The following is a 57,671-nucleotide window of genomic DNA, read 5'->3' as shown; positions in this document are numbered from 1 at the left end:
TCTGAAAGCACAACATAAGACCGAAGAATTTGATGCTATCAAAATCGGTCTAGCTTCACCTGACATGATTCGTTCATGGTCTTTTGGTGAAGTCAAAAAGCCAGAAACAATCAACTATCGTACCTTCAAGCCTGAGCGTGACGGTCTTTTCTGTGCACGTATCTTTGGCCCAGTAAAAGACTACGAGTGTCTTTGTGGCAAGTACAAGCGCTTGAAGCACCGTGGTGTGATTTGTGAAAAATGTGGTGTTGAAGTTACTCAGACTAAAGTACGCCGTGAGCGTATGGGTCACATTGAGCTTGCTTCACCTGTTGCCCACATCTGGTTCTTAAAGTCACTTCCATCTCGTATTGGTCTGTTAATGGACATGCCTCTACGTGATATCGAACGTGTACTTTACTTTGAATCATATGTCGTTATCGAACCTGGTATGACCAACCTTGAGCGTAGCCAACTGCTTTCTGAAGAGCAGTACTTGGATGCACTTGAAGAGTGGGGCGACGAGTTCGACGCGAAGATGGGCGCAGAAGCGGTTAAAGCACTTTTAGGCAATATGGACCTAAATGCTGAAATCGAAAACATGCGTGAAGAGCTAGAAGAAACTAACTCTGAAACCAAGCGTAAAAAATTAACCAAGCGTCTTAAATTGGTTGAAGCATTTCTACAGTCTGGAAACAACCCTGAGTGGATGATCCTGTCTGTACTGCCAGTATTACCGCCGGATCTTCGTCCGTTGGTACCACTAGACGGCGGCCGTTTCGCGACTTCAGATCTTAACGATCTTTACCGTCGTGTTATTAACCGTAACAACCGTCTGAAGCGTCTACTTGACCTGGCTGCTCCTGATATCATCGTACGTAACGAAAAGCGTATGTTGCAGGAATCTGTTGATGCATTACTAGATAACGGTCGTCGTGGCCGCGCTATCACAGGCTCTAACAAGCGTCCTCTAAAATCTTTGGCTGATATGATCAAAGGTAAGCAAGGTCGTTTCCGTCAGAACTTGCTAGGTAAGCGTGTTGACTACTCTGGTCGTTCTGTTATCACCGTAGGTCCATACTTACGTTTGCATCAGTGTGGTCTTCCTAAGAAGATGGCACTTGAGCTATTTAAGCCATTCATCTACGGCAAGTTAGAAGCACGTGGTCTTGCGACTACTATCAAAGCTGCTAAGAAGATGGTTGAGCGCGAAGAAGCGATTGTTTGGGATATCCTAGACGATGTTATTCGTGAACACCCAGTAATGCTAAACCGTGCACCTACATTGCACCGTCTTGGTATTCAGGCGTTTGAACCAATCCTTATCGAAGGTAAAGCGATTCAGCTTCACCCACTAGTGTGTGCGGCATACAACGCCGACTTCGATGGTGACCAGATGGCGGTTCACTTGCCATTGACACTAGAAGCGCAGCTTGAAGCGCGTGCTTTGATGATGTCTACCAACAACATCCTTTCACCTGCATCAGGTGATCCGATCATCGTACCTTCTCAGGACGTTGTATTGGGTCTTTACTACATGACGCGTGATCGTATTAACGCGAAAGGTGAAGGTATGTACCTTGCTGGACCAGCGGAAGCTGAGAAAGCATACCTTACTAAGACGGCAGAGCTTCACGCTCGCGTTAAAGTACGTATTACCGAATTTGTGAAAGATGAGCAGGGTAACTTCGTCGAGAATACTGGACTAGTTGATACTACTGTTGGTCGTGCAATGCTATGGCCTATCGTTCCTAAAGGTCTGCCATTTAGTCTTGTAAACACTGAAGCACTTGGTAAGAAGCAGATTTCTATGCTTCTTAACACTTGTTACCGTACGTTGGGCATGAAAGATACTGTTATCTTTGCTGACCAAATTATGTACACAGGTTTTGCTTACGCGGCACTTTCTGGTGTATCTGTTGGTATCGACGATATGGTTGTACCTGCGGCTAAGTACACTAAGATCGCTGAAGCTGAAGCAGAAGTTGCTGAAATTCAAGAACAGTTCCAGTCAGGTCTTGTGACTGCTGGTGAACGTTACAACAAAGTTATCGATATCTGGGCTACAGCCAACGAACAAGTTGCTAAAGCGATGATGGATAACCTGTCTTTTGAAACTGTTATTAACCGTGACGGCGAAGAAGAACAGCAAAAATCGTTCAACAGTGTATACATGATGGCCGATTCTGGTGCGCGTGGTTCTGCTGCACAGATTCGTCAGTTAGCAGGTATGCGTGGTCTGATGGCTAAGCCGGATGGCTCAATCATCGAAACGCCGATCACTGCAAACTTCCGTGAAGGTCTAAACGTACTCCAGTACTTTATCTCTACTCACGGTGCTCGTAAGGGTCTTGCGGATACAGCACTTAAGACAGCGAACTCCGGTTACCTAACGCGTCGTCTAGTTGACGTTGCACAAGACGTAGTTATTACAGCAGATGACTGTGGTACTTACGCTGGTATTACCATGATGCCTCTTATCGAGGGTGGTGATGTTAAGGAACAACTAGGTGATCGTGTTCTAGGTCGTGTTGTTGCTGAAGACGTTCTACTTCCTGGTACAGACGAAGTTCTAGCGCCACGTAATACACTTCTTGATGAGAAGTGGTGTGAGATTCTAGAATCGAACTCTGTTGACCAAGTTAAAGTACGTTCTGTTGTAACGTGTGAAAACGACTTTGGTTGTTGTAAGTTCTGTTACGGTCGTGACCTTGCTCGTGGTCACCTGATTAACTCAGGTGAAGCAGTAGGTGTTGTTGCCGCTCAGTCTATCGGTGAACCTGGTACACAGCTTACAATGCGTACGTTCCACATCGGTGGTGCGGCATCAGCAGCAGCAGCAGATAATAAGATCGTAGTGAAAACTACTGGTTCTATGAAGCTGCATAATGCGAAGTTCGTAACTAACAATGCTGGTAAGCTTGTAATTACTTCACGTGCATCTGAGCTAAGTATCATTGATAAGCTTGGTCGTACGAAAGAAAACTACAAACTGTCTTACGGTACGTTGCTAACTAAAGGTGATGGCGCCGAGGTTGTTGCTGGTGAAACAGTAGCAAACTGGGAAGCTCACACTATGCCAATCATCACTGAAGTGGCTGGTCGTATCCAGTTCGTTGATATGATTGATGGCGTAACAGTTTCTCGTCAAACAGATGATCTTACAGGTCTATCTTCAAGCGAAGTAACTGATGCAGCTGCACGTCCAGCGGCAGGTAAAGATATGCGTCCAGCTATCAAACTTGTTGATGCTGATGGTCACGATGTAATGATCCCTGGTACTGATATGCCAGCTCAATACTTCCTACCAGGTAAGGCTATCGTTCAGCTTGATGACGGCGCAATGGTTGGTATCGGTGATACATTATCTCGTATTCCACAGAAATCTAGTGGTAACCGAGATATCACGGGTGGTCTACCACGCGTAGCTGACTTGTTCGAAGCGCGTAAGCCTAAAGAACCAGCTATCTTGGCTGAAATTACTGGTGCAGTATCGTTCGGTAAAGAGACTAAAGGTAAGCGTCGTTTAATTATCACGCCAACTGATGGTCAGCCGTACGAAGAGATGATCCTGAAGCATCGCCAACTTAACGTTTTCGAAGGTGAAAAAGTTGAGAAGGGTGACGTAATTGCCGATGGTCCTGAAACTCCGCACGATATTCTACGTCTACGTGGTGTTCACGCAGTAGCAGAATACATCGTTAACGAAGTACAGGAAGTTTACCGTCTACAAGGCGTTAAGATTAATGATAAGCACATTGAGACTATCATTCGTCAAATGCTACGTAAGGTAACTATCACTGTTTCTGGTGACTCTGACTTCCTAGAAGGCGAGCAAGTTGAATTCTCTCGCGTAACGATTGCTAACCGTCAGCTTGAAGCTGAAGGTAAGACATTAGTAAGCTTCACTCGTGACTTACTAGGTATTACTAAAGCATCGCTTGCGACTGAGTCATTCATCTCAGCAGCATCGTTCCAGGAAACAACACGTGTACTAACAGAAGCAGCTGTTTCTGGTAAGCGTGATGAGCTTCGTGGTCTGAAAGAAAACGTAATCGTGGGTCGTTTGATCCCTGCGGGTACAGGTTTCTCTTATCACCTACGTCGCCAGAATCAACGTAATGTTGAACTGGAGCCAGTAGCACCACAAGTTGATGCAGAGCAAGCCTCTCAAGACTTAGCGGCACTATTGAATGCAGGTCTTAACGACGAGAATTAATTCTTATCGTGACTGATTCTAAAAGGCATCCTTCGGGGTGCCTTTTTTATTGGCTGCGATTTAAGGTTTAGTTTTGGCGGAGTTAGAAAGTGGGAAAAATGATCCCGAGGTGCGAGGTGGTAGATTTTATTCGACATGAGAAATAGGTGGCAGCAAGGTCACTGCCACAATAATAAATGATATTGCTATTACTGCTGGTGGTTAAGCTCCGGGTGGGCAAGCAAGACTATCACTGATTAATTCAATCAACTTATCTTCTAGCGCAAAGCGTGATTCCATTAATTCACCAATTTTTGATAAGTCACCATCAAGAGTTTCTAATGGATTATTATCATTGATGGCACCGTAGCGATCATTGAAATTTAATAAGGGTTCGGTGGTTAGGGTGATTTTTGCATAAAGTGCAGACATTTCTTCTGTTGGCGAAAAGCCTGTTTGATGCCAGCGTGCCATTACGTTATCGTAAATCTTGAAGTGACCTGCTGAAATATAATCAACGAGATCTTCACTAAATAAACATAGTTTGGACGCGGTAGGTAGATGACGATTATCATCATTGGGAGTGATACCGATTAGCTTACAGTAATCGATCAGAAGTTGCTGGCGCATCATTAGCCATTGATCAATAACATCGTTATGGCCGCCCCATTCTTTTTTAACTTGTTCAAATTTACTAAGCATGAGCACATCCTCATGATCTATCAGCATCTTAATTAGATGCTTGTGCGATCTGGCTCTTGATACAAGAGATATGATTTCGGATAAATATTCCGTTTCATGATTAGATTGCCAGTAAATTTACGCCGCTGCAAGGATGAAAGTAATAAAAATGTTAAAAAATGAGAATCTGGCTTATTGGTGTGTGACTAGAAATGGCAAGTTATTGTTACAAAACGGCTGTTTGCCTTTATGTTCAAGTGAACAGCTCATATATAGCACAATAACTAAACGAATTATTGGTTATTTTGACTCAATACCTGTGTATTGGTTGATTGCAGAAAGTGGTTTTGATGAGGCTGATTTCTTTAATTTAAGGCTATTACTGGCTGGTGATAGTACGTTATTTGCTTTAGCTGGTAGATCTATTCAACTTGCGTATATGCAGCAAAGTCAGCGCTTTTGTTGTCATTGTGGGCATAAGCTGCAATTAGATGCCAACGTGCTAGCGATGCATTGCTCAGATTGTGACAGTGTGCATTATCCATGCGTATCGCCTTGTGTCATTGTGGCTGTTCGCAAAGGTAACCAATTGTTATTAGCTCAGCATCCTCGTCATAAAACGGGGATGTATACCGTGATTGCGGGGTTTATTGAACCGGGTGAAACCGCTGAGCAATGTGTCGCGCGTGAAGTATTAGAAGAAACTGGGATAATGGTTAACAATATTCGTTATTTTGATAGTCAACCGTGGGCATTTCCATCTAATTTAATGCTGGGGTTTACCGCTGACTACGCTGGTGGTGAGATCAAACCTGATTATGAAGAATTAACCGATGCAATGTGGGCCACCGCTGAGCAGTTACCTGAGATTGCACCTGTAGGTACTATTGCGCGACGACTTATCGACAACACCTTGATGTTGAATGATGAAAACGATATGCATTAATCAAAGGTTGGCAAATAATTGCACTCGGTTGTTAAGATTAATGAGTGTTACAATATGATTCAGAATTAACCCGTGGAGTCTCAAATGAGCGAATTAAAGAATGACCGCTATCTACGTGCGTTGCTGAAGCAACCTGTAGATTGCACACCTGTATGGATGATGCGTCAGGCTGGACGTTACTTACCTGAGTATCGTGCAACACGTGGTGTTGCTGGTGACTTCATGTCGCTATGTAAAAATGCTGAATTAGCCAGTGAAGTAACGCTTCAACCTTTGAAGCGTTTTCCGTTGGACGCTGCGATTTTATTTTCTGATATTTTGACCATTCCAGATGCAATGGGATTGGGATTGTATTTTGAAGCTGGTGAAGGTCCTAAATTTAGTCACCCAATTACTTGTAAAGCTGACGTTGAACGTATTGGCGTGCCTGATCCTGAAGGTGAATTGCAATATGTGATGAATGCAGTCCGTCAGATTCGTCATGATTTGCAAGGTGAAGTACCCTTAATTGGTTTCTCTGGTAGTCCATGGACACTGGCGACATACATGGTTGAAGGTGGTAGCTCTAAAGCTTTCACTAAGATCAAAAAGATGATGTACGCTGAGCCTCAAACATTACATCTATTGCTAGATAAACTGGCTGATAGTGTGGTTGAATATTTAAATGCTCAAATCAAAGCCGGTGCGCAAGCGATAATGGTATTTGATACGTGGGGTGGTGTCTTAACCCCTCGCGATTACAATGAGTTCTCATTGCGTTACATGCATAAAATCGTCGATGGTTTAATTCGTGAGAATGATGGTCGTCGTGTGCCCGTAACACTATTTACTAAAAATGGTGGTATGTGGTTAGAGCAAATTGCAGCGACGGGTTGTGATGCGATTGGCCTAGATTGGACGATTGATATTCGCGATGCTAAACGTCGTGTTGGCGATAAAGTTGCCCTTCAAGGTAATATGGATCCATCGGTACTTTACGCTCAACCTGAACGTATTCGCCAAGAAGTTGCTTCTATTCTAGACGGCTTTGGTGATACAGGTACTGGTCATGTATTTAATTTAGGCCATGGTATTCACCTTGATGTACCGCCTGAAAATGCAGGCGTGTTTGTTGATGCTGTACATGAGCTATCGAAGCCATACCATAAATAATTATCACTTTAGAAGTACGTTTTAAACGGGGTATTTCTTTTGCGGCTGATAAAAAACCACGCCTTTTGGGTGTGGTTTTTTTTTGTCATTATTTAATGGGAATTAAAAAGGCGCACAAGTAAAGCAGGATCTTACTAGGATCATTATTGTTATTGATATGTAAATTACTGATATCATTAATGCTTAGTGGTCTAACGTATTAGTAACCTCTTTTAAAATCAATGAGATAGTTAAGTTTTTGCTGTTGTTGAAAATGGAAGTAGTTGGCTTTAAATATAGTAAGCACTTGTTCTGGGAAGCTTTCTGCTGCGATGTGTGGCGTAAGAGTGATCTTTGGGTGACGCCAGAATGGATGATCTGTTGTGAGCGGTTCTGTTTTGAAGACATCAATAAAAGCATGACAGAGATATTGTTGCTCAAGTGCAATTAATAGTCCTTTCTCATCCACGGCATTACCACGACCAACGTTAAAAAATAGCGCATTTTTGCAATGACTAAAGCGATCTTGATCAAAAAGATCATCGGTGTTTGTGGTCGCCGGTAAAATGGAAACGACATAGTCTGCTTGAGTAAGAGCAGTGTTTAAGGCTGTGATGGCATAGGTTTTCTGAAAATCCGCGCTGGCAGTGATACCGCTGCGGTTAACGCCAATGATATGGCAGCCAAACACCGCTCCAACTTTGGCTAAATGCTGGCCTATGGTGCCTGTGCCGATAATCACCATGGTTTTACCCGCCATGGATTGATAAGGATGTGATTGCCAATGTGATTGCTGTTGTTGCAGTTTATAACGAGGAAAATGACGCTGGTGGTTGAGAATGTGACCCAAGATATACTCGGCGATCAGAGGGCCAAAGATCCCGCGAATATTGGTGAGTCGATAATCTTGTCTTATCTCGGGTTTAATGAGCGCGTCAATACCTGCATAAGTGGATTGTAGCCATTGTAAATGTGGATATTCAGCTAAATGAGGGGCGACTAAAGGCGGATCCGCAAGCAAGACGGTGGCTTGTTGTGGATCTTCGGTTATTTCCAGTTGTGGTAGCTGTGCGTTAGTCAGTAATTGTACATAACGCTGCTGTTGACGTGAGACGATCTTAACTTTGATCATGCTTTTCCTTTTGTAGCCTTCGTTTATCAAGTAAACTTCAACCTAAATCACTACTGTAGATTATCCCATGCTTAAGAATCCAATCCAGTTACGTTTAGAAAAATTAGAACCTTGGCAACATCTGACTTTTATGGTGTCGTTATGTGAGCGTATGTATCCTAACTATGCTTTTTTCTGTGCAGAAACACAGTTTACAGATGGCCAACGTTACCGAGTGATCTTAGATAGTGTGTGGGAGATCCTCACGATTAAAAGTGCCAAAATTAACTTTGAAGGCCAGCTTGAAAAGTTAGAAGACATGGTACCAAGTGAAAATGATTACGATCTGTATGCTGTACGTCCAGCGATTGATGCTTGTGTAGCACTTGCGGATCTTTTACATGCGATGTTAGATCGTGATCTGATGCTGGAAACCGTGGTTAAGTTAAGTGCTTTATCTGCCGAAACCGTGGCGGATTTAGAGTCTGCGCAAACAGGCATTGAAATTACTAATGAAAATCAAAAAGAAAATGAAGCGGTATGTGCTGAGTGGGATACTCAGTGGGAAATTTTCCGTGCTTTAAAAGAAGCGGAAGGCCGTGATATTGATTTGATTAAAGACTTACGTGCTGAATTGCGTGATGAGCCGATCAGTAATATAGGTATTGAATTGTAATTAGCCATTAAATGGTTAAATAAAAAAAGAAGCCAATGGGCTTCTTTTTTTTGCCAGTGTTATTTTATTGTTCAATATGTTGCTTAATCATTATTTGAACTGTAATGAATAAGTGAGCTTAGTGACGTAATAACTAGACATTATAATTTTTATGTTAATTATTTGTTTAATTCATATTAGTTGTTTATGCTATTTCTAAGTTTAAAAAGCAGTGAATATGACTGGATATAGAATGAACTTTACGCCATTCCACTTATTTTATTTTGGCTATTGTAATTGTAGCCCGTTGGCGTTTATAACATAACTATTGCGTAGCACGTAAGCTATGACATTCGTGGTCTGTTGGTTAGAAGGAGGCAAGTATGAAATATTCTATCGTAAACACTGTTGTATCTTGCTTCAGTCCTACAATTGTTGCTAATAGCAAATCAATAACCACTTCGCTCCTCCTGCTCTCTTTGAATCTTATTCAAGGCTGACAGGCCATACCCGTTTTTCTGTCAGCTTGTGAGCAAGTCGGCAGGATAAACCACTCTACATCCCGTCTCGCTTTCTCCAAGCTGCAAAGTAATTATCAAGGAATACTATGTTAAGTACCCGTAATATCGCCGCCTTAGGCTTCATGACTTTTGCCATGTATTTAGGTGCTGGAAATTTAATTTTCCCGCCCTATTTAGGTTATCAGGCAGGGGATAATTTTCTCTCTGGTATGGCGGGTTTTTTATTAACGGGGGTCGGTTTACCTGCTATAGCATTAGTGATTGTGGCTTGGGTGCGTGGCTCTGATAACTTAACCGCCGCGTTACCGAAACCGCTAGCAACAGGATTTTGGGTGATGCTGTTTATCGTAATTGGCCCTGCTTTTATTATTCCTCGTACTATTACTGTTGCGTATCAATTTAGCTTGGCACCGTTTATTGGCGATAGTGGCTTAGTTCCATTTTCTATTGTGTTCTGTTTAGCGGCAATTTTATTTTCGTTATATCCGGCTAAGTTAGTCGATACCTTAGGTAAGTGGCTGACACCTGTGCTGTTGACGATTTTAACCATCATGGCGATAGTCGCACTATTGTACCCATCAGGTCAGGTTGAAGTGCCATCAGGACCTTATGTGACGGACGCGATGGCTGAAGGTATGACGCAAGGTTATATGACGATGGATGCTTTGGGTTCAATTGGTTTTGGTTGGGTGATTTTCAGAGCAATTGAAAGTATGGGGGTTAAGTGTCCTAAAACTATCGCGAAATATACTTTTATTGCCGCAATTATGTATGCAACAGCAATGGCTCTAGTGTATTTATCGCTGGCATATATTGGCGTGACCAGTGCTGATTTAGGGACTGATTTCTCAAATGGTGGTGAAATTCTTACTGCCTTTACGCATGCTCATTTTGGTGCTTTTGGTACTATGATTTTGGGTGTAGTGTTGGTACTAGCGTGTTTGACTACCGCGATTGGAGTGACAACCGCAGGCAGTGAATTTTACAGCCGTAGCTTTAGTAAAGTAACTTATCCTAAAAGTGTCTGGGTGATCATGGTGCTATCAGGTTTGATTGCTAATGTTGGTTTAGCGCAGTTATTAGAGGTGACATTACCGGTTGTGGTAGCACTACATCCTATCGCGATTGCGTTGTTAATGATTGCACCACTGCGTCATCAATTATCGCAAACTGCGGTATTAACCGTTATGGCAACGGCGGCGGTATTTGGTTGTGTTGATGCGGCTCATATTCTTGGCGTGATGCCAACAGCGGTTGATAACGCTTTAACTGCGCATTTACCGTTATATCATTATTATGCTGGCTGGATCTTACCAACGGTAGTGGTATTGGTGGTCGGTTGGACTGTTAGTCGCATGAGTGGCTATAGTTATTGCGTGGATAATAATTAATCTATAAATCGTGATTATCGGTTGCGGTTATAATGAAATAATAACAATAAAAAAGGGACCGTAATGGTCCCTTTTTTTGTGGCTAGTATTAATGATGTTGATTACATATCATCATCATTATTTTCAATCATCTTATGTTTTTTCTTCCACTTGTCCCAACGTTGATAAGCCAGTTGCTGCATGTCAGTATTTTTATCGGCTTCATCAACAATTTCTTCGCCGACTAAACTTTCAAAAATATCTTCCAGTGTTACAAGGCCTTGCACAGTACCGTATTCATCAACGATAAGGATTAACTGTGAACGCTCTTTCATTAAGCGCTCAAATGCTTTTGGGACACTAACATTATTCATGATCACGGGTAAGGGACGCATTAGTGATCCAAGTTCTTGACCACCTTTACCCGCTTGGCTTTCTGCAAACAGCTCTAAACGGTGGACGAAGCCGACGATGTTATCACTTTGTTCGTTGAATATTAACGGACGAGAGAAGGGACTGCTTTTATATTTGTCTAAAAATTCGTTGATGGTTTGCTCGGCATTGACGCGGAATAATACCGGACGTGGGGTCATTATCTTGGTGACGCTAACATCTTTAAATTGCAGCAGGTTGGTTAGGATTTTAGACTCACCAGCACCCAATTCGCCTGATTCATGGGCTAGCATCGCCATCGCTGATAATTCATCACGTAGTTTGGGTTGGACATGACCATGAGCAAGACGACGGGTTATTTGTTCCGAAACCCATACTAATGGCATTAATAAGATCACCATCCAACGTAATATTATGGCACTGGTTGGCGCTAATTGACGCCAGTAAGTTGCACCGATTGTTTTTGGAATAATTTCTGACAGTAATAAAATACCAACGGTCAATGCGCCTGAGAATACTCCCAACCACTCACTACCAAAGACGACGGTTGCTTGTGCGCCTGCTGTTGCTGCACCGACGGTATGAGCGACAGTATTTAGGGTTAGAATTGAGGCTAAGGGTCGATCTATATTATTTTTGAGTGCGGCAAGTTTAGCTGCTGAGGGGTGGTTTTGTTGACGTAAAGTGCCGATATATCCCGGCGAAATACTCAATAAAACCGCTTCTAAAACGGAACAAATAAACGACACCCCTATTGCTACAGAGATGTAAATCGTAAGCAGTACCATATCAACCTGTCAATTAATCAGCGAATTTCGGCTATATTAATCGGGGCTAGTGGAAATAAAAACAACTCTTTTTTGAATGTTATTAGTAACATTTTGTGAACTTTAGCTCAGTTTATGGTTAAAGAGTCTCCATTTAGACAGATAAAAGCCGACAAACCTTTGCCACATGGGCTTCTTTTGAATTAGAGTTGGACAGTATTAAGCCCAAAACCTTAGAAGGGAAACCTAATGAACAAGACCCAACTGATTGACCTGATCGCAGAAAAAGCAGACTTGTCTAAAGCACAAGCAAAATTAGCATTGGAAGCTACTCTTGAAGGCGTTACTGATGCGCTTAAAGATGGTGACCAGGTTCAACTAATTGGCTTTGGTACATTTAAAGTGAATCATCGTGCAGCACGCATTGGCCGTAATCCACAAACAGGTGCGGAAATTCAAATTGCTGCGGCTAACGTACCTGCGTTCGTTTCGGGCAAGGCACTTAAAGACGCGTTAAAGTAATTGAAAATAGCGCCAGTTTGCATTAGCGGCTGGCGTTTTTTTTATGACACGTATAACGCTTTCTCTGGCGGTTGTATTTTTACTTACAGGCTGTGCGGCAAGCGACATGGCTGAAAATGCAGTAATTACGCCAAAAACTATCACTGTTGCTCAAATGGCAACTGATGGTCCTCATTTTTATTGGTATACCTTCCGTCCTAATCTGCCTATAAAGCTCAGTGAGCGTGTTTTTACCTCAACTCAAGGGCAATATCAGGCTAACTATCGTTGGCGTTCAGGACGGCTGTTTGAGCTCTATCAACAGGGTCAGCAACATATCGATGGTTCTCTGGTTCCATTCCAATTGCAATTACGATTTGATAGCCACGGTTTAGCGGTGTTTCAGCGTTATCAGCAAGGGAAAAATATCATTCCACTAACCAACGCTAAAATTGACAAATTACGTCAGCAAGCGAAAGTACTGGCAGCCACCGTCGAACAACTGTCTGATCATCAGCAAACGTGGGTTCAAGGGCATTGGCAACAACAGCAGTTTATTCCTTGTCAGCAACAACAGCCGGTAGAGGTGATTGCTCAATCCACCGCTGATAAATTATCGGGTCAGGGGTATATGGCGGTAAGTGGTAAGTTACAACAGCAGCAATTGGTGGTTGATGACGTGTTATTGCAACGCCAACAGCAACAGTGTTTGGTGGCACCCAACTTATTGAAAGACTGATTTACAGCAATACTGATTGATGAATAATATTAGTCATAAAAAAACGCGCCTTGAGAGCGCGTTTTTTAGAATTGAAGTATGGGGTTTATTGTTCGCGAGCAATGGCACGATAACCAATATCATCACGATGGAACATGCCATTCCATGAGATTTGCTGTGCTAACGCATAAGCACGTTGCTGAGCGGCTAGAACTGTATCACCCATCGCCGTGGCACATAATACTCGCCCACCGTTAGTCACTACATCACCGTGAACATTATTGGTTGTACCTGCATGAAATATTTTCTCTCCCGCTCGCTCTTGTTGAGGTAAGCCGTGAATAATGTCGCCTTTTTGATAATCAGCAGGATAGCCGCCAGCGGCTAGTACGATCCCAATAGCCGCGCGTGGATCCCATTTTGATTCAACACTATCAAGTTTGCCATCAATTGCCGCTAAACAAAGCTCAACTAAATCAGACTGCATCCGTAGCATAATCGGTTGGGTCTCAGGATCACCAAAACGGCAGTTGTATTCAATCACTTTCGGGGTGCCGTCAGCCATTACCATTAAGCCCGCATAAAGAAAACCTGTGTAAGGTGCACCTTCTGCTGCCATACCTTCAACTGTCGGGTAAATCACTTCTTTCATTACGCGATCATGAATTTCCTGCGTAACAACGGGCGCTGGTGAGTAAGCGCCCATGCCGCCAGTGTTTGGGCCTGTGTCGGCATTACCGACACGCTTATGATCTTGGCTGGTGGCCATTGGCAATACATTCTTACCATCGACCATGACGATAAAGCTAGCTTCTTCGCCATCAAGGAACTCTTCAATAACGACCCGATGTCCCGCTTCACCAAAGGCATTGCCTGCAAGCATATCGCGGACGGCAGCTTCTGCTTCTTGTTCTGTCATGGCGACAATCACGCCTTTACCTGCGGCTAAGCCATCGGCTTTAACTACAATTGGTGCGCCTTTTTGTTTTAGGTAAGCCAAGGCGGGTTCGATTTCAGTAAAGTTTTGGTAATCAGCGGTTGGAATGTTGTGGCGAGCTAAAAAATCTTTAGTGAATGCTTTAGAACCTTCAAGTTGCGCAGCGGCTTGAGTCGGGCCAAAAATGGCTAATCCAGCAGTACGAAAGGCATCAACAACACCAAGAACTAGTGGAACTTCTGGGCCAACAATCGTCAGTTCAATGTGGTTGTTCTGCGCAAACTCAACTAAACCCGTAATATTCTCAACGCTAATATCGATATTTTCTAATGTAGGTTCAAGAGCAGTACCAGCATTACCTGGGGCAATAAATATTTTTTCAACATCAGGGTTTTGTGCCACTTTCCAACCCAGTGCATGTTCACGGCCGCCATTACCAATAATTAGTACTTTCATCATTTTCCCTTTGAGTGCTGCGCTAAAATTAAACGTTAAGAATGTTGTCGTTGATGAGGTGCTACGGTATTACATTAACGTAATATATTCAGACCATTGATTGAGGGTCTGAATATATTTATCGGTTACAAAGCATTAATGGCGGAAGTGACGCATGCCCGTAAAGACCATTGCCATGCCATGTTCATCTGCTGCGGTAATTACTTCATCATCACGCATAGAGCCGCCCGGTTGAATCACACAAGTAATACCCGCTGCTGCGGCGGCGTCAATACCATCACGGAACGGAAAGAAAGCATCGGATGCCATCACGCTACCCGCGACTTCTAGATTTTCATCGGCGGCTTTAATACCCGCAATTTTAGCTGAATACACGCGGCTCATTTGACCTGCTCCGACACCAATTGTCATATTGCCTTTTGCATATACAATCGCGTTAGATTTAACGTATTTAGCTACTTTCCAGCAGAAGAGAGCATCACGTAACTCATCCGCCGTTGGTTGGCGTTGTGATACCACCGTTAGATCGTCTTGCGATACCATGCCTTGATCGCGATCTTGAACCAGTAAACCACCGTTAACGCGCTTAATATCAAAGCCTGTGGTTTTGGTTGACCATTCGCCACACTCAAGTAAACGCAGGTTTTTCTTGGCAGCGATAATCGCAGTTGCTTGGGCTGATATTTTTGGTGCAATGATCACTTCAACAAATTGACGATCAACAATCGCTTGTGCGGTTGCCGCGTCAAGTTCGCGGTTGAAGGCAATAATGCCGCCAAAGGCAGAGGTTGGATCGGTTTTATAAGCACGATCGTAAGCTTCAAATAAGTTATCACCTAAAGCCACCCCACATGGATTGGCGTGTTTTACAATCACACAAGCGGGAAGGTCGAATTCTTTGACACACTCAAGTGCCGCGTCAGTATCGGCAATATTATTGTATGACAGTGCTTTGCCTTGCAGTTGCGTTGCGGTTGCTACTGAGGCTTCTTGTGGATGTGCTTCAATATAGAATGCGGCTGCTTGGTGGCTGTTTTCACCGTAGCGCATGTCTTGTTTTTTCTCGAACTGTTGATTGAAAGTGCGGGGGAATGTTGACTCTTGGTCACCTTCTTTGTTATCGCCGTAAGAAGGCACCATAGTACCGAAGTAGTTAGCAATCATACCATCGTAGGCGGCAGTATGCTCAAACGCAGCAATGGCTAAATCAAAGCGAGTAGCATGGCTTAGTGAACCATCATTGGCGCTCATTTCTGTAAGAACACGATCATAATCATCAATATTAACCACAATTGTGACATCTTTATGGTTTTTAGCGGCTGAGCGCACCATGGTTGGCCCGCCAATATCAATATTTTCGACCGCATCTTCTAAACTGCAATTTGGGTTAGCAACAGTTTCAGCAAACGGATAGAGGTTAACGACCACCATATCAATCGGATTAATACCGTGTTGTGCCATGATTACGTCATCAATACCACGACGGCCTAAAACGCCACCGTGTACTTTTGGGTGAAGGGTTTTGACGCGACCATCCATCATTTCAGGAAAACCGGTGTAGTCAGAAACTTCAGTGACTTGAATGTTTTGTTCTGCAAGTAAACGAGCGGTACCACCCGTAGATAAAATTTCTACACCACGGTTGGCGAGGGCATGAGCGAATTCAACAATACCAGTTTTGTCGGATACGCTAAGCAGCGCACGGCGAATAGGACGAACGTTTTCCATTGCTACCATCTCTCTAATACACAGTGAATAGGATATTTTTCAATACCAATCCGCAGGGATTAGATTGGCGTTGAGAAATATCCTCGGCTAAAATCGAGCAAAGCTAAGAATTAGTAAACGATATGTATCAATCTGATGCCTATTCTACATGAATATTGCTATTGCGCAAACGTTTGCTATTTGAGTGTGATCACTGAAATATTGAGTTACTCGAAAGGACGTTTAAATGTATTTAATAGGACAACTAGCAAAATTATGTAATGTCAGTAGTGATACATTACGTTTTTATGAAAAGAATGGGTTGATTGAACCTGCGGGTCGAAGTGATAGTGGTTATCGTCTCTACAGTGAGGATGATTTATCACGGGTTAAATTTATTTTACGGGCGAAAGCGATCGGTTTGAGTCTCGGTGAAATATGTGAGTTATTGGATATTCGACTTGAAGCAAGTCAACATAGTTGTGCTGAAGTTAAAGCGATCACGCAGGCTAAATTAGATGAAGTGGATAGTAAAATTGCTGAACTACAACGGATCCGTGGCGCTTTAAAAAAGATCAATGACGCTTGTTGTGGTCATCGTAATGATGACGCTAGCCATTGCTCTATTCTTGGCGCGTTAAATTACAGCGATGATATGGCGAATCCTGAAGTAAAACCTGAGCCTTGTCATTTAGGTCAATGTCATTGTGATGATTAATCACTTGTCGTATTTTTGACATTATCAATCATATTTTTGATGAATATTTATCGTTAGTGGTTCATTTGAAATTGTGATAGTTTTTGGGCTTAGAAGATTTGCTTTACCTGTTTAGCAATAAGGAAATTCAATGTTAAAAGTGAATGAATATTTTGATGGCCAAGTAAAATCTGTTGGATTTGAATCAGCCGGTGATCATGCCAGTGTTGGTGTGATGGTTGCGGGTGAATATACGTTTTCGACCGCTGCCCCTGAGCGTATGACTGTCGTAAAAGGTGAGCTTACCGTAAAACTTCCAGGTCATGTTGATTGGGAAATATATGGTGCTGGTGATGATTTTGAAGTTCCTGGTGATAGCGCATTCCACATTAAAGTGACCAAAACTACAGCTTACTTATGTGACTACCTATAAGTTGCCTTAAGCCGATTAGTCAGTAAAAAAGCTTCGTTACGACGAAGCTTTTTTTATGGGTTACGTTTAAGCAGAGTCGCGGCAGATAAGTTGTGGCGAGAGGATTACATGTTGAACTGTACTATTATTTGTTTTACTTACATGTAAGTAATGTGTATTGAATGTAAGATCTTTTAAGATAATGAGATGTGGGGTTATTATTGAATACGTTATTCTAATATAACGTTAATTTATTTTTCCAATATGAAACTTGATGTGTTTTTGTGTTTATTTTTCATCTTCAACTATATACTTATAAGGAATTTAATTTTTTAAAGGATTTGTAATATGCACCAATGTCAGTGTTGTTATTCGTACGATGTAGAGCGAGTACATCGTAAATTTTTTCAACGACTATGGGTGCGACGCCTTTTTGTATGTAATCAATGTGGTAATATTCAAAAAACATTTAAATATGATTTTTTAATATCGACTGATACGGCTGAAAATAAATAATAATGAGCCGCTAAATCACAACGAAATAATAGTGTAATAATATGCTGATTAATCTGTTCTTTCGATAACGAAAAAGCCCATTTCATCGTGATGATGAAATGGGCTTTTTTACAATTATTAAACCAAATTGGTTTAATTCATGCCATATTTCTTTAGTTTCTTACGTAGCGTACCACGGTTGATACCCATCATGGTTGCAGCGCGAGTTTGGTTACCGCGAGTGTACTGCATAATGGTGTCTAGTAGTGGTTGTTCAACTTCTGCAAGCACAAGCTCGTACAGATCGTCGACTTCCTGACCATTTAATTGAGCAAGGTAGTTTTTAAGGGATGCCTTCACTGAATCACGTAATGGTTTCTGTGTGATTTGGTCTTGTGAAGTTACAGTTGTAACTGTTAACGCTTCGGAAGTCAGATTTTGTTCGAACATAATTCTGTAAGCTCTTCTAGTATTTATGCAACGTTTTCGAAGTAGCCTTGCAGCGCATCGATTTGCTGTTGAGCATCCTCGAGTGCGTTGAAGGTCCGGCGGAAATCACCTGCTGGTGCATGCTCTTTCAAATACCAAGACACGTGTTTACGTGCAATGCGTAATCCTAGGTAATCACCATAAAATTGATGAAGTGCCTTAACATGCCTCAACATAATTTCGCTGATTTCGTCTATTGACGGTGCAGCGAGGTGTTCACCGGTTGTTAAGTAATGGTGGATTTCTCTAAAAATCCACGGCTTCCCTTGTGCAGGTCGGCCAATCATTAGAGCGTCGGCACCCGTATAATCGAGTACAAAGCGTGCTTTCTCCGGGCTATCGATATCACCGTTAGCAATAACTGGGATCGAGATGGCTTGTTTCACCGCTCTAATGTAGTCATATTCCGCTTCACCTTTGTACATGCAAGCCTTGGTACGTCCATGAAGGGCGAGGGCTTGTATGCCGCATTGTTCGGCGAGTTTGGCTATGTTGACACAGTTCCGATTATCGAGATCCCAGCCAGTACGGGTTTTAAGCGTAACGGGAACATCTACTGCGTCCACGACGGTACGAAGAATATCTTCGATAAGGTGGGGATATTGCAGTAGTGCAGAACCTGCTAATCGTTTATTTACTTTCTTGGCTGGGCATCCCATATTGATATCGATGATTTGCGCACCGTTTTCAACACTGAATTGCGCAGCTTCGGCCATCAATTTTGGATCAGCACCTGCTATCTGAACCGAACGAATCCCTGATTCACCTTCATGAACCATACGATTGAGCGATTTAGACGTTTTCCAGAGGTCTGGATTCGACGACATCATCTCGCTAACAGCCATGCCTGCGCCGTAGCGAAGGCATAATTCACGAAATGGCCGATCGGTCACACCCGCCATTGGCGCGACTATCAGTTGGTTTTTAAGTTGATATGGACCGATATGCAAAATGTCTCTACCTGACTGTGCCAGTAAGGGCGCGCATTTTACGCATTTTTTACGCTGCTGAAAAGGCCAATAATTGAGCATGATGATTTTGTTTGTCAAAATCGCATGATTTTCAATCAATTGACACTCTAAATTAATTAATAATAATCAACAGCAGCAACCAATTACCATGATTTTTATGCTTTATGACCAGAGATACGACACCATTCTTCGCGTGTCATTACTGGATCTAATGTGATTTCATCGCTGTAATAGGTCGCAACATCTTCAGCTTGGCTTTCAAGTACACCTGAGATTGCTAGGTCGCCACCATTTTTCACTAAGCTCTTAATCACTGGTGATAATTCACGCAATGGACCGGCTAGAATGTTAGCAACAACCACATCTGCTTGAATGCCTTGTGGTTGATCTTGTGGTAGGTATAGCTCTAGATCGCCAGAAACACCATTGCGTTCAGCGTTATCACGAGAAGCTAAAATAGCTTGTGGGTCGATATCAATACCGATTACTTTTGCTGCGCCTAACTTAAGTGCTGCAATGGATAAAATACCTGAACCACAGCCAAAATCGATCACAGTTTTACCGACTAAATCTTGACCGTCTAACCACTCAAGACATAATGATGTAGTTGGGTGAGTACCTGTACCAAATGCTAAACCTGGATCTAACAGTACATTGACGGCTTCAGGGTCTGGTGTTTCATGCCAGCTAGGGCAAATCCACAAACGGCGACCAAAACGCATTGGGTGGAAATTATCCATCCATTCACGTTCCCAATCTTTATCTTCTAACTGCTCGATTTTGTAAGCAAAATCATCAGCAATTAGTGGGCTATTTTTTAGCATGTTCAGCACGAAATCCATGTCGGCTTCAGCATCATACAAACCAATCACATCAGTATCGCCCCATAAACGGGTTTCGCCTGGCATAGGCTCGAAAACTGGCGTGTCTTGTGCATCAAGGAAAGTGGCGGATAGAGCACCAGTCTCTTCCATTAGCATGTCGCCAATTGCTTCTGCGTTTTCTGCAGTAGCGTTCAGTTTAATTTGAATCCAAGGCATGGGTTATTCGCTTATTTTGTGACTACTTGAACATAGGGGGCGCAGTCTAGCATGAAATTTCACCAATCCCCATTAGCAGATGCTAAACAATCTATAAAAAAAAGAGAGTATCTGCTGATACTCTCTTTTTTATTTTTAGTTATGTTAGCTAAATTAATAGGCAAAAATCAGTTAACGTCGGTGATTTTCGGTTTATTAGGACGGACATAACTGCCGATAATAAAGGCGATTAGACCTATAATTAATGTCGGCACGATGGCATGCATACCTCCCATATCGGGTTTGCCTAATGACAGCGCTAGGTAAGTGCTCAGTCCAACAATCATTGATGCAAAAGCGCCAGTTGCAGATGCTTTTTCCCAATAGAGTCCCAATACTAAAGGCCACAGGAATACAGCTTGTAAGCTACCAAAGGCTAATAAGTTGAGCCAGATGATCATATTCGGTGGGTTCATTGCCGCCACAAAAACCAATGCTGAGAAAATAGCAGTTACCAATAATGATAATTTAGGTAACTTGGTTTCAGCGGCTTCACCCTCGGCAATTTTAGGATTGATATAATTAATATATAAATCTTTAAGTAAGGTTGCAGACGCTTGAATTAATTGAGAATCAATGGTCGACATAATTGCTGCCATTGGGCCTGCTAAGAATATTCCTGCAACTGCTGGTGGTAATACTGTCACCATTAAGATTGGCATGATCTGATCGGGACTGGCGATATTTGGCACGATAGCGCGGCCTAGCGCACCGGCTAAATGCATTCCAAACATTAGTAGCGCGACCATAATAGTACTGATCACCATTCCTTTGTGCAGTGAGCGACTGTCTTTATAAGACATGCAGCGTACTGCGGCGTGTGGTAAACCGATAACCCCAAAACAGACCAGAATCCAAAAACTCAGCATAAATGGTTGGCTTAAAAAGTGGTGGGGGCCATAAGGGGAGACTAATGCTGGATCAATACTATGCAGTTTGGTGACGAGAGCCCCAATACTGCCACCAGTATGAACGATCCCAACTAGCAGCGCGATCGTACCAATGATCATCATGATCCCTTGAATGGTATCTGTCATGACTACCGCTCTAAAGCCACCAATGGTGGTATAGAGGCCGACAGTGATAGCAAATAGCATTAGGCCATGGGTATAAGATAACCCCGTTACTGTTTGTAATAAGCGGGCTCCACCAACAAATTGGACAACCATGGTGCCAAAAAAGGCCAGTAGTAGTGACAAGGAAGCAAAGATCACCACACCCTTATGTTGGTAGCGAGCGTATAAAATATCATTGAGGGTTAACGCATTATGGCGTCGAGATTCAATCGCAAATTTTTTACCAAGTACGCCTAAGGTTAACCATGCTGCGGGAAGTTGGATCATGGCGAGTAATACCCAGCCTAACCCCATTTTATAAGCGGCACCCGGTCCGCCAATAAAAGTACTAGCACTAGCATAAGTGGCAGCAAGGGTCATTGCTAATACAAATCCTCCCATACTGCGGCCACCAACAAGGTATTCAGTAAGAAAGTTACCTTTGCTTTGAAAACGGCGGGTATAAAGTGCGACGCCAAAAACAGCGGCTAAATACAACACTAAAGGAATGATAAGTTGGCTATTCATGTGGTTTATCGTCTGTTATTTCAAGCGGGAGATCGCGGTAAATAAATTTCACCATTAAGGCACACAGAATGGTAAAAACAATTGGGCCGATAATGCATGACAGTAGAAACCATAATGGGAACCCAAAATAGAGAGTAGGCATGCTGAGATCATTAATGGCGGGGGCAAACCCATAGGCGGAAACATACCACCAAAGAAAATAAGCTAACGCGAGTCCTATCGCCCAGCGCGCTTCTTTATGCGCTTGACGGTAGCGAGCAGAAAGCGTTTTCATGCGGTTTCTCCAGTTATTATTAGTAAAGGACTGATCAGTGATAGTCATCAAAAAAGGGCGCTATTGTGGCAAAAGATAGGGCTTTATGCCATGTCTAGTATGCCGCGTATAAAATGTGCTGATGTTCAAAATAAAAAAGGCCACCCTTAGGCAGCCTTTTTAACGTTAAATAACGTTATTACTGTAAACCAAGCTTCTTCTCAAGGTAGTGGATGTTAGCACCACCTTTTTTGAAGTTTTCATCCGTCATAATTTCTTGATGAAGTGGAATATTTGTTTTGATACCGTCAATGATCAATTCACTTAATGCATTACGCATACGTGAGATCGCAACGTCACGGTTTTCACCATACGCAATCAACTTACCGATCATTGAATCATAGTAAGGAGGGACAGTGTAGCCAGTGTAGATGTGTGATTCCCAGCGAATACCCATGCCACCTGGCGAGTGGAAACGCGTGATAGTGCCAGGGCAAGGTAAGAAGCGCACTGGATCTTCAGCATTGATACGGCATTCAACAGCGTGGCCGCGAATTTGAATGTCTTTTTGGCTAAATGATAATGGTTGACCAGCTGCAATACGTAATTGCTCTTTAATCAGATCAATACCCGTTATCATTTCAGTGACTGGGTGTTCAACTTGAATACGGGTGTTCATTTCAATGAAGTAGAACTCACCATTTTCATAAAGAAATTCAAACGTACCAGCGCCACGGTAATTGATTTCTAAACATGCACGCGTACAACGTTCACCGATGTATTTACGCATTTCTTCAGTAATACCTGGTGCTGGTGCTTCTTCAACCACTTTTTGGTGGCGACGTTGCATTGAACAGTCACGCTCACCTAAATGGATTGCACCACCTTGGCCGTCAGCAAGGATTTGTACTTCGATATGACGTGGGTTTTCAAGGTATTTTTCCATGTAAACCATGTCATTATTAAAGCAAGATTTTGCTTCCGCGCGGGTCATAGCAATCGCTTCAGTCAGTTCATTTTCAGAACGTACAACACGCATACCACGACCACCGCCGCCACCAGAGGCTTTAATGATAACTGGGTAACCAATACGTTTAGCGAAAGATTTGTTTTTCGCTTCATCGTCATCAAGTGGACCATCAGAACCGGGTACACAAGGTACACCGGCTTTTTTCATGGCGCTGATCGCTGAAACTTTATCGCCCATTAGACGAATGGTTTCTGCTTTAGGGCCCACAAAAATAAAGCCTGAACGTTCAACTTGTTCTGCAAAATCAGCATTTTCAGATAGGAAACCGTAGCCAGGGTGAATCGCTACTGCGCCTGTGATTTCTGCTGCACTGATAATACGAGGAATATTAAGGTAACTATCGATACTACGAGCGGGACCAATACAAACGGATTCATCTGCTAATAGTACGTGTTTAAGATCACGGTCAGCGGTTGAGTGAACCGCAACGGTCTTAATACCTAATTCTTTACATGCGCGAAGAATTCGAAGTGCAATTTCACCTCGATTCGCAATTACTAATTTGTCTAACATAGCCAGGAGCCTCGATTACTCGATGATTACAAGCGGTTGGTCGAATTCAATTGCATCGCCTTCTTGAGCAAGAATAGCAATAACTTTACCTGCTTTATCTGCTTGAATTTGGTTCATCATTTTCATTGCTTCAACGATACATAGTGTATCGCCAATGTTGACTGATTGACCTACTTCAGCAAAGTTCTTTGCTTCTGGGCTTGGTGCACGGTAGAACGTACCGACCATTGGAGAAAGAATTTGATGACCTGGTGCAACAGCAGGCGCTGTTGGTGCTTGGAATGTTGCAGGTGTTTCCACGACAGGTGCTGCTTGAACAGGTGCAGCCATAGGGGCAACAGCATACTGTTGTGGCATTGCTGATGCAGGCACATTACGACTGATTCGAACTGACTCTTCACCTTCAGAAATTTCTAACTCTGCAATACCAGATTCTTCAACCAGTTCAATTAGCTTCTTAATTTTACGAATGTCCATTATTTTTCTCTTTATATATTGTTCAGTTAGCTATCAGCATGCAGGCGATTAACTGCTGCCTGTAGGGCGAATTCATAACCGTCTGGGCCAAGGCCGCAAATCACTCCAACGGCTTTATCCGATAAGTAAGAGTGATGACGAAAAGGTTCACGTGCGTGAACGTTAGATAAATGTATTTCAATAAACGGAATAGCAACTCCAAGTAAGGCATCACGAATAGCAATGCTAGTGTGAGTGAAAGCTGCTGGGTTTATTATAATAAAATCCACGTTAGCGTAAGCTTGGTGAATAGCATCAATTAACTCATGTTCTGCATTTGATTGAATGTGTTCTAATGTCACACCTAAATCGATGGCTTTAGTCGTTAATTTATGAACCAGTTGCGTCAGTGTTTGCTGACCATAATGTTCAGGCTCACGTATACCTAGTAAATTTAGGTTAGGTCCATTAATCAATAAAATGCGTTTAATGGTTGGCATTTTGAGGTCTCATCACTTGTTTATAAAGCTAAACTCGAACAACTTGTTGCTATCTGCAAGTTGACGTCCATGTGTCCTTTTCTTTACTACCAAACATTAATAGTGAACCAATTATAGAGAATTCAACGCAAATCGCAGCAAAATACTGGTCTAATCACCACTTTTTGCGCGAACATGTGTAAGCCGTTATAAGAATGTTAGTAGATGTTAATACGTTCATCCTACGTCAATGTAACGTAACTAAGTGCAAGAATTTAGTAATAAAACTGTGTTTTTGTCCGTTATTATTACGGTGTGATAATTGAGCTTAAAAAAGATGATTTATGTACTTATTTAATAGTGCTATTTCAATAAATATTATCGATATCGAACAGATTAACGCGATACTTTAGCGTTAAGTTGCTTATCCTAAGCTGAATTCATTTTAAATTATCATTAATAACTGCATAAAAAAAGACCACGCTCGTGGTCTTTTGATTTCAGTTAAATGGATTTTTTGTTCATCGTTAATCGGAGTTAAAGTAATTGCTGTTTTTCTGCAATCAGTTTATCAACCACACTGGGATCGGCGAGTGTTGAGGTATCACCAAGAGAGCTCGTATCACCCGTAGCAATTTTACGTAGAATACGGCGCATAATTTTTCCTGAACGGGTTTTTGGTAATGAATCAGTCCAGTGAAGAAAATCTGGGGTGGCAATGGACCCTATTTCTTTTCGAACCCAATCTTTGACTTGTTTGTGTAATTCGGCACTTGGATATTCACCGTCATTAAGAGTGATATAAGCATAGATAGCTTGACCTTTTATGGCATGAGGTACACCCACAATTGCAGCTTCCGCTATTTTATCAAAAGCCACTAGAGCCGATTCAATTTCAGCCGTACCCATACGGTGACCTGAAATATTCAGTACATCATCAACACGCCCCGTGATCCAGTAATAACCATCCTCATCGCGACGAGCGCCATCACCAGAGAAATACATTCCGGGAAAGGTTGAGAAGTAGGTTTGTTCAAAGCGTTCGTGATCGCCCCATAACGTCCGCATTTGTCCCGGCCATGAATCGGTTATCACTAAGTTACCATCAGTGGCGTCTGCTAAAATATTACCTACATTATCAACCAGTGCTGGTTGTACACCAAAAAATGGCCGTGTGGCTGAACCCGGCTTGAGGGCGGTTGCACCAGGAAGTGGGCTGATAAGTATGCCACCTGTTTCTGTTTGCCACCACGTATCGACAATCGGGCAACGACTATTACCAATGGTGCGGTGATACCATTCCCATGCTTCAGGGTTTATCGGCTCACCGACAGATCCCATGATCCGTAATGATGAACGCTTGGTACCTTTGATCGCATCATTGCCTTTGGCCATTAAAGCGCGAATCGCGGTGGGGGCAGTATAGAGAATGTTGACTTGGTGTTTATCAACCACTTCGCTCATACGGCTGGTGGATGGATAATTAGGCACACCTTCAAATAAAACGGTGGTCGCGCCATTCGCGAGGGGGCCATAAACTAAATAGCTGTGACCTGTGATCCAGCCGACATCGGCAGTACACCAATAGACTTCACCCGGTTGATAGTCAAAAACATATTTAAAGGTCATGGTGGCATAAACCAGATAACCGCCGGTGGTGTGCAATACCCCTTTAGGTTTACCTGTTGAACCTGATGTGTAGAGAATAAACAGCGGATCTTCAGCATTCATTGGTTCAGGTACACAGTGGTTAGAAGCGACTGCTGTTATTTGGTGCCACCACACATCACGTTCACTGTGCCATTCAACATTGCCACCGGTGCGTTTAAACACGACTACTTTCTCAATACTAGTAACCAGTGGGTTAGCGAGTGCATCATCAACATTTTGCTTTAATGGTACAGCCCTGCCACCACGAATCCCTTCATCGGCGGTGATCACTACTTTGGCGTTAGAATCAATAATACGTCCAGCAAGGGCTTCTGGGGAAAAACCACCAAAGACGATAGTATGCACAGCGCCTATACGGGTGCATGCCAGCATGGCAACGGCGGCTTCTGCGACCATTGGCATGTAGAGACAGACCACATCGCCTTTACGTACGCCTTGGCTTTTGAGGGCATTAGCAAACTGACATACCTGTTGGTAAAGATCGTTATAGGTTAGGGTCGCATCATCATTAGGATCATCACCTTCCCAAATAATCGCCGCTTGATCGCCACGATCAGCCAGATGGCGATCAATACAATTGGCCGACACATTAAGTTCACCATCTTCAAACCATTTTATGCTGACATGACCACTATCAAATGAGGTGTTTTTTACTTTAGTGTAAGGGGTGATCCAATCAATGATTTGACCATGTTGACGCCAAAAGCCTTGCGGATTAATCGTTGATTGTTGGTACATCTCACCATATTGGTCGTCGTTAATATGGGCACTATTCGCTATTGCACTATCAACTGGATAAATATGAACCTCACTCATCCTTGTTCTCCTTGAGTTCTTTCCCTATTGGGTGGTGTTTGCTATACAGAACAAACAACGGTCTAAGCCGTGTTAATGGTTAAAGTGGAGGATTATATGATTTACGACAATTAGACTTTAGGATGAGATCTCGGTGTAATTTGATCCCATTGAGCTGTTGCATGGGGTTACATTGTATTTTGTGCGCAGCTTAAGTTGTTTGGTTTATCGTGAGGTTGGGATTGAGTGTGACAGTCGTCGCATTTAGGTTGTAAATGTTTGTTATTTTAAGATGAACATTACCGAACGATTACAGATTAGTGGTTGCTTTACGGCATAATAGAGCCGTTTTTCATCTACCACATTTTGAGACCTATTATGTTTAAAAGTAAGCCTTATGGTTGGACATCCCAATATCTATTGGGATTTTTCTTTTCTTATGGGGTGTATCTACCTTTCTGGGCTATTTGGTTTAAACATATAGGCGTCGATGACTCTGATATTGGTTTACTACTTGGTTTGGGCTTTGCGGTGCGTTGTATTGCTAACTTAGTTATTACGCCAAGGATCCATAAAGTTGAACATTTAATTCCTGCCTTGCGAGGGTTTACGTTACTCGGGCTGGTGGCCTGTATTATCTATATTATTTGTGGTGGCAACCTTTGGGCTTTAGCTGCGGTAACGGTACTCTTTAATTTATCCGCAGGGCCAATCGTACCCATTTCAGATGCTATTACTAACCACTATGCCAAAGAAGGTCATTTAGATTATGGTCGTACTCGCTTGTGGGGCTCAATTGCGTTTATTGCTGGCTCAACCGTTGTGGGTGTATTAGCTCAGCGTTATGGGGCTGATATTATTCCGTGGGTAGCTTTAGCTGGTTTAGGTTTTGCACAAATCATGGCTGCTCGTAATCCCGTAGTTATGCCTGTTGATGTTAATAGTCATCAGCAAGTTCGTCCCGCATTAATGCATATTCTACGTGATAGCTCAGTGATTAAATTGATGTTAATTACAGCATTATTGCAGGGCAGTCATGCGGCATATTATGGTTTTAGTTCGATTTATTGGCAGAAAATAGGTTTTGATGAATCTGTCATTGGTTATTTATGGAGTTTTAGTGTTGCCGCTGAAGTGGGGATGTTCCTGGTAAGTAAGCGCTTATTTGCTAACTGGTCGATTAACAATATGTTCCGCTTGGCGGCCGTTGGCGTATTAGTACGTTGGGGCTTAACGGCGACTATTACTGATCAGTGGGCAATGTTTGCGGTGCAGTCATTACACAGCGTGACATTTGCAGCGGCTCACCTAGCAGCTATTCGTTATATTGAGCGTTCACCTAGCAATCATATGGTGGCACTACAGTCGTTGTATAATGCGATTCCGTTAGGGGCGGTGATGGCTGTTTTAACCTCGATCAGTGGTTGGGTTTATGGCGATTGGGGCGCTGATGTGTTCTGGATCATGGCGGTAATGGCACTGCCGGTATTCTTTATTCGTTTACCATTACCCGATGAGCAACCGCAGACTTTAACGCCACAAATGAATTAAGCATGAGTAAAATCTAAATAGCGGTGATAAGCGAGTCCATTAATGGACTCGCTTTTTTTGTGGTTAACAATGGTGGCGGTATTTGATGAAAATAAGCCCTAGCTCTTATTTATGACCGACCTCAATTGAGCCAAGGTTAATAACTCCGTTACAGTGGAATAAGGATCATTGAGGGACGTTGATAATGGATACAAAAATTACAGTGAGGGAGCTAGAAATCTTAGCGGCAAGGTTTGTTGGTCGTAAACGTATTCAACACGCTTTTGCCCTATTTTCAAAGCAACAACAATGTCAGCTTGTCGCTGAACAACAAGCATCACCAACAATCATTTCATATACAGAGCAAGTGCTAGCGTCTGTTTTTGGTGACTTATCAGCAAAGTTAGTACTTACCTCTGCATTGCAAGGTCGTGACATGCAATTAGACGATGTTGTGACCATTGTTGACGAAGCATCGGAGATGTTTGATTTTAGTCGCGGTTTATTACAAGGCGCAATTGAACATATTAGCCAAGGCATCGCTGTGGTTGATAACCAATTACGGCTGGTGGCATGGAATCAACGCTACCTTGAATTATTTTCATTTCCGGTGGGATTAATTCAGGTGGGATGCCCGATTGCTGATTTGATTCGGCATAACGCTAATCAAGGATTATGTGGCAGTGGTGATTCGGAACAGCATGTAGCCAAACGGATCCAGCATCTACAACAAAGAACTCCGCATATTTCATCCCGAGTTCGTGCTGATGGACAAGTGATTGAGGTGCAAGGTAACCCTATGCCAAGTGGTGGCTTTGTGATGAGTTTCAGTGATATTACGGTGTTTCGCCAAGCTGAAATGGCATTAAAAGAATCAAATGAAAACCTAGAAGCTCGCGTTAAAAAGCGCACTCAGCAATTAGAACAACTCAATAAAAAATTGGTTGTTGCGACGCAACAGGCAGAAGCACAAGCGCATTCTAAAAGCCGATTCTTAGCCGCGGTCAGCCATGATTTAATGCAACCGCTTAACGCCGCCCGATTATTTTCATCATCATTAGTTGAAGTAAATGAGGGACAACAAAGCGCTCGTTTAGCTGCTCATATCACCAGTGCGTTAAGTGCCGCTGAAGATTTGATTGGTGATCTATTAGATGTCTCACGCTTAGAAGCCGGTAAGCTGGAAGCTCATATTGTGCCATTACGAGTCAGTGATGTATTGAGTGTATTACAGGCTGAATTTGGCGTATTAGCTCAACAACAGCAGCTTGATTTTAGTGTGGTAATGAGTGAGGCAGTAATCGTTTCGGACAGTAAATTATTACGCCGAGTATTACAAAATTTCTTAACCAATGCGTTTCGCTATAATCCAAAAGGACGGGTGTTATTAGGTGTACGTCGACAGGGTGAGCGGCTATTAATTGAGGTTTGGGATAATGGGCCAGGGATTCCAACGGAGAAACAAGCGAATATTTTTGATGAATTTACTCGAATGGATCAAACGGGTGCAGAGCATGGCTTAGGGTTGGGGCTTGCGATTGCACGCGGGATTTCTCGGGTATTAAATCATCCATTAAGCTTTCATTCATGGCCTCAACAAGGAACCGTATTTTCATTATCAGTTCCAAGGGGTATGCCCTCGATGTTGTCGTTACAACCGTCGCCATTATCTTCTACAGGTAATGTGTTATTGACCGGACTAAAAGTGCTATGTATTGATAATGAGCCGAAGATATTAGTTGCGATGATGACCTTATTAGAGCAATGGCATTGTGAGGTGCGTGTTGCTGAAAATAAAGCTCAAACCTTGCAATTATTAACAGATGGTTGGCGACCTGATGTGATTTTAAGTGATTATCATCTTGCAAAACAACAAACAGGGCTAGAGATTTTGCAGATATGCCGATCTCAATTAGGCTTGCATTTTAAGGGCGTGGTGATCAGTGCTGACCGGTTGACTGAGAATCAAGCAATGATCCGTCAACAAGGTTTTAGTTTTCTAAGTAAGCCTATTAAGCCACTGAAGTTAAGAGCAATATTAAACCAGTGTTTAATGTTTGAAAAATAAAATGACGCTTAAATTAGAGCGTCATTATTAAGATTGATAATAATAAGTACATAATGACATTTGAGCGTAAAGCTTATTATACGTCGAACTAACTAATGTCGAACTGTTGTAATAATATCACTGCTTGAGTGCGGTTCTTAACCTCAAGTTTGCGAAAAATTGCGGTTAAATGTGCTTTGATCGTCGCTTCTGAGATATTGAGAACAGAGGCAATTTGTTTGTTTAATAAGCCTTCAGTTAACATGGTCAACACCTTATATTGTTGAGGGGTTAACGCTGCAATTTTTGTTGTAAGCTGTTGTTGGTGAAAGTTATTGTTATTGATCGTCGTTGGGAAATAAGGTTCGCCATTAAGAATTTGTTTTAAGGCATTTAATAATGTCTGCATGTCACTGGATTTAGGAATAAAACCAAATGCACCATGATTATAAACTTGTTGCACTACTTCGTTTTCTTCACTGGCAGAAATGACCACAATAGCCAGTTCTGGGTATTGTTGGCGTAATTGGATTAACCCTGACATACCACTGGATCCGGGCATTTTTAGATCAAGTAATAATAAGTCGATATCCCCTATTTTTTCTAACAGTGAAAATAAAGAATTCTGTGAGTCAGCTTCTAAGAGGTTGGCACTGCTGATAGCCATGTGAATTGATTGAAAGAGGGCACTACGAAACAATGGGTGATCATCAGCGATAACGATGGTGTATTGAACGTCCATAGTTGAACCTATTCTTGTTATTAGTTTTTCACGCTAACATTTCAGTAACAAAGGCGCAATTTAGTCACTGTTGAGATTGGATCTTGATCATGCTTGAGGGCTCACTTTTGTAATTTGATTTGTTATTGCGCGTTATTTTGTGAGACAGGTGATGATGAGGGAAAAATGATTGATTGTTGTAAATGATGACTAAAATTTTCAGCATTTATAAAGCCACTTATTTTTATCTGTGGTAATGGATTACCTTGAGAGTCCCAAAATAATAAGCTTGGAAAACCGATCACTTCGAGGTATTGCATTAATGCAATATCAGCGCTGGAATTAGCGGTAACATTGGCTTTTAGGCGAGTGAATTTATTGAGTTGTGGAATAACATTGGCTGCAGGAAAGGTCTGTTGAGTTAGCGCTATGCAGGGGGAACACCATTCTGCATAAACATCGAGTAGCACTGGACGTTGTTGTTGAGCGGCTGTTTTAAGAGCATGTTTTAATTCTGAAATTGAGTTTACGGCTGTAAATGTAAGCGCAGTGGGTGTCGGTTTATTATTAAGTAAGTAGCCACTCACTATGGCTATGATCGTTATGATTAATATCACTAAGGCGTATTTTATTTTAATATTAGCCATCAAATAACATCCTTATTATCGTTAGTCTTCGTTATACATAATTACATATGGTTCTATAATTAGCTTAGCCATTATTTATGACCTGCAAAAAAAAAGCTGCTCGAAAGCAGCTTTTAATTACTGAGTATCAGTCGTCAATTATAAAATAAAGCTACCGAATAAGAAGCCTAAAGCCACTGATGTAGAAATGGTAACAACCCCTGGAACAAAGAATGGGTGGTTAAAGACCAAGTTACCAATTCTCGTTGAGCCAGTATCATCCATTTCTACTGCGGCCAATAGTGTTGGGTAAGTTGGCAATACAAATAAAGCACTTACCGCTGCAAAAGAAGCAACCATTGTTAATGGCGCTACACCAATAGCGAGTGCGGCTGGCATTAATGCAGTCGTTGTTGCGCCTTGTGAATAAAGTAGCATTGAAGCAAAGAATAAAACTAATGCTAGCATCCAAGGATGGCTACTTAATAACGAGCCAGCGACTTCTTTAATACCATCTACGTGACCATTTACAAAGGTTGCGCCTAGCCATGCTACACCAAGGACACAAATACAAGCAGTCATGCCTGAACGGAACGTTGCTGCTGATGGGATTTCAGCTGCATCAATTTTAGTGATCCATACCGTTGCTGCTGCTGATGTTAGCATTACCGCAATAATCGCTTCGTTACGACCCAATGTTGGATGAGTAATTAAACCGATAGAATTAGAGATAGCGGCGGCATAACAAACTACAAGTACAATCGCGGTAATAAAGATATAAGTCGCTTTGCGTGCTGTTGGTTTAATTTCACGTTTACCTGCTTGTTCAATATTGACCAAGCCTTTAGCTAAACGATCTTTATAAACAGGATCGTCTTTTAGCTCACAACCCATAAAGTTAGCCACAAAAGCGCCGACCATACAGGCAATAAAGGTAGTTGGAATACAAATGCTTAATAACGTTATGTAGCTTACGCCTACTGGTTCAAGGATTCCTGAGAAGAAGACGACTGCTGCTGAAATAGGTGAGGCAGTAATTGCTATTTGTGAGGCAATAACTGCAATAGAAAGAGGGCGAGAAGGGCGAATGCCTTGGCCTTTAGCTACTTCAGCAATAACAGGGAGGGTTGAAAAAGCAGTGTGTCCAGTACCTGCTAACATTGTCATTAAATAAGTAACGATAGGTGCATAGAAAGTAATGCGTTTAGGGTGTTTACGAAGGAAGTTTTCAGCAATTTCTACTAGCCAATCCATACCACCGGCAACTTGCATTGCGGCAATGGCTGTGATCACTGACATGATAATTAAAATAACATCGATAGGGATTAATGATTCACTGGTGGGCATACCAAAAACGAGGGATAACACTAACACACCAGCACCGCCGGCAAAACCGATACCAATACCGCCAATTCTAGAGCCTAAATAAATAAAGCCCAGAACGACCAAGAGTTCAATTCCAATCATAGAATTTTTCCTGTCTAAAAGTTTAAAAGATCAAAATAAGGGAGGATTTAGTTGCAAAAAAAAAGCGGATAATCAAGTGACAATCCGCTGGTATTCTCAGGAGCTAACGTATTTAGTTATAACGTTTAGCTTTATATTGAGGATGCATTAAGTTCTCGATGGAGAAGATATCATCTAATTGCTCTTCAGTCAGTAATCCACGCTCAAGTACGACTTCACGTACATTCTTACCTGTTTCTGCACAAATCTTACCAATAATGTCACCTTCGTGGTGGCCAATGAATGGATTTAGGTAAGTTACGATACCGATAGAGTTAAATACGTAGCTTTCACACACTTCTTTATTAACTGTAATACCTTCAATGCACTTATCACGTAGGTTAATACATGCATTTTTAAGTAGGCTAATTGATTCGAAAATCGCTTGACCAATAACAGGTTCCATTACGTTTAACTGTAATTGACCCGCTTCTGCTGCAAAAGTAATCGTGGTGTCGTTACCAATAACTTTAAAGCAAACTTGGTTAACCACTTCAGGGATAACAGGGTTTACTTTAGCTGGCATGATTGAAGAGCCGGCTTGCATTTCAGGTAGGTTAATTTCGTTTAGACCAGTACGTGGGCCTGAAGAAAGTAAACGTAAGTCGTTACAAATTTTAGATAATTTAACTGCAGTACGTTTTAGCGCACCGTGAACCATTACGTAAGCGCCACAGTCTGATGTTGCTTCGATTAAATCTTCTGCAGCAACAACAGGTAAACCTGTGATTTCAGCAAGACGCTGAACTGATAATTGTTGGTAACCAGTAGCTGCGTTTAGACCAGTACCAATCGCTGTTGCACCTAAGTTAACTTCAAGCAATAGTTGTGCAGTGTATTGAAGGTTTTTAATTTCTTCTTTTAATAATACGCCGTATGCATGGAATTCTTGACCGACAGTCATAGGCACTGCGTCTTGAAGTTGAGTACGGCCCATTTTAAGAATGCTAGCAAATTCAGTTGCTTTAACATCAAATGCTGTTTTTAGGTAATCTAGTGCTTCTAGCATGCTAATGATGCTGTTGTAAACAGCTACGCGGAAACCGGTAGGGTAAGCACAGTTAGTTGATTGTGATTTGTTTACATGATCATTTGGGTTAACGATATCGTAGCGACCTTTCTCTTCACCCATAATTTCAAGTGCAAGGTTAGCGATAACTTCGTTAGTGTTCATGTTAACAGATGTGCCTGCGCCACCTTGGAAAACGTCTGATGGAAATTGATCCATGCAACGTCCAGTTTCAAGAATAAGATCACACGCTTGAACAATGTAATTACCGATATCTGAAGGAATAGCGCCAAGCTCTTTGTTGGCCATTGCTGCGGCTTTTTTGGTAAAGACCATGCCACGTACAAGTTCAGGAACATCAGAAATTGTTGTGCTTGAAATATTGAAGTTTTCAATTGCACGTAAAGTATGGATACCCCAATAAGCATCCGCGGGAACATGGCGTTCGCCAAGTAGATCTTCTTCTATACGTGTTGCTACATTGATTGTTGCATTGTTTTTTTCAAGATCAATCATCTGAGACATAATATAGCCCTTTACGAAACTTTGTAATTAAAAATCAATAAGTAAGCCAACAGTTATAGCGATAATCCATTGTCGCAAAATTGTGGCAAGATGATCATACCTGACACCTTAATTGGTGCCGATAATACTCCCCTCAACCGCTAAAAACATAATCCAGATCACTTTTTAAGAGAGCTTGTTAATATTTGCACAGAAACGCGATCTCTTTCACAGTTTCTGTTAACAGTAGCACGTCTTTTTACCCATAAAATGAATAAAGATGACAGGATGTGAACAAAATGTAAGGGTGTTATAAGTATTTTTGGACCGAATTCAAATTGTAATGTTGTATTATTTGTTAATACATGTTGATAGTTCAATGAAATGGGTCATGGGTTAGTGAGAGTAATGATTAGGTAATATTTGTTGTTATGCGTTAGCGTAAAACTATTTAAGTAAGGGAGGTATTTGTGTTTCCACTATTAATGTTGCTGTTTATTGTGGTGCCAATGGTTGAAATTGGCTTGTTTATTCAAGTTGGAGGGTTATTAGGTTTATGGCCAACAATTGCGATTGTTTTTTTTACTGCAGTTATTGGTGCATCGTTAGTCCGAAGTCAAGGGATTGCAACCTTAACTTCCGTTCAGCGTAAGTTACAACAGGGTCAAATGCCAACCCAAGAAATTGTTGAAGGGATGCTATTAGCGGTGGCTGGAGTGTTATTATTAACCCCAGGATTTATGACAGATGCGTTAGGGATAATATTATTATTGCCACCATCAAGGACTAAAATCGCGCAATTATTAATGCGAAAAGTAACGCTTCAACATGGTTTTAATCACTTTGGTGAGGGGTTTGAACATCATACTCATTCACATGATGCTGCTAACGGTGATGTGTTTGATGGTGAGTATGAACGTAAAGATGACCATAACAATAACAATTCAAATCATCGTTTACCGTAAATGAAACATGAAATAAGCTAATATGTTACTAATAAAAAAAGCAGCTTCGGCTGCTTTTTTTTATTCATGCTATTCATATTAATTAAGGTGGCGAAAGCATATTTTTACGGAGTTTTAGTGCATAACAATAAGCACCAATACCACTGATGATATTTGCGATAGTAATACCAATAAATAATCCTTCGGTACCATAAATATAACTGCCTATCCATGCCGCGGGTACGAGTAACACAAAAAGTCGTAATAGATTCCAACATAGCGCATTAATCGTTTTATGTAAGGCATTCAGCGCGCTAATTAGCAACATACAAATAGCCTGTAATCCATAACTGGCGGGAACGACTAATAAATAATGCCATAGTTGATTTTGAACGATGACATCTTTTGAAAATAGTGCGGCTAATGGCATGCTGAGTGGCACCATGGCAATAAATACCAACAATTGAAATCCGATAGCAAAGTGCATGGCGGTAAATAATGCACTAAATGCGCGTTGTGGCTTTTTCGCCCCTAAGTTTTGCGCCATAAAAGGCATTAATGCCGAGCTGAGTGCCATCATTACAATGACCAATAATGATTCAACTCTCATTGCTGCACCATAAGCCGCAACGGATGCGGTGCTTTGGCTAGCAAGCATGGCCATTAATAATGCACCAGAGAGCGGATTAAGTGCGGTTGATAAACTGGCAGGCACACCAATATGCAATATTTGCTGCCAATCGCTTTTTAATAAATGCCATTGCGGCAAAATCAGTAATTTTTCGCGGTTATAAAGTAGATGCAGTGAAGCAATAAGTGCAAATATCCAACTTATACCACTGGCAATGGCCGCACCTTTAACTCCTAATGCAGGAAAAGAGCCATAACCAAAGATCAATAGCGGATCTAACAAGCCGTTAATTATGCCAGCGATCACCATGATCTTAGCAGGATTTTTAGCATCTCCAGTTGCACGAATAGCACTATTACCCACCATTGGGATCACTAGTAGAGGGATCGCGATATACCACACCGTCATGTATTGCTCGATAATGGGTAATAACTCACTTGACGCTCCCATTAAGGTAAATAATGGCTTAATGGTGAGTAAGCCAATGATCGAGCCAATAATCATTAACAATAGGCTGAGTAATAGTCCATGAGTGGTTATGCGAGCAGCACTGTGGCTATTACCTTGACCGAGCATTCGTCCAATACTGGTTGAGATACCAACGTTCATGCCCATGGTGATACAGTTCAAGCCAAAGGTGACGGGAAAGGTAAAACTCACAGCGGCGAGTGCATTAGTGCCCAAGCGTGAAATGAAAAAAGTATCGACTAAATTAAACATTAAAATCGCGACCATACCAAATACCATTGGCACCGTTAAACGACGTAATGCATCAGGAATGGGGGCCGATAATAATCCATGTTTATCTGACTTGAGTAGTGTTGCCATAGTGGTCTCAAAATAAGGATGCTTGCATACCCTAATGCAAAGTGTGTGATCGGGCAAAATTTCTCAAATAAATAACAAAAAAAAGCTGCCTAAACCTTGCGATTTAGAAATTAGACCCAACATCTTACCCATATAGAAAGTCATACAAGTGAAAGCTTGTGGGCTTCAAATCATGAACATTACCTTAATTATCAGGAGAGACGACCAATGAAAATTCGTCCTTTACACGACCGTGTTATCGTTGAACGCCAAGAAGTTGAATCTAAGTCTGCCGGTGGCATTGTACTAACTGGTTCTGCGGCTGAAAAATCTACTCGCGGTAAAATTCTTGCAGTAGGTAAAGGCCGCATTCTTGAAAATGGCACCGTACAACCACTTGATGTACAAGTAGGTGATGTGGTTATTTTTGCAGAAGGCTACGGCACTAAAACTGAAAAAATTGACGGTAAAGAAGTTCTTATCATGTCTGAAAATGACATTATGGCAATCGTTGAATAATCCGATCACATTAAATTAAAAATTAAGAAAGGAAATCCCAAGATGGCTGCTAAAGACGTTAAGTTTGGTAACGACGCTCGAATTAAAATGCTAGAAGGTGTTAACATTCTGGCTGATGCGGTAAAAGTAACATTAGGTCCAAAAGGTCGTAATGTTGTGCTTGATAAATCATTTGGTGCACCCACTATCACTAAAGATGGTGTATCTGTAGCGCGTGAAATTGAATTGGAAGATAAGTTCCAAAACATGGGCGCACAAATGGTTAAAGAAGTTGCTTCACAAGCGAATGACGCGGCGGGCGACGGAACAACAACAGCAACAGTACTTGCACAAGCGATTATCGCTGAAGGTTTAAAAGCCGTTGCTGCTGGCATGAACCCAATGGATCTTAAGCGCGGTATCGACAAAGCTGTTATTGCTGCGGTTGCAGAACTAAAAACATTGTCTGTACCTTGTGCTGATACTAAAGCTATCGCACAAGTAGGTACTATCTCTGCAAACTCTGACACAACTGTTGGTAACCTTATTGCAGAAGCAATGGAAAAAGTAGGCCGTGATGGTGTTATTACGGTTGAAGAAGGTCAAGCACTTCAAGACGAGCTAGATGTTGTTGAAGGTATGCAGTTTGACCGTGGTTACCTATCTCCATATTTTATTAATAACCAAGAAGCGGGCTCTGTAGATTTAGACAGCCCATTCATCCTATTGGTTGATAAGAAAGTTTCAAATATCCGTGAACTTCTTCCAGCACTAGAGGGCGTAGCTAAAGCTTCTCGTCCACTACTTATCGTTGCAGAAGACGTTGAAGGCGAAGCGCTAGCAACATTGGTTGTAAATAACATGCGCGGTATCGTTAAAGTTGCTGCTGTTAAAGCGCCTGGCTTTGGTGATCGTCGTAAAGCAATGCTACAAGATATCGCAGTACTAACCGCTGGTACTGTTATCTCTGAAGAGATTGGCTTAGAGCTTGAGAAAGTTCAGCTAGAAGATCTTGGTCAAGCAAAACGTATTACGATTACAAAAGAAACCACTACTATCATTGATGGTGCTGGTGACGAAACAATGATCAAAGGTCGTGTTGCACAGATTCGTCAACAGATTGAAGATGCAACCTCTGACTACGATAAAGAAAAACTTCAAGAGCGTGTAGCTAAACTTGCTGGCGGCGTAGCGGTTATTAAGGTTGGCGCTGCAACTGAAGTTGAAATGAAAGAAAAGAAAGACCGTGTTCAAGATGCATTACATGCAACGCGTGCAGCAGTTGAAGAAGGTGTTGTTGCAGGTGGTGGTGTTGCTCTTATTCGTGCAGCATCTAAAGTTATTAACCTTGAAGGTGATAACGAAGAGCAAACTGTCGGTATCCGTTTAGCACTTCGTGCAATGGAATCACCACTTCGTCAAATCGTTAAGAACGCAGGTGAAGAAGATTCAGTTGTTGCTAATAACGTACGTGCTGGCGAAGGTAACTACGGTTACAACGCTGCAACGGGTGAATACGGCGATATGATTGCAATGGGTATTCTTGACCCAACGAAAGTAACGCGTTCAGCGCTTCAGTTTGCAGCCTCTGTAGCGGGTCTTATGATCACTACTGAAGCGATGATCACTGATAAAGCATCTGATGCTCCATCTATGTCTGATATGGGTGGCATGGGCGGTATGGGTGGCATGGGCGGTATGATGTAAGTCGACCAAGTCGATCTTGGTCTTTGTAAAACAATGACTTAAAAACATCTGTAGACATTGATGTAGACAGTGAGGGATGCTTAGTTGAAGACAACGGCATCCCTTTTTAGTTACAATTCCAGCCTTTTTCCTCTAATAGGTGCCCTGAAAGCCATTGTGCATCTTGAATCTCATCAAAGAGGTAGTCTTCTGATTCTTTTGCTTGCTCTGGACTTTCAAAATTCCAGTCTATAAAACTGTAGGTATGAAGCTCTTCGTCAGGCTCTGAGTGAAAATAGTCATCAGCCATCAGCTCGTCTCTTGCTTTAGCAGCTTTCTTTGCAGTATCAAATCGACCACTTTTTTTTCCATCACCTCCAATAGCCTTATACCACCCCCCTTTCATTTTATAGATTCCATTGAACCCACTCACAAGAGAGCCTTTCTTCGCTAGATTGTTTTGTCGAGTAGTACAGCGCCGTAGGTTCCCTCTAGTGTTATTTAGTGGGTTTGCATCAACATGGTCGATTTCTTGGCTACGTCCATTGGGATTCATTAATAACCGATGAAGGTAAGCCCCTGTTTTATTGCTCTTGGCTACATATTTTCCATCTTTTCGCTGGTGGCTGTAAAAGCTATGCTCCAGAAGGATATCAATATCGCTCAAGCTAATAAGTGTCGTTTTCTTCTTACCTAATCCAATTTTGGCAACAATGTGGCCATCAACTGTCGTTATCTGAATATTCTTTCTGTGGCATCCATAGCCATTTTTTAATCGAGTCATCATTAGTCCTTTTGTAACATTCTGTTACATCAAAAATCACAAATGTTACAGCCTAAAAACTGCTAAATCCCTTTGTTTACGGGGTGTTTTAGATGGTTGTAACATTGCAACATTGTAACTTCGGTTTATTAACACACACATATATAGAGAGAGATACAAAGATAGAGTGGGGTGTTATTGGTTAAATAAGCGTAAAGCTCAAGCGGGCTGAGGTTTTTTCACAATCCAGTTGGAGACAATCAAGCTTAACTGCTTTTTTTGCTATTTCAGACCTTCTTGCCGTAATACCTTACCAACAGTGTTTCGGTGGCAACCTACTTCAATAGCAATAGCTAAATGGGTGAGCTCTGCATCTCTCAATGTGATTATTTTTTCTCGTTTAGTGCGTGTAATTCGATTAGTGCGCATGTTTACTCCGTGTTTAATGGGCTGGTATCAATATTTTAATCGTTTTGAACAGCGGTGAACTTAAAAGCCACGTTATGCACATCAGATTCAATATCAGAGAACCTATCGGTTATAAGTAAGGTAATGACAAACAACCATTGGATACCAACAAATGAACTTAAAAAAACTAGCTTTAGAACTGCTTAAAAACGCACTGATTTCGGTCTTAATTAATCTATTACAAAGGTTAAACCCCAATTACAAATAGTAAAAATAGGTTAAGAAAAAGATAAAAATCTAGCGAAAACAAAATGTTAATACTAGAATGGGAGAGGTTATGGCGAACGTTGGATACGCACGAGTTAGTACGTCAGGACAGAGCTTAGAAGCTCAGTTACAGGCATTGTCTGATTGTGGGCAAGTGTTTAAAGAAAAGCAATCTGGAGCTTCTACGGAGCGACAGGAGCTATCTAGGATGCTTGAATACGTAAGAGAAGGTGACTCTGTAATTGTCACTAAATTGTGTCGTCTGGCACGTAACACTAAGCACTTGCTTGAGATTGTCGAGTTGCTCGATAGCAAGAAAGTATCGTTACAAGTGCTAAATCTGGGGATTGATACAGCAAGCCCAACAGGCCGTTTAATGGTCACATTAATTGGAGCGATCGCAACATTTGAGCGACAGCTTCTCCTAGAACGTCAGGCAGAAGGAATAGCACTGGCTAAACAGAAAGGCAAATACAAAGGACGTAAACCAACGGCAAGAGCTAAGCAAGTGCAAGTGCGCGAATTACTCGCTGGTGGTATGAGCAAATCGCAAGTAGCGAAAGAGCTTGGTATTAGTCTTTCAAGTGTTTATAGGATTACTAAATGAAAAAATTAATGATTTCTGCATTCCTACTTTTGTCTAGCATGACATTGATAGGGTTTAATGGTGAATCTTCCGCGAGTGAGTATTTCGGAGGTAATATTTATGGGGACTGGAAATTAAAAAATATAGATGGGAAGGCTGTATCTGATCCTAATGCTACTGGTGATCATAGAGAAGCATATTTTGTAAAACTCGAGTCACTTGAAGGTGAGAAACTTTTGTCCTTGAAATGTCAGACACTATCTACGACTAGGTCTGACTGGTATAAGGCACCTTCAGTGCGTGTAGCCATTAACTTTAGTGACTATAACAAACACACTGGAAAGATGTGGAATAACAAACAAATTCTGTCCCATACTGCAGAGTCAAAAGCCCTTTGGCGCTACCTTGAGAATGAAGACGTATTTACATATACAAAAAGGCATACATTCGATACTAAAGGTTTTAAGAATACATGGAATAAGGCAATGGGACATTGTTTAAGTGCCTATAATATTTACATTAAAGAATGGAATGAAAAGAAAGGTACAGATAGTAGAACCGTAGACCCAAAATTGTATTAAAACTATACCCTAGTGACAAATAGAAAACCCACCCCAAAGCATGTCTTTAGGGTGGGTTTTGTTCTTTTGGCAAGTTTTTCTCATAGGGTTGAGCCTAATGACAATGCTTACCAGATGATACGTTCGACACATTGGTCATATGCTTCTTTGAGCTGTTGCAGGTCGTAGCCTCGTGAATAGTAACCATAGGTCATAGTGTTCCCTCGCTTATGACCGAGAATGGCTGCTGCTTTCAGCTCGTCAACACCAGCTTGTTGCATTGCTGTTGAAAACATTACGCGAAATGAGTGGAAGCATTTTGTAGAGTCAGTCGAGATATGTTCCGTTTTAATTCGAGAGAACCAGCGGCTCATGTCTTTTGTTTCCACGTCCAGTAGGAATGCTTCATCTACTTTATGTTCAGCAAGGTTTCTAACCCGATTACCTAGTTGATTAGTGAGTGGTATGGTTCGTGTTGCGGCATCTGTTTTACCTTGCTCGATAAAAATTGCTGTAATATCACCATCTACAATCACATTTTTGCAGCGAAGCGAGCATAACTCGGATATGCGACAGCCTGTAAATACTCCTAATTCAACAAGTAATCTCTTAATTGGGTCGTCAGTCGCTACGTTAGATTTAATCCATGCCATTTCAGAAAGAGAGAATGGTTGCTTCTTCTGTGTTGAATTACCACCAGCGTAAACATGCCCATCGAAAGGGGATTCCCCTGATACTTCACCAATTCGGTCACAGTAGTTCCAGATAGAGCGGAGGCGGCTAATATGACCTTGTACGGTCGTTTTAGCATAGGTTTTTTGCATCTGATTGATATAATCGTGAACCTGACGTTTACTAATATCAGCTAATTGAATGTCTATTAGATTTAGGTAGTTTAGAAAGTCGCTCGTAGCACGCTTTATTTTGCTAATAGTATCTTTCGTTTTACTTTGGTGGTGTTGTTGTACCCATAAAGACAGTGCTTCACTTAAGGTTATGCGGTAAAGCATACTTTGGTCTTTTTGACCGCTAACAGTTGTCAATGCGTGTAGAAATGTATCATCTGTCTTGGCTACTTTGTCGTAATCATATGGTTCATCCCAAGAATAAGGATACTTTGCCCTATCTTCGGATAGTGTTCGTACTAGCTCGTGAAAGCGGTACCTACTCGATGGCGGAGTTACTGATTGTTGCTCTTGAAGGCGACCGTTAACTATATCACGCTGTCTTCGAGCTTCGCGAATATCACCAGTGCCTAAACTTTCGGAGATTAATGTTTGATTGGGGAATTTGTGCCTTAGCTGTACTGGCACTCGGCGTTGATACCACCAAATATTGCCACGTAGTTTTAGGTATTGATTGTTTAATTTAGTCATGCAACCAGCTTTGTAGTCATAAATGTAGACAGTAATTGTGCCATAAAGCCTTATGTATCGCTATGTTAATAGCTTGGTAGTGGTTAGGGCGGTATGATGTAATCCATTTATAACCGTAGAGATTAACGTCTCTTTGTTATAAAAACAGTATCAAAAAAGTCGAGCATAGCTCGGCTTTTTTATTGCCTCTATAAAAGTCACTGTATATTAATTTTAGCTATTGATTAGCTATTGATTAGCTATTGATTAGCTATTGATTAGCTATTGATTAGCTATTGATTAGCTATTGATTAGCTATTGATTAGCTATTGATTAGCTATTGATTAGCTATTGATTAGCTGCTGTCCTTTGCGAACAGTTCACTTGGAAGATTGCCGTAAAAGCTGTACGTAAATAAAATGCATATAAAACAGCTAGTTAGGTTGTTATTTTGTGTGTAGATGAAATTACGTTAATTGGTGCAGCTATTAGCTGTATTTTTAATTAAACGCTGACCGTAACTCAATGGTTGAGAGTGATGATACTTATTTATTTATTAATAGAGGTAAGTGTTTAATAAATTAAAACTGATCATGATTGGAATAAGTGCACGGATAAAAACCCAAGTACAGTTTTATTTATAAATTTAATCTTTTTGTTGATTAATATTATTTAAGTTTATTTTACTGTTATTTTATTACAGTACTATATTTTGCTTTAAAGAAGGTTATTTGCAAAATATAAGTTATTTTATACATGGATAGTTATTTGCTTATTATTTTCTTTTAGCTGCTTATTTTAAAATAAATTGAACAGTGAGGTTTGGTATTAATATTTTATGGTGTTATTCGAGAGGAAGGTTAACATTTATTTATCGCTGAGGGAGAATAGTGACAGAGTTAAAGTAACCCAACTAACTATAGCTTGCTAGGTAAAAGACCTGAAAAGCTGTACGCTTATTTAGTCGTTTGTTATCAGTCACTTAAATTCAGTTTGTGTTTTTTGGTCGTAGTGTTATTTGTCGTGCATAAAATAGCTGACATTTTTGTGTATAGCTGTACGTTTTGTGTGGCATTGTTAGATTAAAGAGTGCCATTAATCATTGAGGCATAAAAAAGCCCCTGTAGTGATAACAGAGGCCATTAATATATAAAGACATACTATAAAAAGAGGTCTATTAATTCTAGCTTGGTAGATGTTCTTGGTTTAAGGCTACCCACGCCGCCATAAAGCAGACTACAAATGATTGAATGTAGCCACGTAGATCAATATCACCTTGCACTAGCACATCATCCGCGTTGGGCTCCATATTAAACGAGACCTTATTATCTTTAATGCTAAAGAATACACGGCCAATTAAGATAAAGTTATCACCATCATCATCTGGGTTGTAGACCATTCCGGCGCCAATTTGATCGTGCTCAGTAATTTGTAAGGCACTGAATGCTAATTTTTCTGCGCCGTCAAAGCCAAAGCCTGCATAACGCTTACCTTGTTCTGGTTGTTGCAGTAGTTGTGAGATCAGTTGTGTATAGGTAGTCAGCGCCTCTGCTGGCACTTCATTGGTATTTACCTGTCCCATACTATATGGGTTATCATCTTCTACCATTTCAACATCATAGCTAAAATCAATCATGACTAATCCTTTTTCAGTTCTATCGTCATTGTATTGTTTATACGTTAGCGTAATTTGCTGGTTCGAGGTAGTACTAATCAATATATTGCTTACTGAGTGTTTTAAAGATCACGTTATCGATTCATAACCCGTTTTTTTTGATAGCTGGACAGTCATGGGTTTATTTGGGAAAAATGCAGAGATTGATAGCAATTTTACTACCATGTTACTTTATCTATAGTTTGCAGAGCAAAAAGCTCAAAAAGCTGTACGATTATTTTTCGTTTAATATCAATGACTTGCTGTTGTTTTTGTTCGGTACGGGAAGGTGTTGGTAATGAACACCTTTTAGCTGTTATTTTGATAAAAATATGAACGTTATTGTTTGGGTAATAAAAAGCAGCCATATAAGGCTGCTTATCGATAACGTATTCTTTATAAGTTACTGATTTTTTAAGTTACGACGGCTTTTCCCTGCATTTTTTTCAATATGATCAATGATCATACCTGCAATATCTTTGCCTGTTGCCGCTTCAATACCTTCAAGGCCTGGAGATGAGTTAACCTCCATGATCAGTGGTCCGCGTTTAGATCGTAATAAATCAACGCCAGCAACACTGAGCCCCATCGCTTTTGCCGCCGCAATCGCAGTTTTACGCTCTTCTGGCGTAATTCGAATTAATGAAGCACTGCCACCACGGTGTAAGTTGGATCGGAATTCACCTTCTGCTGCTTGACGTTTCATTGCTGCGATGACTTTTCCCCCAATCACAAAGCAACGAATGTCAGCACCACCGGCTTCTTCTATATATTCTTGCACCATAATGTGAGCTTTAAGGCCTAGAAATGCTTCAATCACACTTTCTGCTGCTTTTTGGGTTTCCGCTAGAACAACGCCAATCCCTTGAGTGCCTTCTAAAAGCTTTATGACTAGAGGCGCACCGCCAACCATTTTAATCAGATCTAAAACATCATCAGGTTTACTCGCAAAACCGGTAACAGGCATACCAACACCTTCACGGCTCAGTAATTGTAATGAACGTAGTTTGTCGCGAGAACGTGAAATTGCAATAGATTGATTCACAGAAAATACATCCATCATTTCAAATTGACGTAATACCGCACAACCATAAAAGGTAATGTCTGAGCCAATGCGAGGAATGATGGCATCAAAGCCAATCAGATCAGTCCCTTCAAAATGAATCGAGGGTTGAACTGAGTTGATATTCATGTAACAGCGAAGGGCATTGATAATAACCGCCTCATGGCCTCGTTGTTGACAAGCCTCATGCAGACGGCGGGTTGAATATAAGTTTGCGTCCTGTGACAAAATGCCAATTTTCATTGCGATACTCATGTAAGGGAGCGGGTTGGCAGCAGCGACGACGTTTGGCGACGCCTAGAACAATAAAGGGCTGCGTATGAGGCGCGACTATGCATGTAAATCATTAAAAAATCGAGATCTGCCACGATGATTTTTTTTAATGGTGAGCTGCAATAAAATTGGCGGGTAATTAAAAGTAACATCATAGGCAAATAGCTTTTTAGATATATAGCTAACAAAGCTGTACAAGCTGTACGGTCATTATAAAACAATGACTTATATATTGTTATTGTAGCGCCTATGATAGGCTGAAATATAAGTGTATATTTTTGGTGTTTTTGAGGTGGGAAGCTGTACAACTTAATGGCTATCGTCATCAGCTGTGATCTATTACTGACTCGCGATAACGAGTCAGTATGGTAATAGTGGTGCTGCATCGAAAAGGAGGGAGTTGTAACCGTTAAAATTGTAGTTATTTAAGTCGTTATTCAAGTTGAAGATCAAGGGGGGTTTTGCTGCTTCTGCCGCCAATCTCGCGCGCTAATGTAGGGACTAGATAGCCAGAAACATTATTGATTAATCCAGCCATTAAGATACGTGCCTGTTGATCACTGACAAAGAAGTGTGCAGCGCCTTGTACGTGATCCAGTACGTGTAAGTAGTACGGTAATATTCCAGTATCAAATAAGGCTTCGCTGAGGTCTGTAAGCGCTGTGACGGAGTCATTAACCCCTTTAAGGAGTACGCTTTGGTTTAGCAGGGTGACCTTAGCGAGCTTGAGCTGTGTCATCGCCGAGGTTAGCTCATTATTGATTTCATTGGCATGGTTAATATGGGTCACCATGATAATTTGTAAACGACTGCTAGCAAATAACTCACACAGTGCTGGTGTGATGCGATGTGGGATTACAACGGGTAAGCGGCTGTGAATACGCAACCGTTTAATATGTGGAATAGCGGCAATATGTTCGAGCAACCATGTTAATTCGTGATCTTTAGCCATTAGTGGATCACCACCAGATAAGATGACTTCGTTAATGTGTGGTTGGGTTGCGATGTAATCAAGACTTTGCTGCCAGACGGTTTTATTGCCTTTGTTATCTTGATAAGGGAAGTGACGTCGAAAACAATAGCGACAATTCACTGCACAACCGCCTTTAACGATCATTAATACACGGTTATGGTATTTGTGTAACAGCCCTGGAATGGGGTTATCTTGCTCATCAAGAGGATCAGTTGAGTAGCCTTGATGAACCTCAAATTCTTGCTCTAGCGGCAGTACTTGGCGCAATAATGGATCGTATGGGTTGCCAATTTCCATTCTTTCGACAAAACTTACAGGAACGCGAAGCGCGAATAAATTTTTAGCCGCGAGGCCTTTTTGCCAAGGTGTTGGATCAATTTTAAGCCAATTGAGTAGCTTTAAGGGATCAGATATCGCATTAGCTAGATCATTCAGCCAGTTTTGCTCAACAGATGGCACGTTTCGGGGTATGATATGCGACATTAAATACAACTCGAAGATGTTAAGAGGATTAGAATGGCGTCTTTCAGCACCAATGAATTCCGCAGCGGAATGAAAATTATGCTTGATAATGAACCATGTGTCATTATCGAAAACGAATTTGTTAAACCTGGTAAAGGTCAAGCGTTCAACCGCGTACGAATCCGTAAACTTATTTCAGGTAAAGTTCTTGAAAAAACGTTTAAATCAGGTGAATCAGTTGAAGCTGCGGACGTAATCGATACTGAACTTGATTACCTATACAACGACGGTGAATTCTACCATTTCATGAACAATGAAACATTTGAGCAAATTGCTGCAGACTTAAAAGCTGTTGGTGATAATGCGAAATGGTTAGTAGAAAACGATGCGTGTACGTTAACGCTTTGGAACGGTAACCCTATCGTTGTTACTCCTCAAAACTTTGTTGAGCTTGAAGTAACAGAGACTGATCCTGGTCTTAAAGGCGATACACAAGGTACTGGTGGTAAGCCAGCAACACTAACTACAGGCGCTGTAGTACGTGTTCCTTTATTCATCGCAATTGGCGAAGTTATCAAAGTTGATACTCGTTCAGGTGAATACGTAAGCCGTGTGAAGTAAATTCATATTGAGCTTTAAAAAAGGTCGCTTTGGCGGCCTTTTTTGTTGGCTAAAATTCAGGGTTATGATGTTTTAAATCTTTAAATAACAGCCATAAAAAAAGCACCGCAAGCGGTGCTTTTTTAGATTGTGTATCAATGACTATTTAATCATGAACACAAAGATGATTGATAGCGCAGTCACTAAGAACGCTACTGCGTAACAAGCAATTTTACCTACAACACCAGTATGAAACTTAAGGTCGTGCATACCATGGTGTAGACGGTGCATACCATGCCACATTGGCAGTGATAAGGTAGCAATGACAAATAATGCACCAATAAAGCTGGTTGCAAAATCAGCAGCGCGATCATAGCTCATCGCTTCTGGGCTAATAATACCCAGTGGAACCATGATACCTAGTACTAAAATAGTAACTGGAGAGATCATTGCAAACCAAGTACCACCGGCACCAAATAAACTCCACCATACTGGTTCATCGGAACGTTTTGGATGTAAATTAATCACGAGCGGCTCCTTAAACTAGCGCTAAAACAATGGCGGTGATGACAGCAACAACTGCCCACTGTGCAAGAACGATAATTTTCTTATCCAGTTTCTTGCCCTTAATGCGAATTGGCACCACTTGCGGCATCATGCTAAAAAATGTTTGCGCGTGGAATAAACTGCCAGCTAACGCAAGAATATTTAGAATGATTACAATTGGGTTAGCCATAAAATTTAGCCAACCTTGCCATGCTTCAGGACCTTTTACTAAACAACCTAAACCGAAGGTTAAGCAGATAGTAAAGAAAATGAGCGGTAATACAGTAGCTTCACGTAGCATGTAAAAACGGTAGAAAGAGCTGTCTTTCCACCATGTACGCGTCATTTCACGAACGTAAGGTTTACGGTTGCTCATCCTTATGCCTCCTGAGGCTTCAACATTGCAATAACGAAATCTTTCGATGATTCGACTTTGCCTTGGTTTACTGCAGCTGCTGGATCAACGCTCTTTGGACATACTTCAGAACAGTAACCTACAAACGTACAACCCCAAGCACCATTTTCACTGTTGATCAGTTCCATACGCTCATGTTGGCCATGGTCACGGCTATCAAGATTGTAACGGTGTGCCAGTGTTAGTGCAGCTGGACCGATAAATTCAGGGTTTAGACCGAATTGCGGACACGCTGAGTAGCAAAGGCCACAGTTAATACAACCAGCAAATTGCTTGTATTTTGCCATTTGCTCTGGTGTTTGGATGTTTGTACCATCTTCTATTGTGCGGGTATTACCAATAATATAGGGCTTAATCGCTTCAAGACGCTCAATAAAGGGAGTCATATCGACAATTAAGTCTTTCTCAATCGCAAAGTTTGCTAATGGCTCAATTTTTACGCCATTAGGGTAATCACGAAGAAAGCTCTTACAAGCTAACTTAGGTACGCCATTAACCATCATGCCACATGAGCCACAGATCGCCATTCGGCAAGACCAGCGATAGCTTAGGTGTTTATCAAGATGATCTTTGATGTAACCAAGCGCATCAAGTACTGACATAGTGTCGTTGAACGGTACTTCAAATGCTTGTAAATATGGTTCTGCATCTGTTGCTGGGTCATAACGCAGAATTTCAATTTTTTGAATGCGATTGTCTGACATTATGCCTTTTCCTCTTGAACTTCTGACTGCGCTGCTTGAGCTTTTTCATGTGCTTCGTGAGCTTCAGCTTCAGCACCGTATAGACGAGCTTTTGGCTGTGATTTCGTGATCTTTACATCGCTGTAATCAATAATTGGCGCGTCGCCATTGTTATAGAATGCCAATGTATGTTTCAGGAAGTTCACATCATCACGTTCAGTACAGCCGTCATCTAGACGTTGGTGCGCACCACGAGATTCTGTACGTAGAATCGCTGAGCAAGCCATTGCTTCTGCAACATCAAGACCGTAACCCACTTCAATGGCATATAGCAGATCAGTGTTAAAGACTTGGCCTTTATCTTGAATGCTAATATGTTTAAAGCGTTGCTTAAGTTCAGCTAGCTTATCAATGGTTGCTTGCATCAAATCTTGTTGACGGTAAATACCACAACCCGCTTCCATGGTGTGACCCATTTCAGTACGGATTTGAGCCCAGTTTTCATCACCTTCTTGTGCCATTAGGGCATCAATACGTGCTTGTACTGCGTCTATTTGGGTATTGATTGAAGCGTCGTTCCAACCTTTGAATTCTTCAGCGCGTTTAACAGCGTGTTCACCTGCAACGCGGCCAAATACTACAAACTCAGCCAGTGAGTTTGAACCTAGACGGTTAGCACCGTGAAGACCAACAGAAGCACATTCACCAACAGCAAATAGGCCTTTAACGCGGGTTTCACAGGTACCGTTAGTTTCAATACCACCCATGGTGTAGTGTACGGTTGGGCGAATTGGAATTGGCTCTTTTGCTGGATCAACGTTTACGTATGCTTTAGCTAGCTCACAGATAAACGGTAGACGCTCATGTAAGTATTCTTCGCCAAGGTGACGTAAATCAAGCATTACTACATCACCTAGTGGGTGTTGAATAGTGTTGCCTTTTTGCTGTTCATGCCAGAACGCTTGCGAAACTTTGTCACGAGGACCTAGTTCCATGTATTTGTTTTTTGGATGACCCACGGGTGTTTCAGGGCCCATGCCATAATCTTGTAGATAACGGTAACCGTTTTTATTGACGATAATACCGCCTTCACCACGACAACCTTCAGTGATTAAAATACCAGTGCCTGGTAGACCTGTTGGGTGGTATTGAACAAATTCCATGTCACGTAGTGGTACACCGTGACGGAATGCCATTGCCATACCATCGCCAGTTACAATACCGCCGTTAGTATTACAGTGGTAAACGCGACCTGCGCCACCTGTTGCTAAGATCACTGATTTTGCTTTAATACAAACCAGTTCACCTTCTGCCATGTGAATAGCAATCAGACCTTGAACTTCGCCATCTTCAATTAAAAGATCAACCACGAAGTATTCATCGTAACGTTTGATTTGCGGGTATTTGATAGATGTCTGGAATAGGGTGTGTAGCATATGGAAGCCAGTTTTATCTGCCGCGAACCATGTACGCTCAACTTTCATACCACCAAAACGACGTACGTTCACTTCACCGTTTTCTTTACGGCTCCATGGGCAGCCCCATTGTTCCATTTGAATCATTTCGCGGGTTGAATTCTCTACGAAATATTCAACCACATCTTGTTCGCATAGCCAGTCACCACCACCAACGGTATCGTTGAAGTGATTATCAAAGCTATCTTCGTCTTTGATAACAGCAGCAGAGCCGCCTTCAGCTGCAACTGTGTGCGAGCGCATTGGGTAGACTTTTGAAATAAGTGCAATTTCTAGTTCTGGGTTTGCTTCTGCAGCAGCGATGGCAGAACGTAGGCCTGCACCACCCGCGCCAATTACAGCGATATCTGTGGTAATAGTCTTCACAGCTATCCTCCGAAGATTAAGACGGTAAAAAAATGAAAAGGTACGTCGTGCGTACCTATCCTTGAAATCCTGCGCGTATTTTATGGAACCTCATTAATAGAAAATATGATGTAGACGCGTCTTTTTACCGAAATAATCAAAAAATGTAATCTGATTACAAAGTTTGTGATTATTGTCACAATTTTTCATGTTTGTTCATTGTTAATAATTTGTTTCGTTTGGTATTAATTGTTTATAGCTCATTAATGACGTGTTTCATTGTTTGGTTGTAACATCTTATGATGAAAGATTTAATAAGCTATGCGCTGCACAATGCGACTGTTTTTTGTAATTATTTTGTTAGTAACAATTTTGTTTTTGTTGGCTATTTGTTCGTTATTGTGCGGTTATTTGTTTTTTTAATCTCTGTTTACATGGGCTAGTTATGCTTTTTTATTAACACTGTTCATTTTTGGTCATAATAGTTTGGTGTGGTAAATAAATATAAAGCAGTCAATATTTGGTTAAGTGCGAGGCTTTGTTAGAATTAGACCATTATTTCCTTTTATGTAAGAAGAAACTGTTATGTCTCAGCCTTGGCAACCTACTGCGGAGATTACACAACTAAGACAACGAGCAGGGTTAATCGCGATAATTCGTCAGTTTTTTGCAGATCGTGATGTTATAGAAGTAGATACACCGGCAATGAGTCAGGCTACGGTGACGGATGTACATTTACATGCGTTTAAAACTGAATTTGTCGGCCCTGGTTATGCCGCGGGTCAAACATTGTATTTGATGACCAGTCCTGAATTTCATATGAAACGACTATTGGCGGCTGGCAGTGGTGCTATTTACCAAATTTGTAAATCATTCCGTAATGAAGAATCAGGACGTTACCATAACCCTGAATTTACAATGCTAGAGTGGTATCGACCTGGATTTGATCATCACCAGTTAATGGCTGAGATGGATCTGTTGTTACAGCAAGTATTAGGGTGTGGGGCAGCAGAAAAAATGACATATCAACAAGCATTTATTGATGTGTTAGCAGTGTGTCCACTTGAAGGGTCAATGGCTGAGTTAAAAGCCGTTGCTGCTCGATTAGGGCTAGCAGACATTGCTGAACCTGAGCAAGATCGCGATACCTTATTACAATTACTGTTTAGCATTGGTGTTGAAGCTAAAATTGGTCAACAAGTCCCCGCTTTTGTGTATGACTTCCCTGCATCACAAGCGGCTCTGGCGCAGATAAATCCTCAAGATCCACGTGTGGCAGAGCGATTTGAGGTTTATTTTAAAGGCATAGAATTAGCGAATGGCTTTCATGAACTTGCTAATGGTGATGAGCAGTTACAACGTTTTGAAGCTGATAATCAAAAACGAGTTAGCATGGGACTACAATCACAACCGATTGACATGCACCTTATTGAAGCGTTACGGGCTGGATTCCCTGATTGTGCAGGCGTTGCGTTGGGGATTGATCGGGTGATTATGCTGGCATTAGAACGTGATCATATTGATCAAGTTACGGCTTTCCCGATTGAAATAGCGTAAATATTATTCTTATCCTACAGCTTGATTCCAAAGATGTAGACGTAAAAAAGCACGGTATTTATGACCGTGCTTTTTTGTCATCAAATATCCACCATGCACCAGTTGATATTAGTAACGATGAATCACTCGTTTCATACTGAGGCAACGTGCATTTAATATCGAAGATCTGATTTGGTGTAAATAAATGATTGAATTAAACGGCAAGTAGGATTTCAAGGCGTTTAAACCGTGCGATGACTATAACGTTACTCTTTTTTAATTGCAACTGATTATCATTTGCAATTAGTGGTTAGTCGATTACAATTCGCGCATTAACAGGCTGTAGTGGACGGTTATTGTCACCCATCATTTGATTTAGTTGTTCAATTTGAGCAGCTGAACTGGTGAGATGGCTTTGCATAACATACCAGCGAACACCTTCAGTACAAGGTGGTGTGGTTAATGAACCATTGTAACGGAAATATTGGCGCTCACGTGGCAGTAGTGCGTTAGGGGTCAGATCACCATTAAAGTCAATGGTCTCACCTTTGGTTGGAATTGTTTTTAATAAGGTGGTTAATTCATTATTTGCGCGAGGTCCATTTTCAAACATGACTGAAATAACTGCAATATGACCGGTTGCATCAACGTTAACGAAATGCGCTTCTAACGGGTATTGTTTGCCATCAATATAGTTTTCAGAGGGGGTGTGAAAATGAAACTGTTTAAGAGTGTACGTATCACCATTAATCACCAAGGTATTATCGCCACTTACATTGGCTTCTATCGTGTGGCCGTTATTAGTTAAACTGGTGATTTTACCATCATAGCTAATTTGTAAGGGCTGAGTTTGGGCCTGAATCGGTGATTGAATGTCAATGGGACTTTGGTTTTCGCCGCCACAAGTAGGGTAACTGTTAACCCAATGTTCAGTGCCTTTTTGAGTGCTATATCCCCATGCGGCGTCGGCGTGTGCAGAAAGAGAGAAGCAAGTCGCTAACGCGAGTACTAATGCTGACACTGTATTTTTTTTCATGATGATTACCTATAAGTATGAAAATTATCCCGACCTAATCGTAGTACTTGATCTGCGAAATGGCACACTAACGTTAGCATACTAATCTTTTGGTTTGAGATTAAAAGTACGACCAAAGAAACGGTTCAGTTTATCGCTATCATATAAAGTGAAAGAAAGATTATCGATGAGAAAAAAGAAATTAAAGTCAGGCATTAAAGAAGAGATACGGAGTAAAGGCATACTCCGTATAGTTTGTTTTTATTTATTATTTCACTAAACGTTCAGCGTAAGGTTGTCCCATGCGGGTCACTTGGTGTGGTTGCATATTTTCTACAAAACGAATGCTGTCTTTAGGGAATAAATTGATAACAGTTGAACCCAATTTAAAACGGCCCATTTCTTGGCCTTTCTTTAAATTGATCGCTTGCTCACCAGTGGTAGGATAATTCCAACGACGAATCTCAGGTCCCGTTGGCGGTGTTACTGTGCCTGCCCATACTGTTTCGATGCTACCAACAATAGTGGCACCAACCAGCACTTGAGCTAATGGACCAAACTCAGTGTCAAACACACATATTACACGCTCATTACGGGCAAATAAATTAGGTACGTTAGCTGCGGTTAATGGATTAACAGAAAATAGATCACCAGGAACATAAATCATTTGGCGTAGTACACCGTCACATGGCATGTGAACACGGTGGTAGTCACTAGGTGAAAGATATAATGTCGCAAACTCCCCCCCCATAAACTTATCTGCTAAATCGCTATCACCGCCTAATAATTCACAAGCATTAAAATAGTGCCCTTTTGCTTGAAATAAACGTCCCGCTTTAATTGGGCCAAATTGGCTTACGCATGCATCAGCAGGATGGCTAATAATATGCGAGTCATTGTTAATTGGACGGGCACCTTCCATCAATTCGCGTACAAAAAAACTGTTGAAGGTTGAATAGGCGGCTGGATCTGGAATGCGTGCTTCAGCCATGTTGACGTTATATTGTTTGATGAACCAACGAATAATAGTAGTAGTTAGTTTTCCACCTTCATAAGCCGCCAGTTTACCCATTAAACGAGTTAATGCATGCTTTGGTATACAATATTGAAGGCCAATCTTAATCTTATCTAACACAATCATTCTTCCAGTAAATATTAATTAATCAATAAGTTAGTTATTCTTTTCTTATTTGGAAGAATAACGATAACCTGTAATAATACCGAACTATTGTAATAATGTCAGTTATTCTAGTGCTACGCAGAGAGTGGAGAAGGCAAGCTAGTCAGTGTTAATTAGAATTGTAGTCGATAAAAAATAAGCCTAAGAAAATAATTAGTTCTCTTAGGCATATATTCATTATCAGCTTGGCTTGTTACGTGAAAATTGACGGTTTGCGACAGTTTCCGACATGCTTTCAATAATTTTATGGTAACTGTTATAACGTGCACGACTAATATCACCACGTTCAACTGCTTCGCGAATGATACAACCAGGATCGTTACCGTGTTTACAATCACGGAATTTACAGCCACCTAAATGTTGACGAAACTCAACAAAGGCTTCAGTAATTTGTTCGGGCTCTAAATGCCATAAACCAAATTCACGTACACCTGGGGAGTCAATTAAATCACCGCCATCAGCAAAGTGATATAATCTTGCCGCGGTGGTGGTGTGTTGACCTAAACCAGAGTTTGTCGAAACATCACCAATATCAGCTTCAACGTCAGGCATTAATGAGTTAACCATGCTGGATTTACCAACACCAGATTGGCCAGCAAAAATACTGACATGATCTTGTAAATCAACTCTTAGGTCATCAAGTCCTTCACCCGTATCGGTACTGACTAAGCGTACGCTGTAACCAATGTTTTGGTATTGCGTTAACTTTCGTTCAACGTCAACTCGCTGCTCTGGTGTAAGTAAGTCGACTTTATTGACAACGATTAATGGCTTAATACCAATAGTTTCAGCGGCAATAATGTAACGGTCAATAATGTTAAGCGACAATTCTGGTAGAATCGATGACACAATGATAATACGGTCAACGTTTGCTGCTACCGCTTTAACGCCGTCATAGTAATCAGGACGGGTCAACATTGTTTTGCGTTCATGTACTGCTTCTACAACGCCTGTAATACCTTGTAATGCTTCAACACCAGGACGCCAGACGACGCGGTCTCCAGAAACAAGGCTCTGAATACTACGACGTAGGTTACAGCGATGAATAATACCCGTTTGCGGATCTTCAACATCAGCGTGTTGACCAAATCGAGTAATAACCAGCCCTTCACGGGCACTTTCCAATAGAGCTTCATCCCATTGGACTTCGTTTTTAGCGCGATTTAGGCGCTTATTTTGGTTAGAGCGGACACGTCGGCTCTGACCTTGAGTCAGTTTTTTCTTTTTTGCCACAAGAATATCGTTCTATTTGGTTGGCTTTCGGTATTATCATACATGGTTTAGTTATAAAAAGAGGCAATATCGAATGACAATCAACGATCAGAACCTTATTTGGATTGATCTGGAAATGACCGGATTAGATCCAGAAACGCATAAAATCATTGAAATCGCAACGGTTGTGACCGATCCACAGCTTAATGTGTTGGCTGAAGGCCCTGTTATAGCTATTTATCAGCCAGAAGCTGAATTAGCAAAAATGGATGATTGGTGTACAACCACACATACTAATAGTGGTTTAGTCGAGCGTATTCGTCAAAGCACTATTACTGAAGCACAAGCCGTTGCTCAAACTATTGCGTTTTTAGAACAATGGGTGCCAAAGGGTGTATCACCTATTTGTGGTAACAGTATTGGTCAAGATCGTCGTTTCTTGTATAAGCATATGCCAATGCTTGAACAGTATTTTCATTACCGTTATCTTGATGTAAGTACACTTAAAGAATTAACGCGTCGTTGGAAGCCAGAGTTACTTGATGGCTTTTCTAAAAAAGGAAGTCACTTAGCATTGGATGATATTCATGATTCAATTGCTGAGTTACGCTACTATCGTGAGCATATTTTCAATATTTGATGTGAAAATAAGCAGTTAGAAAAAAATCTGCGTTTTTTGGTTTAAGAACTATTGCATCCGACAATTTTAGTCGTATAATGCGCAGCCTCGAAAGGAGATAACGAGTTTGTTTTCTTTCGTTGTAAATCGGACGCGGGGTGGAGCAGCTTGGTAGCTC

51 protein-coding genes and 2 pseudogenes (1 of these 53 running past the window's edge) are annotated in these 57,671 nt (G+C 41.4%); 19 read left to right on the top strand and 34 right to left on the bottom strand.

The genetic code is table 11. From position 1 onward, the window contains the following. Positions 1-4,198, top strand: the 3' portion of a protein-coding gene (rpoC, locus tag GLP24_RS15855; RefSeq protein WP_232616240.1) for a DNA-directed RNA polymerase subunit beta'. Its footprint begins 20 nt before the window's first position; only the last 4,198 of its 4,218 coding nucleotides appear in the window; the start codon falls outside the window, past its left edge; it ends in the stop codon at positions 4,196-4,198. A 201-nt stretch (positions 4,199-4,399) separates the two neighbouring features. Here rpoC and rsd read toward each other — a convergent pair whose 3' ends face one another. Further along, complete coding sequence (gene rsd, locus GLP24_RS15850; protein WP_101769848.1) at positions 4,400-4,879, bottom strand: sigma D regulator; 480 nt, start codon at positions 4,877-4,879, stop codon at positions 4,400-4,402. 148 nt (positions 4,880-5,027) lie between these two features. On the opposite strand from rsd, the gene nudC reads away from it, so the two are divergent. Further along, positions 5,028-5,804 carry an NAD(+) diphosphatase gene (gene nudC, locus GLP24_RS15845; RefSeq protein ID WP_101769849.1) on the top strand — a complete coding sequence of 259 codons (777 nt, stop codon included), beginning with the start codon at positions 5,028-5,030 and terminating at the stop codon, positions 5,802-5,804. Positions 5,805-5,888: 84 nt separating this feature from the next. Next, positions 5,889-6,956, top strand: coding sequence for a uroporphyrinogen decarboxylase (gene hemE, locus GLP24_RS15840; RefSeq protein WP_045038140.1), 1,068 nt, complete (start codon positions 5,889-5,891; stop codon positions 6,954-6,956). Between the two features lie 199 nt (positions 6,957-7,155). Here the strand turns inward: hemE and GLP24_RS15835 are convergent, their stop codons facing one another. After that, entirely contained in the window at positions 7,156-8,067 is a 912-nt protein-coding gene (locus GLP24_RS15835; protein WP_232613556.1) for a D-2-hydroxyacid dehydrogenase, read from the bottom strand. Positions 8,068-8,134: 67 nt separating this feature from the next. On the opposite strand from GLP24_RS15835, the gene GLP24_RS15830 reads away from it, so the two are divergent. Further along, positions 8,135-8,722, top strand: coding sequence for a YjaG family protein (locus GLP24_RS15830; protein WP_101769851.1), 588 nt, complete (start codon positions 8,135-8,137; stop codon positions 8,720-8,722). A 586-nt stretch (positions 8,723-9,308) separates the two neighbouring features. Next, positions 9,309-10,613 (top strand): branched-chain amino acid transport system II carrier protein, encoded by a 1,305-nt coding sequence (gene brnQ / locus GLP24_RS15825; protein ID WP_232616239.1) that lies wholly within the window; start codon positions 9,309-9,311, stop codon positions 10,611-10,613. Between the two features lie 101 nt (positions 10,614-10,714). On the opposite strand, the gene GLP24_RS15820 is transcribed toward brnQ, so the two are convergent. Continuing rightward, positions 10,715-11,773 carry a CNNM domain-containing protein gene (locus GLP24_RS15820; RefSeq protein WP_101769853.1) on the bottom strand — a complete coding sequence of 353 codons (1,059 nt, stop codon included), beginning with the start codon at positions 11,771-11,773 and terminating at the stop codon, positions 10,715-10,717. 228 nt (positions 11,774-12,001) lie between these two features. Between GLP24_RS15820 and hupA the strand changes: the two genes are divergently transcribed. Together hupA and GLP24_RS15810 are read left to right on the top strand one after the other, a co-directional pair. Then, the gene (gene hupA / locus GLP24_RS15815) at positions 12,002-12,274 is read left to right on the top strand and encodes a nucleoid-associated protein HU-alpha (RefSeq protein WP_045038135.1); all 273 of its coding nucleotides are present in this window, start codon (positions 12,002-12,004) and stop codon (positions 12,272-12,274) included. 43 nt (positions 12,275-12,317) lie between these two features. Beyond that, positions 12,318-12,992, top strand: a complete 675-nt coding sequence (locus tag GLP24_RS15810) for a DUF1481 domain-containing protein (protein ID WP_152654252.1) — start codon at positions 12,318-12,320, stop codon at positions 12,990-12,992. An 85-nt stretch (positions 12,993-13,077) separates the two neighbouring features. Here GLP24_RS15810 and purD read toward each other — a convergent pair whose 3' ends face one another. After that, entirely contained in the window at positions 13,078-14,364 is a 1,287-nt protein-coding gene (gene purD / locus GLP24_RS15805) for a phosphoribosylamine--glycine ligase (RefSeq protein ID WP_232579443.1), read from the bottom strand. Positions 14,365-14,499: 135 nt separating this feature from the next. Then, positions 14,500-16,092: a bifunctional phosphoribosylaminoimidazolecarboxamide formyltransferase/IMP cyclohydrolase gene (purH, locus tag GLP24_RS15800; protein ID WP_232600511.1), complete on the bottom strand. Its 1,593-nt coding sequence runs from the start codon at positions 16,090-16,092 to the stop codon at positions 14,500-14,502. 226 nt (positions 16,093-16,318) lie between these two features. On the opposite strand from purH, the gene zntR reads away from it, so the two are divergent. Then, positions 16,319-16,789, top strand: a complete 471-nt coding sequence (gene zntR, locus GLP24_RS15795; RefSeq protein ID WP_045038131.1) for a Zn(2+)-responsive transcriptional regulator — start codon at positions 16,319-16,321, stop codon at positions 16,787-16,789. A gap of 130 nt (positions 16,790-16,919) precedes the next feature. Then, the gene (gene ppnP, locus GLP24_RS15790) at positions 16,920-17,201 is read left to right on the top strand and encodes a pyrimidine/purine nucleoside phosphorylase (RefSeq protein WP_232616238.1); all 282 of its coding nucleotides are present in this window, start codon (positions 16,920-16,922) and stop codon (positions 17,199-17,201) included. Between the two features lie 627 nt (positions 17,202-17,828). On the opposite strand, the gene fis is transcribed toward ppnP, so the two are convergent. The 9 genes from fis to acs form a co-directional block, all read right to left on the bottom strand. Further along, a complete protein-coding gene (gene fis, locus GLP24_RS15785) occupies positions 17,829-18,125 on the bottom strand; it encodes a DNA-binding transcriptional regulator Fis (protein ID WP_005372656.1) in 297 nt (98 codons plus the stop codon). Between the two features lie 23 nt (positions 18,126-18,148). After that, entirely contained in the window at positions 18,149-19,114 is a 966-nt protein-coding gene (dusB, locus tag GLP24_RS15780) for a tRNA dihydrouridine synthase DusB (RefSeq protein ID WP_232616241.1), read from the bottom strand. Positions 19,115-19,290: 176 nt separating this feature from the next. Then, positions 19,291-20,175, bottom strand: a complete 885-nt coding sequence (gene prmA / locus GLP24_RS15775) for a 50S ribosomal protein L11 methyltransferase (protein WP_152654255.1) — start codon at positions 20,173-20,175, stop codon at positions 19,291-19,293. Between the two features lie 167 nt (positions 20,176-20,342). After that, entirely contained in the window at positions 20,343-21,797 is a 1,455-nt protein-coding gene (gene panF, locus GLP24_RS15770) for a sodium/pantothenate symporter (RefSeq protein ID WP_232576321.1), read from the bottom strand. Further along, entirely contained in the window at positions 21,790-22,071 is a 282-nt protein-coding gene (locus GLP24_RS15765; protein WP_101769859.1) for a YhdT family protein, read from the bottom strand. The genes panF and GLP24_RS15765 overlap by 8 nt, the downstream gene beginning before the upstream one ends. Before the next feature lie 178 nt (positions 22,072-22,249). After that, positions 22,250-23,593 carry an acetyl-CoA carboxylase biotin carboxylase subunit gene (accC, locus tag GLP24_RS15760; RefSeq protein WP_152654256.1) on the bottom strand — a complete coding sequence of 448 codons (1,344 nt, stop codon included), beginning with the start codon at positions 23,591-23,593 and terminating at the stop codon, positions 22,250-22,252. Between the two features lie 15 nt (positions 23,594-23,608). Continuing rightward, the gene (gene accB / locus GLP24_RS15755) at positions 23,609-24,070 is read right to left on the bottom strand and encodes an acetyl-CoA carboxylase biotin carboxyl carrier protein (protein ID WP_101769861.1); all 462 of its coding nucleotides are present in this window, start codon (positions 24,068-24,070) and stop codon (positions 23,609-23,611) included. A gap of 26 nt (positions 24,071-24,096) precedes the next feature. Continuing rightward, on the bottom strand, positions 24,097-24,549 hold the full coding sequence (gene aroQ, locus GLP24_RS15750) for a type II 3-dehydroquinate dehydratase (RefSeq protein ID WP_101769862.1): 453 nt from the start codon (positions 24,547-24,549) through the stop codon (positions 24,097-24,099). 516 nt (positions 24,550-25,065) lie between these two features. After that, positions 25,066-27,015, bottom strand: a complete 1,950-nt coding sequence (acs, locus tag GLP24_RS15745) for an acetate--CoA ligase (protein ID WP_232616237.1) — start codon at positions 27,013-27,015, stop codon at positions 25,066-25,068. 357 nt (positions 27,016-27,372) lie between these two features. Here acs and GLP24_RS15740 point away from each other — a divergent pair, with 357 nt between their 5' ends. Further along, positions 27,373-28,545: a 3-phenylpropionate MFS transporter gene (locus GLP24_RS15740; protein WP_232616236.1), complete on the top strand. Its 1,173-nt coding sequence runs from the start codon at positions 27,373-27,375 to the stop codon at positions 28,543-28,545. 184 nt (positions 28,546-28,729) lie between these two features. Then, positions 28,730-30,592 (top strand): annotated as a pseudogene (locus tag GLP24_RS15735) (hybrid sensor histidine kinase/response regulator); the annotation flags it as partial. 88 nt (positions 30,593-30,680) lie between these two features. On the opposite strand, the gene GLP24_RS15730 reads toward GLP24_RS15735, so the two are convergent. The 4 genes from GLP24_RS15730 to aspA form a co-directional block, all read right to left on the bottom strand. Beyond that, the gene (locus GLP24_RS15730) at positions 30,681-31,313 is read right to left on the bottom strand and encodes a response regulator transcription factor (protein ID WP_232616235.1); all 633 of its coding nucleotides are present in this window, start codon (positions 31,311-31,313) and stop codon (positions 30,681-30,683) included. 122 nt (positions 31,314-31,435) lie between these two features. Next, positions 31,436-31,939 carry a thioredoxin family protein gene (locus GLP24_RS15725; protein ID WP_232616234.1) on the bottom strand — a complete coding sequence of 168 codons (504 nt, stop codon included), beginning with the start codon at positions 31,937-31,939 and terminating at the stop codon, positions 31,436-31,438. Positions 31,940-32,077: 138 nt separating this feature from the next. Then, entirely contained in the window at positions 32,078-33,385 is a 1,308-nt protein-coding gene (locus GLP24_RS15720) for an anaerobic C4-dicarboxylate transporter (protein ID WP_101769868.1), read from the bottom strand. A 112-nt stretch (positions 33,386-33,497) separates the two neighbouring features. Continuing rightward, the gene (aspA, locus tag GLP24_RS15715) at positions 33,498-34,958 is read right to left on the bottom strand and encodes an aspartate ammonia-lyase (RefSeq protein ID WP_101769869.1); all 1,461 of its coding nucleotides are present in this window, start codon (positions 34,956-34,958) and stop codon (positions 33,498-33,500) included. A 449-nt stretch (positions 34,959-35,407) separates the two neighbouring features. Here aspA and GLP24_RS15710 point away from each other — a divergent pair, with 449 nt between their 5' ends. Next, positions 35,408-35,902 (top strand): FxsA family protein, encoded by a 495-nt coding sequence (locus GLP24_RS15710; RefSeq protein ID WP_232601924.1) that lies wholly within the window; start codon positions 35,408-35,410, stop codon positions 35,900-35,902. An 82-nt stretch (positions 35,903-35,984) separates the two neighbouring features. Here GLP24_RS15710 and GLP24_RS15705 read toward each other — a convergent pair whose 3' ends face one another. Next, entirely contained in the window at positions 35,985-37,340 is a 1,356-nt protein-coding gene (locus GLP24_RS15705) for an MATE family efflux transporter (RefSeq protein WP_232616233.1), read from the bottom strand. A gap of 207 nt (positions 37,341-37,547) precedes the next feature. Here GLP24_RS15705 and GLP24_RS15700 point away from each other — a divergent pair, with 207 nt between their 5' ends. Then, entirely contained in the window at positions 37,548-37,838 is a 291-nt protein-coding gene (locus GLP24_RS15700; RefSeq protein WP_101769872.1) for a co-chaperone GroES, read from the top strand. Between the two features lie 42 nt (positions 37,839-37,880). Continuing rightward, entirely contained in the window at positions 37,881-39,524 is a 1,644-nt protein-coding gene (gene groL, locus GLP24_RS15695; RefSeq protein WP_101769873.1) for a chaperonin GroEL, read from the top strand. Between the two features lie 106 nt (positions 39,525-39,630). On the opposite strand, the gene GLP24_RS15690 is transcribed toward groL, so the two are convergent. Together GLP24_RS15690 and GLP24_RS15685 are read right to left on the bottom strand one after the other, a co-directional pair. Then, the gene (locus tag GLP24_RS15690; protein WP_232616232.1) at positions 39,631-40,287 is read right to left on the bottom strand and encodes an HNH endonuclease; all 657 of its coding nucleotides are present in this window, start codon (positions 40,285-40,287) and stop codon (positions 39,631-39,633) included. A gap of 261 nt (positions 40,288-40,548) precedes the next feature. Then, entirely contained in the window at positions 40,549-40,695 is a 147-nt protein-coding gene (locus GLP24_RS15685) for a helix-turn-helix domain-containing protein (RefSeq protein ID WP_232616231.1), read from the bottom strand. Positions 40,696-41,011: 316 nt separating this feature from the next. Between GLP24_RS15685 and GLP24_RS15680 the strand changes: the two genes are divergently transcribed. Both GLP24_RS15680 and GLP24_RS15675 read left to right on the top strand, forming a co-directional pair. Further along, on the top strand, positions 41,012-41,548 hold the full coding sequence (locus GLP24_RS15680; RefSeq protein WP_232616230.1) for a recombinase family protein: 537 nt from the start codon (positions 41,012-41,014) through the stop codon (positions 41,546-41,548). Further along, a complete protein-coding gene (locus GLP24_RS15675) occupies positions 41,545-42,108 on the top strand; it encodes a hypothetical protein (protein ID WP_232616229.1) in 564 nt (187 codons plus the stop codon). The genes GLP24_RS15680 and GLP24_RS15675 overlap by 4 nt, the downstream gene beginning before the upstream one ends. A gap of 107 nt (positions 42,109-42,215) precedes the next feature. Here the strand turns inward: GLP24_RS15675 and GLP24_RS15670 are convergent, their stop codons facing one another. The 6 genes and pseudogenes from GLP24_RS15670 to epmB form a co-directional block, all read right to left on the bottom strand. Further along, entirely contained in the window at positions 42,216-43,097 is an 882-nt protein-coding gene (locus GLP24_RS15670) for a tyrosine-type recombinase/integrase (protein ID WP_232616228.1), read from the bottom strand. A gap of 195 nt (positions 43,098-43,292) precedes the next feature. Beyond that, positions 43,293-43,463 (bottom strand): annotated as a pseudogene (locus GLP24_RS19935) (DUF6538 domain-containing protein); the annotation flags it as partial. Positions 43,464-44,625: 1,162 nt separating this feature from the next. Continuing rightward, positions 44,626-45,078 (bottom strand): molecular chaperone GroEL, encoded by a 453-nt coding sequence (locus tag GLP24_RS15665; protein WP_101769874.1) that lies wholly within the window; start codon positions 45,076-45,078, stop codon positions 44,626-44,628. Positions 45,079-45,275: 197 nt separating this feature from the next. Further along, the gene (locus GLP24_RS15660) at positions 45,276-45,464 is read right to left on the bottom strand and encodes a hypothetical protein (protein ID WP_232616227.1); all 189 of its coding nucleotides are present in this window, start codon (positions 45,462-45,464) and stop codon (positions 45,276-45,278) included. 35 nt (positions 45,465-45,499) lie between these two features. Continuing rightward, positions 45,500-46,402, bottom strand: a complete 903-nt coding sequence (gene rimK / locus GLP24_RS15655; RefSeq protein ID WP_101769876.1) for a 30S ribosomal protein S6--L-glutamate ligase — start codon at positions 46,400-46,402, stop codon at positions 45,500-45,502. 463 nt (positions 46,403-46,865) lie between these two features. Then, positions 46,866-47,888, bottom strand: a complete 1,023-nt coding sequence (gene epmB / locus GLP24_RS15650) for an EF-P beta-lysylation protein EpmB (RefSeq protein WP_232579450.1) — start codon at positions 47,886-47,888, stop codon at positions 46,866-46,868. A 33-nt stretch (positions 47,889-47,921) separates the two neighbouring features. Between epmB and efp the strand changes: the two genes are divergently transcribed. Then, the gene (gene efp / locus GLP24_RS15645; protein WP_101769878.1) at positions 47,922-48,488 is read left to right on the top strand and encodes an elongation factor P; all 567 of its coding nucleotides are present in this window, start codon (positions 47,922-47,924) and stop codon (positions 48,486-48,488) included. 141 nt (positions 48,489-48,629) lie between these two features. Here the strand turns inward: efp and frdD are convergent, their stop codons facing one another. The 4 genes from frdD to frdA are packed head-to-tail and all read right to left on the bottom strand — an operon-like array spanning position 48,630 to position 51,952. Then, positions 48,630-48,995 (bottom strand): fumarate reductase subunit FrdD, encoded by a 366-nt coding sequence (frdD, locus tag GLP24_RS15640; RefSeq protein ID WP_152654268.1) that lies wholly within the window; start codon positions 48,993-48,995, stop codon positions 48,630-48,632. Between the two features lie 10 nt (positions 48,996-49,005). Further along, on the bottom strand, positions 49,006-49,389 hold the full coding sequence (gene frdC, locus GLP24_RS15635) for a fumarate reductase subunit FrdC (protein WP_045038109.1): 384 nt from the start codon (positions 49,387-49,389) through the stop codon (positions 49,006-49,008). Between the two features lie 2 nt (positions 49,390-49,391). Further along, entirely contained in the window at positions 49,392-50,132 is a 741-nt protein-coding gene (locus GLP24_RS15630) for a succinate dehydrogenase/fumarate reductase iron-sulfur subunit (protein WP_101769880.1), read from the bottom strand. Beyond that, on the bottom strand, positions 50,132-51,952 hold the full coding sequence (gene frdA, locus GLP24_RS15625) for a fumarate reductase (quinol) flavoprotein subunit (RefSeq protein WP_232576311.1): 1,821 nt from the start codon (positions 51,950-51,952) through the stop codon (positions 50,132-50,134). The genes GLP24_RS15630 and frdA overlap by 1 nt, the downstream gene beginning before the upstream one ends. 564 nt (positions 51,953-52,516) lie before the next feature. Between frdA and epmA the strand changes: the two genes are divergently transcribed. After that, the gene (epmA, locus tag GLP24_RS15620) at positions 52,517-53,488 is read left to right on the top strand and encodes an elongation factor P--(R)-beta-lysine ligase (protein WP_101769882.1); all 972 of its coding nucleotides are present in this window, start codon (positions 52,517-52,519) and stop codon (positions 53,486-53,488) included. A gap of 289 nt (positions 53,489-53,777) precedes the next feature. On the opposite strand, the gene GLP24_RS15615 is transcribed toward epmA, so the two are convergent. From GLP24_RS15615 to rsgA, 3 genes are all read right to left on the bottom strand, one after another. Next, on the bottom strand, positions 53,778-54,503 hold the full coding sequence (locus tag GLP24_RS15615; RefSeq protein WP_101769883.1) for a carbonic anhydrase: 726 nt from the start codon (positions 54,501-54,503) through the stop codon (positions 53,778-53,780). Positions 54,504-54,750: 247 nt separating this feature from the next. Then, positions 54,751-55,617: an archaetidylserine decarboxylase gene (gene asd / locus GLP24_RS15610; protein ID WP_101769888.1), complete on the bottom strand. Its 867-nt coding sequence runs from the start codon at positions 55,615-55,617 to the stop codon at positions 54,751-54,753. A 225-nt stretch (positions 55,618-55,842) separates the two neighbouring features. Then, entirely contained in the window at positions 55,843-56,895 is a 1,053-nt protein-coding gene (rsgA, locus tag GLP24_RS15605; protein ID WP_101769884.1) for a small ribosomal subunit biogenesis GTPase RsgA, read from the bottom strand. Positions 56,896-56,968: 73 nt separating this feature from the next. On the opposite strand from rsgA, the gene orn reads away from it, so the two are divergent. Further along, a complete protein-coding gene (gene orn / locus GLP24_RS15600; protein WP_101769885.1) occupies positions 56,969-57,514 on the top strand; it encodes an oligoribonuclease in 546 nt (181 codons plus the stop codon). Positions 57,515-57,671 lie beyond the last annotated feature (157 nt).

Source organism: Photobacterium carnosum, assembly GCF_021236965.1.
In the GTDB taxonomy this organism is placed as follows: Bacteria; Pseudomonadota; Gammaproteobacteria; order Enterobacterales; family Vibrionaceae; genus Photobacterium; species Photobacterium carnosum.
This window is presented reverse-complemented; position numbering and strand designations above follow the sequence as displayed.

Coding starts and splice junctions, on each gene's coding strand:
- efp (WP_101769878.1), top strand. CDS start 47,922: ATGGCGTCTTTCAGCACCAATGAATTCCGCAGCGGAATGAAAATTATG.
- GLP24_RS15730 (WP_232616235.1), bottom strand. CDS start 31,313: ATGGACGTTCAATACACCATCGTTATCGCTGATGATCACCCATTGTTT.
- prmA (WP_152654255.1), bottom strand. CDS start 20,175: ATGCCTTGGATTCAAATTAAACTGAACGCTACTGCAGAAAACGCAGAA.
- accB (WP_101769861.1), bottom strand. CDS start 24,070: ATGGACATTCGTAAAATTAAGAAGCTAATTGAACTGGTTGAAGAATCT.
- GLP24_RS15700 (WP_101769872.1), top strand. CDS start 37,548: ATGAAAATTCGTCCTTTACACGACCGTGTTATCGTTGAACGCCAAGAA.
- GLP24_RS15615 (WP_101769883.1), bottom strand. CDS start 54,503: ATGAAAAAAAATACAGTGTCAGCATTAGTACTCGCGTTAGCGACTTGC.
- GLP24_RS15680 (WP_232616230.1), top strand. CDS start 41,012: ATGGCGAACGTTGGATACGCACGAGTTAGTACGTCAGGACAGAGCTTA.
- GLP24_RS15670 (WP_232616228.1), bottom strand. CDS start 43,097: ATGCTTTACCGCATAACCTTAAGTGAAGCACTGTCTTTATGGGTACAA.
- rsd (WP_101769848.1), bottom strand. CDS start 4,879: ATGCTTAGTAAATTTGAACAAGTTAAAAAAGAATGGGGCGGCCATAAC.
- accC (WP_152654256.1), bottom strand. CDS start 23,593: ATGTTAGACAAATTAGTAATTGCGAATCGAGGTGAAATTGCACTTCGA.
- aspA (WP_101769869.1), bottom strand. CDS start 34,958: ATGTCTCAGATGATTGATCTTGAAAAAAACAATGCAACAATCAATGTA.
- orn (WP_101769885.1), top strand. CDS start 56,969: ATGACAATCAACGATCAGAACCTTATTTGGATTGATCTGGAAATGACC.
- acs (WP_232616237.1), bottom strand. CDS start 27,015: ATGAGTGAGGTTCATATTTATCCAGTTGATAGTGCAATAGCGAATAGT.
- epmA (WP_101769882.1), top strand. CDS start 52,517: ATGTCTCAGCCTTGGCAACCTACTGCGGAGATTACACAACTAAGACAA.
- GLP24_RS15675 (WP_232616229.1), top strand. CDS start 41,545: ATGAAAAAATTAATGATTTCTGCATTCCTACTTTTGTCTAGCATGACA.
- brnQ (WP_232616239.1), top strand. CDS start 9,309: ATGTTAAGTACCCGTAATATCGCCGCCTTAGGCTTCATGACTTTTGCC.
- panF (WP_232576321.1), bottom strand. CDS start 21,797: ATGAATAGCCAACTTATCATTCCTTTAGTGTTGTATTTAGCCGCTGTT.
- GLP24_RS15665 (WP_101769874.1), bottom strand. CDS start 45,078: ATGATTGATTTTAGCTATGATGTTGAAATGGTAGAAGATGATAACCCA.
- GLP24_RS15740 (WP_232616236.1), top strand. CDS start 27,373: ATGTTTAAAAGTAAGCCTTATGGTTGGACATCCCAATATCTATTGGGA.
- hemE (WP_045038140.1), top strand. CDS start 5,889: ATGAGCGAATTAAAGAATGACCGCTATCTACGTGCGTTGCTGAAGCAA.
- GLP24_RS15685 (WP_232616231.1), bottom strand. CDS start 40,695: ATGCGCACTAATCGAATTACACGCACTAAACGAGAAAAAATAATCACA.
- GLP24_RS15820 (WP_101769853.1), bottom strand. CDS start 11,773: ATGGTACTGCTTACGATTTACATCTCTGTAGCAATAGGGGTGTCGTTT.
- GLP24_RS15630 (WP_101769880.1), bottom strand. CDS start 50,132: ATGTCAGACAATCGCATTCAAAAAATTGAAATTCTGCGTTATGACCCA.
- GLP24_RS15705 (WP_232616233.1), bottom strand. CDS start 37,340: ATGGCAACACTACTCAAGTCAGATAAACATGGATTATTATCGGCCCCC.
- groL (WP_101769873.1), top strand. CDS start 37,881: ATGGCTGCTAAAGACGTTAAGTTTGGTAACGACGCTCGAATTAAAATG.
- GLP24_RS15725 (WP_232616234.1), bottom strand. CDS start 31,939: ATGGCTAATATTAAAATAAAATACGCCTTAGTGATATTAATCATAACG.
- aroQ (WP_101769862.1), bottom strand. CDS start 24,549: ATGCCAACCATTAAACGCATTTTATTGATTAATGGACCTAACCTAAAT.
- GLP24_RS15835 (WP_232613556.1), bottom strand. CDS start 8,067: ATGATCAAAGTTAAGATCGTCTCACGTCAACAGCAGCGTTATGTACAA.
- GLP24_RS15765 (WP_101769859.1), bottom strand. CDS start 22,071: ATGAAAACGCTTTCTGCTCGCTACCGTCAAGCGCATAAAGAAGCGCGC.
- ppnP (WP_232616238.1), top strand. CDS start 16,920: ATGTTAAAAGTGAATGAATATTTTGATGGCCAAGTAAAATCTGTTGGA.
- GLP24_RS15660 (WP_232616227.1), bottom strand. CDS start 45,464: ATGGCTGCTTTTTATTACCCAAACAATAACGTTCATATTTTTATCAAA.
- fis (WP_005372656.1), bottom strand. CDS start 18,125: ATGTTCGAACAAAATCTGACTTCCGAAGCGTTAACAGTTACAACTGTA.
- purH (WP_232600511.1), bottom strand. CDS start 16,092: ATGGAAAACGTTCGTCCTATTCGCCGTGCGCTGCTTAGCGTATCCGAC.
- GLP24_RS15830 (WP_101769851.1), top strand. CDS start 8,135: ATGCTTAAGAATCCAATCCAGTTACGTTTAGAAAAATTAGAACCTTGG.
- GLP24_RS15810 (WP_152654252.1), top strand. CDS start 12,318: ATGACACGTATAACGCTTTCTCTGGCGGTTGTATTTTTACTTACAGGC.
- zntR (WP_045038131.1), top strand. CDS start 16,319: ATGTATTTAATAGGACAACTAGCAAAATTATGTAATGTCAGTAGTGAT.
- rimK (WP_101769876.1), bottom strand. CDS start 46,402: ATGAAAATTGGCATTTTGTCACAGGACGCAAACTTATATTCAACCCGC.
- frdC (WP_045038109.1), bottom strand. CDS start 49,389: ATGAGCAACCGTAAACCTTACGTTCGTGAAATGACGCGTACATGGTGG.
- GLP24_RS15690 (WP_232616232.1), bottom strand. CDS start 40,287: ATGACTCGATTAAAAAATGGCTATGGATGCCACAGAAAGAATATTCAG.
- GLP24_RS15720 (WP_101769868.1), bottom strand. CDS start 33,385: ATGATTGGAATTGAACTCTTGGTCGTTCTGGGCTTTATTTATTTAGGC.
- purD (WP_232579443.1), bottom strand. CDS start 14,364: ATGAAAGTACTAATTATTGGTAATGGCGGCCGTGAACATGCACTGGGT.
- hupA (WP_045038135.1), top strand. CDS start 12,002: ATGAACAAGACCCAACTGATTGACCTGATCGCAGAAAAAGCAGACTTG.
- epmB (WP_232579450.1), bottom strand. CDS start 47,888: ATGTCGCATATCATACCCCGAAACGTGCCATCTGTTGAGCAAAACTGG.
- nudC (WP_101769849.1), top strand. CDS start 5,028: ATGTTAAAAAATGAGAATCTGGCTTATTGGTGTGTGACTAGAAATGGC.